This is a genomic window from Agrobacterium rosae (assembly GCF_002915175.1).
Classification (GTDB): Bacteria; Pseudomonadota; Alphaproteobacteria; order Rhizobiales; family Rhizobiaceae; genus Agrobacterium; species Agrobacterium rosae.
In genome coordinates this window covers 228,779-284,932 of the sequence record NZ_NXEJ01000004.1, presented here as the reverse complement: position 1 = coordinate 284,932, position 56,154 = coordinate 228,779, and the positions used below count along the sequence as shown (strand labels likewise).

At 57.1% G+C, this 56,154-nt stretch carries 56 protein-coding genes and 3 tRNA genes (1 of these 59 running past the window's edge); 25 read left to right on the top strand and 34 right to left on the bottom strand.

Annotation, left to right across the window (positions count from 1 at the left end):
* Positions 1–232: 232 nt before the first annotated feature.
* Positions 233–586 (top strand): hypothetical protein, encoded by a 354-nt coding sequence (locus CPJ18_RS08710; RefSeq protein ID WP_103657748.1) that lies wholly within the window; start codon positions 233–235, stop codon positions 584–586.
* A 10-nt stretch (positions 587–596) separates the two neighbouring features.
* Here the strand turns inward: CPJ18_RS08710 and CPJ18_RS08705 are convergent, their stop codons facing one another.
* From CPJ18_RS08705 to CPJ18_RS08695, 3 genes are all read right to left on the bottom strand, one after another.
* The gene (locus tag CPJ18_RS08705) at positions 597–1,349 is read right to left on the bottom strand and encodes a phosphodiester glycosidase family protein (protein WP_103657747.1); all 753 of its coding nucleotides are present in this window, start codon (positions 1,347–1,349) and stop codon (positions 597–599) included.
* 179 nt (positions 1,350–1,528) lie between these two features.
* Entirely contained in the window at positions 1,529–1,690 is a 162-nt protein-coding gene (locus CPJ18_RS08700) for an entericidin domain-containing protein (RefSeq protein WP_077101287.1), read from the bottom strand.
* Between the two features lie 114 nt (positions 1,691–1,804).
* Complete coding sequence (locus tag CPJ18_RS08695) at positions 1,805–2,701, bottom strand: LysR family transcriptional regulator (protein WP_077101289.1); 897 nt, start codon at positions 2,699–2,701, stop codon at positions 1,805–1,807.
* Positions 2,702–2,931: 230 nt separating this feature from the next.
* Here CPJ18_RS08695 and CPJ18_RS26985 point away from each other — a divergent pair, with 230 nt between their 5' ends.
* The gene (locus CPJ18_RS26985) at positions 2,932–3,147 is read left to right on the top strand and encodes a DUF1127 domain-containing protein (RefSeq protein ID WP_077117122.1); all 216 of its coding nucleotides are present in this window, start codon (positions 2,932–2,934) and stop codon (positions 3,145–3,147) included.
* A 125-nt stretch (positions 3,148–3,272) separates the two neighbouring features.
* Positions 3,273–5,360, top strand: a complete 2,088-nt coding sequence (gene glgX, locus CPJ18_RS08685) for a glycogen debranching protein GlgX (RefSeq protein ID WP_103657746.1) — start codon at positions 3,273–3,275, stop codon at positions 5,358–5,360.
* Between the two features lie 57 nt (positions 5,361–5,417).
* Here glgX and CPJ18_RS08680 read toward each other — a convergent pair whose 3' ends face one another.
* Entirely contained in the window at positions 5,418–5,849 is a 432-nt protein-coding gene (locus CPJ18_RS08680) for a response regulator (protein WP_103657745.1), read from the bottom strand.
* Positions 5,850–6,231: 382 nt separating this feature from the next.
* On the opposite strand from CPJ18_RS08680, the gene CPJ18_RS08675 reads away from it, so the two are divergent.
* Complete coding sequence (locus tag CPJ18_RS08675; RefSeq protein WP_421424788.1) at positions 6,232–7,230, top strand: GlxA family transcriptional regulator; 999 nt, start codon at positions 6,232–6,234, stop codon at positions 7,228–7,230.
* On the opposite strand, the gene CPJ18_RS08670 is transcribed toward CPJ18_RS08675, so the two are convergent.
* The gene (locus tag CPJ18_RS08670; RefSeq protein ID WP_103657913.1) at positions 7,227–8,702 is read right to left on the bottom strand and encodes an NAD(P)H-hydrate dehydratase; all 1,476 of its coding nucleotides are present in this window, start codon (positions 8,700–8,702) and stop codon (positions 7,227–7,229) included. The two genes, CPJ18_RS08675 and CPJ18_RS08670, sit on opposite strands and share 4 nt — an antisense overlap.
* A gap of 348 nt (positions 8,703–9,050) precedes the next feature.
* On the opposite strand from CPJ18_RS08670, the gene CPJ18_RS08660 reads away from it, so the two are divergent.
* The 3 genes from CPJ18_RS08660 to hspQ all read left to right on the top strand — a co-directional run bounded on the left by CPJ18_RS08660 (position 9,051) and on the right by hspQ (position 11,343).
* A complete protein-coding gene (locus tag CPJ18_RS08660) occupies positions 9,051–9,389 on the top strand; it encodes a P-II family nitrogen regulator (protein ID WP_038542987.1) in 339 nt (112 codons plus the stop codon).
* A 67-nt stretch (positions 9,390–9,456) separates the two neighbouring features.
* The gene (gene glnA, locus CPJ18_RS08655; protein WP_077101300.1) at positions 9,457–10,866 is read left to right on the top strand and encodes a type I glutamate--ammonia ligase; all 1,410 of its coding nucleotides are present in this window, start codon (positions 9,457–9,459) and stop codon (positions 10,864–10,866) included.
* A gap of 147 nt (positions 10,867–11,013) precedes the next feature.
* A complete protein-coding gene (gene hspQ, locus CPJ18_RS08650) occupies positions 11,014–11,343 on the top strand; it encodes a heat shock protein HspQ (RefSeq protein WP_077101302.1) in 330 nt (109 codons plus the stop codon).
* Between the two features lie 70 nt (positions 11,344–11,413).
* Here hspQ and CPJ18_RS08645 read toward each other — a convergent pair whose 3' ends face one another.
* On the bottom strand, positions 11,414–12,070 hold the full coding sequence (locus CPJ18_RS08645) for an invasion associated locus B family protein (protein WP_077101304.1): 657 nt from the start codon (positions 12,068–12,070) through the stop codon (positions 11,414–11,416).
* 321 nt (positions 12,071–12,391) lie between these two features.
* On the opposite strand from CPJ18_RS08645, the gene CPJ18_RS08640 reads away from it, so the two are divergent.
* The 3 genes from CPJ18_RS08640 to CPJ18_RS08630 all read left to right on the top strand — a co-directional run bounded on the left by CPJ18_RS08640 (position 12,392) and on the right by CPJ18_RS08630 (position 15,975).
* On the top strand, positions 12,392–14,218 hold the full coding sequence (locus tag CPJ18_RS08640) for an extracellular solute-binding protein (RefSeq protein ID WP_103657743.1): 1,827 nt from the start codon (positions 12,392–12,394) through the stop codon (positions 14,216–14,218).
* Positions 14,219–14,302: 84 nt separating this feature from the next.
* The gene (locus CPJ18_RS08635; RefSeq protein ID WP_103657742.1) at positions 14,303–14,974 is read left to right on the top strand and encodes a DsbA family oxidoreductase; all 672 of its coding nucleotides are present in this window, start codon (positions 14,303–14,305) and stop codon (positions 14,972–14,974) included.
* Positions 14,975–15,030: 56 nt separating this feature from the next.
* Positions 15,031–15,975: a DMT family transporter gene (locus CPJ18_RS08630; RefSeq protein WP_103657741.1), complete on the top strand. Its 945-nt coding sequence runs from the start codon at positions 15,031–15,033 to the stop codon at positions 15,973–15,975.
* 22 nt (positions 15,976–15,997) lie between these two features.
* On the opposite strand, the gene CPJ18_RS08625 is transcribed toward CPJ18_RS08630, so the two are convergent.
* The 3 genes from CPJ18_RS08625 to CPJ18_RS08615 form a co-directional block, all read right to left on the bottom strand.
* Positions 15,998–16,318, bottom strand: coding sequence for a hypothetical protein (locus CPJ18_RS08625; RefSeq protein WP_103657740.1), 321 nt, complete (start codon positions 16,316–16,318; stop codon positions 15,998–16,000).
* A gap of 124 nt (positions 16,319–16,442) precedes the next feature.
* On the bottom strand, positions 16,443–19,940 hold the full coding sequence (mfd, locus tag CPJ18_RS08620; protein ID WP_103657739.1) for a transcription-repair coupling factor: 3,498 nt from the start codon (positions 19,938–19,940) through the stop codon (positions 16,443–16,445).
* The gene (locus tag CPJ18_RS08615; RefSeq protein ID WP_077117141.1) at positions 19,937–20,254 is read right to left on the bottom strand and encodes an FAD assembly factor SdhE; all 318 of its coding nucleotides are present in this window, start codon (positions 20,252–20,254) and stop codon (positions 19,937–19,939) included. The genes mfd and CPJ18_RS08615 overlap by 4 nt, the downstream gene beginning before the upstream one ends.
* 170 nt (positions 20,255–20,424) lie before the next feature.
* On the opposite strand from CPJ18_RS08615, the gene recG reads away from it, so the two are divergent.
* Together recG and CPJ18_RS08605 are read left to right on the top strand one after the other, a co-directional pair.
* Positions 20,425–22,530 carry an ATP-dependent DNA helicase RecG gene (gene recG / locus CPJ18_RS08610; RefSeq protein WP_103657738.1) on the top strand — a complete coding sequence of 702 codons (2,106 nt, stop codon included), beginning with the start codon at positions 20,425–20,427 and terminating at the stop codon, positions 22,528–22,530.
* Between the two features lie 5 nt (positions 22,531–22,535).
* Positions 22,536–22,793 carry a hypothetical protein gene (locus tag CPJ18_RS08605; RefSeq protein ID WP_103657737.1) on the top strand — a complete coding sequence of 86 codons (258 nt, stop codon included), beginning with the start codon at positions 22,536–22,538 and terminating at the stop codon, positions 22,791–22,793.
* Between the two features lie 3 nt (positions 22,794–22,796).
* Here the strand turns inward: CPJ18_RS08605 and CPJ18_RS08600 are convergent, their stop codons facing one another.
* From CPJ18_RS08600 to pcsA, 8 genes are all read right to left on the bottom strand, one after another.
* Positions 22,797–23,465, bottom strand: a complete 669-nt coding sequence (locus CPJ18_RS08600; RefSeq protein ID WP_077117147.1) for a DUF502 domain-containing protein — start codon at positions 23,463–23,465, stop codon at positions 22,797–22,799.
* A 691-nt stretch (positions 23,466–24,156) separates the two neighbouring features.
* On the bottom strand, positions 24,157–25,983 hold the full coding sequence (glmS, locus tag CPJ18_RS08590) for a glutamine--fructose-6-phosphate transaminase (isomerizing) (RefSeq protein ID WP_103657735.1): 1,827 nt from the start codon (positions 25,981–25,983) through the stop codon (positions 24,157–24,159).
* 91 nt (positions 25,984–26,074) lie between these two features.
* Complete coding sequence (gene glmU / locus CPJ18_RS08585; RefSeq protein WP_103657734.1) at positions 26,075–27,442, bottom strand: bifunctional UDP-N-acetylglucosamine diphosphorylase/glucosamine-1-phosphate N-acetyltransferase GlmU; 1,368 nt, start codon at positions 27,440–27,442, stop codon at positions 26,075–26,077.
* Positions 27,443–27,771: 329 nt separating this feature from the next.
* Positions 27,772–28,845, bottom strand: coding sequence for a BMP family ABC transporter substrate-binding protein (locus CPJ18_RS08580; RefSeq protein ID WP_077117155.1), 1,074 nt, complete (start codon positions 28,843–28,845; stop codon positions 27,772–27,774).
* A 37-nt stretch (positions 28,846–28,882) separates the two neighbouring features.
* Positions 28,883–29,803 carry an ABC transporter permease gene (locus CPJ18_RS08575; RefSeq protein ID WP_167397862.1) on the bottom strand — a complete coding sequence of 307 codons (921 nt, stop codon included), beginning with the start codon at positions 29,801–29,803 and terminating at the stop codon, positions 28,883–28,885.
* Positions 29,803–30,891 carry an ABC transporter permease gene (locus tag CPJ18_RS08570; protein WP_103657912.1) on the bottom strand — a complete coding sequence of 363 codons (1,089 nt, stop codon included), beginning with the start codon at positions 30,889–30,891 and terminating at the stop codon, positions 29,803–29,805. Before CPJ18_RS08570 ends, CPJ18_RS08575 begins: the two co-directional genes overlap by 1 nt.
* Positions 30,881–32,440, bottom strand: a complete 1,560-nt coding sequence (locus CPJ18_RS08565) for an ABC transporter ATP-binding protein (protein ID WP_167397869.1) — start codon at positions 32,438–32,440, stop codon at positions 30,881–30,883. Before CPJ18_RS08565 ends, CPJ18_RS08570 begins: the two co-directional genes overlap by 11 nt.
* A 184-nt stretch (positions 32,441–32,624) precedes the next feature.
* Positions 32,625–33,356, bottom strand: coding sequence for a phosphatidylcholine synthase (gene pcsA / locus CPJ18_RS08560; RefSeq protein ID WP_103657731.1), 732 nt, complete (start codon positions 33,354–33,356; stop codon positions 32,625–32,627).
* A 224-nt stretch (positions 33,357–33,580) separates the two neighbouring features.
* Between pcsA and CPJ18_RS08555 the strand changes: the two genes are divergently transcribed.
* Positions 33,581–34,795 (top strand): UbiH/UbiF family hydroxylase, encoded by a 1,215-nt coding sequence (locus CPJ18_RS08555; RefSeq protein ID WP_103657730.1) that lies wholly within the window; start codon positions 33,581–33,583, stop codon positions 34,793–34,795.
* Here the strand turns inward: CPJ18_RS08555 and CPJ18_RS08550 are convergent.
* Positions 34,773–35,717 (bottom strand): AEC family transporter, encoded by a 945-nt coding sequence (locus tag CPJ18_RS08550; RefSeq protein ID WP_103657729.1) that lies wholly within the window; start codon positions 35,715–35,717, stop codon positions 34,773–34,775. The two genes, CPJ18_RS08555 and CPJ18_RS08550, sit on opposite strands and share 23 nt — an antisense overlap.
* Before the next feature lie 35 nt (positions 35,718–35,752).
* A complete protein-coding gene (locus tag CPJ18_RS08545; RefSeq protein ID WP_103657728.1) occupies positions 35,753–36,499 on the bottom strand; it encodes a cytochrome c biogenesis CcdA family protein in 747 nt (248 codons plus the stop codon).
* 271 nt (positions 36,500–36,770) lie between these two features.
* On the opposite strand from CPJ18_RS08545, the gene CPJ18_RS08540 reads away from it, so the two are divergent.
* Both CPJ18_RS08540 and CPJ18_RS08535 read left to right on the top strand, forming a co-directional pair.
* Positions 36,771–36,846: transfer RNA gene (locus CPJ18_RS08540), tRNA-Lys, on the top strand.
* Between the two features lie 213 nt (positions 36,847–37,059).
* Complete coding sequence (locus CPJ18_RS08535; RefSeq protein WP_103657727.1) at positions 37,060–37,284, top strand: dynamin; 225 nt, start codon at positions 37,060–37,062, stop codon at positions 37,282–37,284.
* A gap of 98 nt (positions 37,285–37,382) precedes the next feature.
* On the opposite strand, the gene CPJ18_RS08530 is transcribed toward CPJ18_RS08535, so the two are convergent.
* Both CPJ18_RS08530 and gloA read right to left on the bottom strand, forming a co-directional pair.
* Positions 37,383–38,618, bottom strand: a complete 1,236-nt coding sequence (locus CPJ18_RS08530) for a YcbK family protein (RefSeq protein WP_103657726.1) — start codon at positions 38,616–38,618, stop codon at positions 37,383–37,385.
* Positions 38,619–38,768: 150 nt separating this feature from the next.
* Positions 38,769–39,209 (bottom strand): lactoylglutathione lyase, encoded by a 441-nt coding sequence (gloA, locus tag CPJ18_RS08525; RefSeq protein ID WP_077117170.1) that lies wholly within the window; start codon positions 39,207–39,209, stop codon positions 38,769–38,771.
* A 187-nt stretch (positions 39,210–39,396) separates the two neighbouring features.
* Here gloA and CPJ18_RS08520 point away from each other — a divergent pair, with 187 nt between their 5' ends.
* Entirely contained in the window at positions 39,397–39,975 is a 579-nt protein-coding gene (locus tag CPJ18_RS08520) for a cold-shock protein (protein WP_077117173.1), read from the top strand.
* Positions 39,975–40,463: a DUF192 domain-containing protein gene (locus CPJ18_RS08515; protein WP_103657725.1), complete on the top strand. Its 489-nt coding sequence runs from the start codon at positions 39,975–39,977 to the stop codon at positions 40,461–40,463. Before CPJ18_RS08520 ends, CPJ18_RS08515 begins: the two co-directional genes overlap by 1 nt.
* 42 nt (positions 40,464–40,505) lie before the next feature.
* Here CPJ18_RS08515 and CPJ18_RS08510 read toward each other — a convergent pair whose 3' ends face one another.
* Positions 40,506–40,754 (bottom strand): BON domain-containing protein, encoded by a 249-nt coding sequence (locus CPJ18_RS08510; RefSeq protein ID WP_077101357.1) that lies wholly within the window; start codon positions 40,752–40,754, stop codon positions 40,506–40,508.
* Between the two features lie 191 nt (positions 40,755–40,945).
* Between CPJ18_RS08510 and CPJ18_RS08505 the strand changes: the two genes are divergently transcribed.
* On the top strand, positions 40,946–41,215 hold the full coding sequence (locus tag CPJ18_RS08505; protein ID WP_103657724.1) for a DUF982 domain-containing protein: 270 nt from the start codon (positions 40,946–40,948) through the stop codon (positions 41,213–41,215).
* 75 nt (positions 41,216–41,290) lie between these two features.
* Here the strand turns inward: CPJ18_RS08505 and CPJ18_RS08500 are convergent.
* Positions 41,291–41,367, bottom strand: a tRNA-Arg gene (locus tag CPJ18_RS08500).
* A 14-nt stretch (positions 41,368–41,381) separates the two neighbouring features.
* On the bottom strand, positions 41,382–41,687 hold the full coding sequence (locus CPJ18_RS08495; protein ID WP_077117177.1) for an ETC complex I subunit: 306 nt from the start codon (positions 41,685–41,687) through the stop codon (positions 41,382–41,384).
* Between the two features lie 242 nt (positions 41,688–41,929).
* On the opposite strand from CPJ18_RS08495, the gene CPJ18_RS26770 reads away from it, so the two are divergent.
* The gene (locus CPJ18_RS26770; RefSeq protein ID WP_167397861.1) at positions 41,930–42,076 is read left to right on the top strand and encodes a hypothetical protein; all 147 of its coding nucleotides are present in this window, start codon (positions 41,930–41,932) and stop codon (positions 42,074–42,076) included.
* Positions 42,077–42,179: 103 nt separating this feature from the next.
* Here the strand turns inward: CPJ18_RS26770 and CPJ18_RS08490 are convergent.
* Positions 42,180–42,256: transfer RNA gene (locus CPJ18_RS08490), tRNA-Pro, on the bottom strand.
* Between the two features lie 271 nt (positions 42,257–42,527).
* Between CPJ18_RS08490 and CPJ18_RS08485 the strand changes: the two genes are divergently transcribed.
* The 5 genes from CPJ18_RS08485 (at position 42,528) to CPJ18_RS08465 (ending at position 47,301) form a co-directional block, all read left to right on the top strand.
* Positions 42,528–43,823, top strand: a complete 1,296-nt coding sequence (locus CPJ18_RS08485) for an efflux RND transporter periplasmic adaptor subunit (RefSeq protein ID WP_103657723.1) — start codon at positions 42,528–42,530, stop codon at positions 43,821–43,823.
* 13 nt (positions 43,824–43,836) lie between these two features.
* Positions 43,837–44,556 (top strand): ABC transporter ATP-binding protein, encoded by a 720-nt coding sequence (locus CPJ18_RS08480; RefSeq protein WP_103657722.1) that lies wholly within the window; start codon positions 43,837–43,839, stop codon positions 44,554–44,556.
* Complete coding sequence (locus CPJ18_RS08475) at positions 44,546–45,754, top strand: ABC transporter permease (RefSeq protein ID WP_077101368.1); 1,209 nt, start codon at positions 44,546–44,548, stop codon at positions 45,752–45,754. Before CPJ18_RS08480 ends, CPJ18_RS08475 begins: the two co-directional genes overlap by 11 nt.
* A 65-nt stretch (positions 45,755–45,819) precedes the next feature.
* Positions 45,820–46,302 carry a transcription elongation factor GreA gene (gene greA / locus CPJ18_RS08470; RefSeq protein ID WP_103657721.1) on the top strand — a complete coding sequence of 161 codons (483 nt, stop codon included), beginning with the start codon at positions 45,820–45,822 and terminating at the stop codon, positions 46,300–46,302.
* A gap of 81 nt (positions 46,303–46,383) precedes the next feature.
* Positions 46,384–47,301 (top strand): MYG1 family protein, encoded by a 918-nt coding sequence (locus tag CPJ18_RS08465; RefSeq protein ID WP_103657720.1) that lies wholly within the window; start codon positions 46,384–46,386, stop codon positions 47,299–47,301.
* A gap of 162 nt (positions 47,302–47,463) precedes the next feature.
* On the opposite strand, the gene sufA is transcribed toward CPJ18_RS08465, so the two are convergent.
* The 8 genes from sufA to CPJ18_RS08425 form a co-directional block, all read right to left on the bottom strand.
* Positions 47,464–47,853: a Fe-S cluster assembly scaffold SufA gene (gene sufA / locus CPJ18_RS08460; protein WP_103657719.1), complete on the bottom strand. Its 390-nt coding sequence runs from the start codon at positions 47,851–47,853 to the stop codon at positions 47,464–47,466.
* 85 nt (positions 47,854–47,938) lie between these two features.
* A complete protein-coding gene (locus CPJ18_RS08455) occupies positions 47,939–48,322 on the bottom strand; it encodes an SUF system Fe-S cluster assembly protein (protein WP_103584236.1) in 384 nt (127 codons plus the stop codon).
* Between the two features lie 12 nt (positions 48,323–48,334).
* On the bottom strand, positions 48,335–49,585 hold the full coding sequence (locus CPJ18_RS08450) for a cysteine desulfurase (RefSeq protein ID WP_103657718.1): 1,251 nt from the start codon (positions 49,583–49,585) through the stop codon (positions 48,335–48,337).
* A complete protein-coding gene (gene sufD / locus CPJ18_RS08445; RefSeq protein ID WP_103657717.1) occupies positions 49,578–50,849 on the bottom strand; it encodes a Fe-S cluster assembly protein SufD in 1,272 nt (423 codons plus the stop codon). The genes CPJ18_RS08450 and sufD overlap by 8 nt, the downstream gene beginning before the upstream one ends.
* 21 nt (positions 50,850–50,870) lie before the next feature.
* On the bottom strand, positions 50,871–51,626 hold the full coding sequence (gene sufC, locus CPJ18_RS08440) for a Fe-S cluster assembly ATPase SufC (RefSeq protein WP_103657716.1): 756 nt from the start codon (positions 51,624–51,626) through the stop codon (positions 50,871–50,873).
* A 13-nt stretch (positions 51,627–51,639) separates the two neighbouring features.
* Positions 51,640–51,933, bottom strand: coding sequence for a cytoplasmic protein (locus CPJ18_RS08435; RefSeq protein WP_103657715.1), 294 nt, complete (start codon positions 51,931–51,933; stop codon positions 51,640–51,642).
* The gene (sufB, locus tag CPJ18_RS08430; RefSeq protein WP_103657714.1) at positions 51,933–53,402 is read right to left on the bottom strand and encodes a Fe-S cluster assembly protein SufB; all 1,470 of its coding nucleotides are present in this window, start codon (positions 53,400–53,402) and stop codon (positions 51,933–51,935) included. The genes CPJ18_RS08435 and sufB overlap by 1 nt, the downstream gene beginning before the upstream one ends.
* A gap of 180 nt (positions 53,403–53,582) precedes the next feature.
* A complete protein-coding gene (locus CPJ18_RS08425) occupies positions 53,583–54,752 on the bottom strand; it encodes a cysteine desulfurase family protein (protein ID WP_103657713.1) in 1,170 nt (389 codons plus the stop codon).
* Between the two features lie 213 nt (positions 54,753–54,965).
* Between CPJ18_RS08425 and CPJ18_RS08420 the strand changes: the two genes are divergently transcribed.
* The gene (locus tag CPJ18_RS08420; RefSeq protein ID WP_067645511.1) at positions 54,966–55,643 is read left to right on the top strand and encodes an alpha/beta hydrolase; all 678 of its coding nucleotides are present in this window, start codon (positions 54,966–54,968) and stop codon (positions 55,641–55,643) included.
* Positions 55,644–55,851: 208 nt separating this feature from the next.
* Here CPJ18_RS08420 and CPJ18_RS08415 read toward each other — a convergent pair whose 3' ends face one another.
* Positions 55,852–56,154: the end of an anhydro-N-acetylmuramic acid kinase gene (locus CPJ18_RS08415; protein ID WP_103657712.1), read on the bottom strand. It continues 825 nt past the right edge of the window; only the last 303 of its 1,128 coding nucleotides appear in the window; its start codon lies beyond the right edge, outside the window — the gene reads right to left on this strand; it ends in the stop codon at positions 55,852–55,854.

Genomic DNA, 56,154 nt, shown 5'->3' with positions numbered 1-56,154 from the left:
GGCTTAGATGTCCATTTCGAAACAAGGTTCGCTCCGCACCCGTCTCAATTTGGACCAAAGTGTAAACACAGTCTGAATTCGTTCATCATGAGGCGTCGAGATGTGTATAAACCCGCAGCTGAACGCGGTTTTGCATAGATTGCGCCCCGACCATATTGAACGCATTTTACATGTGGATTATCGGGCATCTTGCATATCGAGAGAACGTCAACTTCAGAAACGGTGACACATCATGCAGGCCACGGCTTCGACCTTTCCAGACCGCGACACCGTCGCATCGAAAATCACTACCATGACGGAAGACGATCAGGCCTGGTTGAGGCTGCTGTTGGAAAATGCGCTGCAGGACGCAAACCTTCTGGAAGGTCTGCATCTGTTTCTGGATCAGCAATCGCAGGCGCGGTTTCTGAACGCGTTGAAGCTTGAAAAATGTGGCGAGTGGTTCGGCAACAATGGCCCTGCCCGCATGCAGATACGTCTTCATGAAGTCTCAAAAAGCAGCCAGCATGCTGCCTTTGCCGCGTTTCGCGCCGGATTGACAAAGTCAGGCGGACTGGAAAAAGCCTACCCAAAATCACCGCTATAAGGGTGCGGCCCTAGTCCGGCACCCTATCCACCACGGCGATGATCGGCCCCATGGGGTGCCACCAGTCACGTCGCTTGGCCGCAGGTATGTCCACACTGGAAATGCTGCCATCGAGATAAAGGGCGTTCGGCGTGTGCAGCCGGTCGCGAAACAGCGTCGCGAAATCGTAGAAGCGGACGGCGTTTTCGGAGATTGCAAAGTGGACCTTACCGTCATCCGAGACGCCAACGCCATTGCGTGTGTTCAAACTATCGCTCTTCGGCAAAAATCTCGGATGGAGTTGGCCGTTGATGACGAGCATAGGCCCCGATTGCGTGGCGAAATCCGGCTTGATATTGCCGTTGAGGTAAGCGCTCGTCTCCAGCACACCGGCTTTCTGACCATCCATAAAGAACACGCCATTGGGCTGCATATGGAAATTGCCCCAACCTCCACCGGTGCTGATGGCGGACGTTTCGACGCCGTTTTCGATGTGAAGACCAACCGGTGACAGATCCCGGTGATACATGCCGCCATTCATGGCGAAGGTGACGAAACTATGCTGTCTCCACAGCGCAGAGGACAGCGCCTCGAACGAGCCGTAAGGTTTTCCAGCAACATGATCCCACTGGTACAGCCGAATATTGCTCTTCGCCGGATCGAAACTGCAAACCGTATAGCGACCACCCATATGATCGAGAGCCTGACAGAAATCTGGCAACTCGGCTGCACCCGCGCTCGTCGAGAATAAAAACGGCAGCAGGTATCGTATCAGCTTGCGCATCGTTCCCCATGTCTCATCTATCTGTTGTTGGGAACGTGTAAAGCGCTGGAGGGCGACGAGAATAAGGCCTCTAAAGGCCTAAGAATTCTTTTCAGGAAAACACATCTAAAAACATCGTGACCATAAAAAAGCCGACGAAAATATCGCCGGCTTTTTCGTGTAAATCTCAGTGGAAGCTTTTAGCGGCGCGCGGCGCGATCTACGCTTCGTCCAGCAGCCTGTGTGCCGTCCACAGTACCAGCTACATCCTTGCCGACGCCGCGGATCGTGTTACCGCAAGAGCTCAAGGAAACGAGGGCGATGAGAACAGCGGCAGTGGTTGCGAAGAAACGTGTGAACATATTGAAACTCCCCTTATGTCTGCGCGCGCAGCGCAAACGATGATCGAATTAGCGCGCAGAAAACGCAGCACATGCCAACCGGTTCCGCGCTAAGGTAAAAAATAATTCCGCTGACTACAGAACCTGCGCAACATCCCGGAAAGCATTGCGAATGCTGTCGGCAACCGCCTGAACGGGGCGTGTCGGCTTGTCCGCAAGAATGAGGCGAATATCGAAGCAGCCAAGCTCCGGCAAACCGTCCTTCTCACTCAGGATGACCATGTCATTTTGCACATAGGAGCGCGGCAGCGGAGCGATGGCAAGATCGGCCTCGATTGCGGCCTTCTGCGCCATAGTATGGCCGCTGAGATAAGCCACGCGGAAGCGGCGGTTTTGTTTTTCCAGCGAGTTGATGGCTTCGGAGCGCCAGATGCAGCCATCTTCCCAGATGGAGATCGGCAAAGGATCGCGCATATGCGCCGTGCCGCATTTCGCACCCGCCCAAACCAGCCTTTCGCGCATCAGGACTTCGCCCGTGTCTCGCAGCGGCAGAGACGCACAGTTGACGAGTGCCAGATCAAGCCGGCCCTCATCCATGCGCTTGTAGAGCTGCGAGCTGTTATCGATGGTCACATCGACCATGATGGCCGGAAAAACCTCTGCAAAACGCTTGAGGATACCGGGCAGCAAACCCCGCTCGCCGATATCTTCCGGTGCACCAAGCCGCACGACGCCAGAGAGTTCCGGCATGACGAACCGCGCGACAGCCTCGTTGGACAAGGCAATCATACGCCGCGCGTATGTCAGGAGCGTCTCGCCATGCGCCGTCAGCGTCACGGAGCGCGCATCACGCAGGAACAGCGTCGTCTTCAACTGCTCCTCCAGCTTTTTGATCTGCATCGAAACGGCCGATGGCGTTCGGAACACCACTTCGGCAGCCGTCGAAAAATTACCGGTCTCGGCAATTGCGACGAAGGTTCTGAGGATGTCGTTGTCCAACAGAGGCAATGGCTGGCGGAAAGAAACTGTCATGAGACATGCTTTCAATTTTTCTGATCAATAGATCGATATCATTTCGTTTGATTGATTGTCAACGATCTCGCATTGTTTCCCGACAGACAAAGAATGGCGTCTCGAAATCACGCTTTAAAACATCACCAATTGTGATGAGAGACATAAAATTCATTCGTTTGATTGATGCGCCGCAAGCGCGCATATCAATCTTGTCTGACACAGAACGTGGAGCATAAAGGAGTTTCAAAATGACCACGATAACCCAGCATAGCCGGAGCCCGTCATGGCTTAGGCTTCATTCCCGGCATTGGCTTTCCCTAGCTGTCGAACTTGGCGGTGGTGCACTCGCATCATGGCGTCGCAGACAATCGCTGCGCGCATTGGAAGCCCTACCGGCAGATACATTGAAGGATATTGGATGGCCATCGAGCGACAGCAAACGCATGCGTATTGCCGCCAAGTAAGAGCGGCGCAAACGATGAAATAGATGGCTCGCAAGATTGAATCTTGGCGAGCCATTTTTTTGCACTGCGGAACAAATACCCGGCCACCACATTTCCCACTGCCCCAATCAAGCACGAGGATATCTATGGCCCAGTTCGGTTCCAGCATTTTGCCCGGCGACTTCACCCGTCTCGGCGCGAATTTCGACGGTGATGGTGTCAATTTCGCAATTTTCAGCGCGCACGCGGAACGGATCGAACTGTGCCTGTTCGATGAGGACGGCAAAACCGAAATCGAACGCATAACCCTTCCGGAATTCACCAATGAAATCTGGCACGGCTACATTCCCGGACTGAAACCCGGCGCCCTCTATGGTTATCGCGTGCACGGCCCATACGACCCTGAAAAGGGTCATCGCTTCAATCCCAACAAGCTTCTGGTCGACCCCTATGCGCGCGAATTGGTTGGCGATATCCAGTGGGGTACGGAGCAGTTCGGCTACAAGCTGGACGCGGAAGACAAGGATCTCTCCTTCGATGAGAGCGACAGCGCCGCCAAGATGCCGAAGTGCCGGGTGATCGATCCCAAAGATTACGACTGGGGCAACGACAAAAAGCCTGATGTCTCATGGTCCAAGACGATTTTCTACGAAACCCACGTCAAGGGCTTCACCAAGCTGCACCCCGGCGTACCAGAGAATTTGCGTGGCACCTATGAAGGTCTCGGCGACAAGCAGATCGTCGATTATATCAAAAGCCTTGGCGTCACCTCCGTCGAGCTGTTGCCGATCCACTCCTTCCCGGATGATTCCCATCTGCTGGAAAAGGGCCTGAAAAACTTCTGGGGTTACAACTCGCTCGGCTTTTTCTCACCGGCATCACGCTACTATGGCCCCAAGGGCATGGCAGGCTTCCGCGATATGGTGCGGGCGTTCCATGATGGCGGTATCGAGGTCATTCTCGACGTGGTCTATAACCACACCGCAGAAGGCAACGAGTTGGGACCGACCCTGTCCTTCAAGGGTATCGACAATTTCTCCTACTACCGCACCATGCCGGACAAGCCGCGTTACTACATCAACGATACCGGCACGGGAAACACGGTCAATACGTCGCATCCGCGCGTGCTGCAGATGGTGACGGATTCGCTGCGGTACTGGGCCGAAGACATGCACATCGACGGCTTCCGTTTCGATCTCGGCACCATTCTTGGCCGCGAGCCGGAAGGTTTCGATCAGCGCAGTGGTTTCTTCGATGCCGTGGGTCAGGACCCTGTTCTCTCCAAACTGAAACTCGTCGGCGAGCCCTGGGACATCGGCCCCGGCGGTTATCAGGTCGGTGGTTTCCCCCCCGGCTGGGCGGAATGGAACGACAAGTACCGTGACACGGTGCGCGAATATTGGAAGGACGAGGACGGCACCGCTGGCGATTTTGCAGCCCGTGTTCTTGGCTCAGCCGATGTCTATGACCTGCGAGGCCGCAGGCCTTGGTCCAGCGTGAACTTCATCACCGCACATGATGGCTTTACCCTGAACGATCTCGTGTCCTACAACGAGAAGCACAATGACGCGAATGGCGAGGACAACAAGGACGGCCACGGCGATAACCGCAGCTTCAACTATGGCGTAGAGGGTCCGACCGATGATGAGAACATCACCGCCGTGCGTGATCGCCAGCGCCGGAACTTCCTGTCCACCCTGTTGCTGTCACATGGCACTCCCATGCTGCTGGCCGGCGATGAATTCGGCCGCAGCCAGATGGGCAACAATAACGGTTATTGCCAGGACAGCGAGTTGAGCTGGGTTCATTGGGAAAATCTGCCAGAAAGCGCCGAAACGCTTCGCGCCTTTACCTCGAAGCTGATCGATTTGCGCCAGTCCCACTCCTTGCTGAGACGTGACAGCTGGCGTGACGGCACCCATGCGACGTGGCTGAACCCCGGTGGTGGGGAGCAGACACAGGAGCAATGGGAGGATGCAGGCAGCACATCGCTTGGCCTACGCCTCACACAGGACCAGCAAGGCAATTCGCCAGCGGAAGCGGATGAATGGCAAGACGTGCTGATCCTGTTCAATCCACATGATGGCGCTGTCGAGTTCAAGTTGCCGGACGCAGACCATGGCTGGATGACGGAACTGACGACAGCCGACCCAGCTGCACCGAGCAACAATATTGCCAATGGCGAAATCTATACCGTTGAAGGCCGCAGCCTGGTACTTCTGCGCGCGGCATAACGCGCCTTCGTCAGACAAAACAAAAAAACGCCGGCAGAGATGCCGGCGTTTTGGTTTTTATGGATGGCCGAGTTGCCAACCGCCTGATCTGGAAAGGCGCTTTCTCGAAGCACTCTTCGCTTTGGCAGCGATCCCGGCACGCAGAGCAAAGAAGATGTCATCGAAATGATAGGGCTTGCTGAAGAACCGCGCATCTGCCGGTAGGTGCAGCGTATCCGGCGCATGTCCCCCGGAGGTGACAATGACCGAAATATGCTGCTGACATGTGTCCAGCATGTGGACCAGATCAATACCCGAGAGACCACCGGGCATATCGATGTCTGTCACGACGGCAGAAATGGTGTGCACCTTGCCGATGATGGCCACCGCCTCCAGCACGTTCGATGCTTCCAGAACGGTATAGCCCGCCTCTTCCAGAACATCCGTCAGGGTGAATCTAATGATCGGTTCGTCTTCGACGACCAGCACGGTCAGGCCAGCTTCATGCATACGCAATACTCCGCTTAAAGGCACCGGACAGGAACGCTCAGCCCTTTTCGAAGAGCACCGTTCCATCACGTCAACAGAACGCGCAATTCGGCAATATCGGTCAAAGGCTGCGCCTAAAAATTGAAAACAATATTAATAAAATGCAAAATATCAGTTTTATCTCATGGATGGCTCTGCCTCCGACTCGGCATGTTTGAGGAACGTCAAACCGGCCACTCGGATCATTTTTTTGACACCGCATCAGCGCCGTCGTATCTTGTGCCGAAAGCGTCGCAAATGAGATATACAGCGGACCATTTCCAAGCAAGGAATTGTGTTTCCGCAATGGAGCATGGTCGTCGTGAGCAAAACTCCTCCCAAAAAACGCACCGTCGTCTTTTTCATGGTCCCTCAATTCACCATGCTGCCGTTCACGGCTGCGGTGGAAACGCTCCGTATTGCCAACCGCATGCTGGGTTATGCAGCCTACGAGTGGCGCTTGGCATCTGCGGATGGCCAGAAGGTCGCCTCCTCCAGCGGCATAGCACTGGAAGCGAACACCTCATTGGCGGATGAACGCAAATCGGTCAGCGGTGAAAATCGCCCCAGCATGGTGCTGATCTGTTCCGGCATCGATATCGAGCAATACAGCAACAAATCCGTCAATGCGTGGCTGCGCGAAGCGAACAATCGCGGCATTGCTGTCGGCAGTCTCTGTACGGGCGCACATGTGCTGGCTCAGGCAGGATTGCTGAATGGCAAGCGCTGTGCGATCCACTGGGAAAATCTACCCGGCTTCTCAGAAGCCTTTCCGCAGGTCGAGGTCTATGCAGATCTTTACGAGGTGGACGGCAACATCTACACCTGTGCAGGTGGCACCGCCTCTCTGGACATGATGCTGAACCTCATCGGCCAGGACTTCGGCGAAAACCTCGTCAACCGTGTCTGCGAACAGCAGTTGACGGACCGGGTACGCAACCCGCATGACCGTCAGCGCCTTCCGCTACGCGCGCGCCTCGGCGTGCAGAACGACAAGGTTCTGTCGATCATCGAATTGATGGAAAGCAATCTTTCGGAACCGCTGTCATTGCTTGACATTGCAGACGACGCCGACCTGTCACGCCGACAGGTGGAGCGGCTGTTCCGGCAGGAGATGGGTAGGTCCCCTGCCCGCTACTATCTGGAAATCCGGCTGGATCGTGCACGACACCTACTGGTGCAATCTGCCATGCCGGTTGTGGAAGTGGCCGTTGCCTGCGGTTTCGTCTCCGCATCGCATTTTTCCAAGTGTTATCGCGAAATCTACAATCGCACGCCGCAGCAGGAGCGTGCGGAGCGCAAGCTGGTGATGAGCGCATCCCGCATGGCCGCTGTCGCCAGCCAAGGCAAGCCCGTCCATTAGGACTGAAACGGACGGACCGCAGCAGCCAGATCTTCGGCGGTCAGACCCGCACCCAGCCTATGGGCCGTTTCGCCATGAAGCCAGACGGCAGCAGCGGCGGCTTCGAAAGCCGGAACCTGCTGCGCCAGAAAACCGCCCGCTATTCCCGCCAGGACATCACCAGAACCGGCAGTGGCGAGATAGAATGGCGCATTGGTATTGACTGCCGCACGACCGTCCGGTGCCGCAATGACTGTATCTGCACCCTTGTAAACGATAACGGCATTGCTGAGAGCTGCTGCCGCCTGCGCTTTCTCGATCTTGCTGAGATTGTCGTCTGCGGCGACACCGGGAAACAGCCGACCGAACTCGCCTTCATGTGGCGTCAGAATGCGAGGCGCGTCATTGGCGAAAAGATCGAACAGCTGCTGCGGCTCCTGCCTGAACGCCGTGATGCCATCCGCATCCAACACCAGCGCCTTGTCTTTCACCAGTGAGACGAAGCGACGTGCTTTCTCCATATCGCCAAAGCCGGGGCCGAGAACATAGGTCGCATGCCGCTTGTCATCACGCCAAGCCTCGAGCTCCCCGTCGGTTTCGATTGCCGACACCATCACAGCCGTCAGCGTCACAGAAAGGACACCCAGTGCCTCGTGCGGAGCCGCGATCGTGACGATGCCAGCACCGGCGCGAAAACCCGCCATCGCCGTCATGCGGGCAGCGCCCGTGGCGTGGGACGTGCCGGAGAATACCGTCAGATGTCCCCGCTTGAACTTGTGTGTGTCCTCGTGCGGCTTGGGGAAAGCGTCCACCCAGAGCGCAGGATGATTCTCAACGATAGAGCCGCAATGCCCTTTTAGAATGCGCTTGGGTATGCCGATATCGAAGACATCGACCGAGCCACACAAGGTGCGCCCCGGCATCAGGACATGGCCGGGCTTGCGCGCCACAAAAGTCACGGTCTGCTCCGCCCGAAAAGCCCGCCCAAGCGCAATACCGCGCCGCCCGCAAAGGCCAGACGGCAAATCGATGGCGATAACTGGAATGGACGCAGCCTCTACCTTAACAATAATGGCATTCACGTCATCCGGAACATTACGAGAAAGCCCCGCGCCGAAAATCGCATCGATGACGACGTCACCAAACCGTGGCTCGTAGCGATCAAGTGCGTCGACTGGCAGATCCCAGGCTTCGAACGCCTGCCGGGCAGCGCCCTTCAGCTTTGCCGCATCCCCAAACAGATAAACGGCGAGATCGGCCCCACTTTGCCTCAAAGCACGCGCGGCCACGAACCCGTCGCCGCCATTGTTGCCGGTGCCGCACAGCACGACATAACGAATGGCTTGTGGGTAGTGCTTGAGCGCAGATGCGGCGACCGCCTGCCCCGCGCGCTCCATCAATGAGGCGATGGAAATGCCGCTGGCTTCCGCGCCAGCGTCGATGCGCGCCATGGCGGAGGGATCTGTCAAAGCATGTCTGGTGGAGAACATCATGGTGGCATATTCAGCGTAAAATTCCGCAAAATGCAATCGACGCAAAATTAGGCAAAATTGAATGCACAAAATAAAATCAAATGGCTAAAAAATAATCTCATCCACATTCGAGCTTGCGCTTTTCAACCATGATGGAAAATCGGCAAAATCATCAAAAAATCGCCATATCGCTGTTCCTGAACGGTATTTTCGTCCACGAAAACAGCGAAGGCGAACCAAATTTAGCTTCATATCTCCATTTTTCGAAGTTTTTTTATTCAAAGCGGCTTCCGATCTGGCACGATACGTGCATTCTTGTGGCAGAGCGGAAAGACCGCTTTAACGGAAGAAGCGGAGAGATATTTTCTCATGAAAAAGATCGAAGCGATCATTAAGCCTTTTAAGCTCGACGAAGTGAAGGAAGCCCTTCAGGAAGTCGGACTTCAGGGAATAACGGTTACGGAAGCTAAGGGCTTTGGTCGTCAAAAGGGCCATACGGAACTCTATCGCGGCGCAGAGTATGTCGTAGACTTTTTGCCGAAGGTAAAAGTCGAAGTCGTGCTTGCGGATGAAAATGCGGATGCCGTCATCGAGGCCATTCGCAACGCAGCGCAGACAGGCCGCATTGGCGACGGAAAGATTTTCGTCTCCAATATCGAAGAGGTCATTCGTATCCGCACGGGTGAGACAGGCGTAGACGCCATATAAAAAGACTGCACCCAGCAAGAAAAGCTGGGGCTTCACCTTGTTATCAAAACACTCAAGGAAAAGTTTTATGACGACCGCAAACGATATTCTCAAGCAGATCAAGGACAACGACGTCAAGTTCGTGGACCTGCGCTTTACCGACCCAAAGGGCAAGCTGCAGCACGTGACGATGGACATTGCCTGCGTGGACGAAGACATGTTCGCCGATGGCGTCATGTTCGACGGCTCCTCGATTGGCGGCTGGAAGGCCATCAACGAGTCCGACATGGTGCTGATGCCAGATACGGCAACGGTTCACATGGACCCGTTCTTCGCTCAGTCCACCATGGTCATTCTCTGTGACATTCTCGACCCGGTCTCCGGCGAAGCCTACAACCGCGACCCACGCGGCACGGCAAAGAAGGCCGAAGCCTATCTCAAGGCCTCCGGTATCGGCGATACGATTTTCGTTGGTCCTGAGCCTGAATTCTTCGTGTTCGACGACGTGAAGTACAAAGCCGACCCTTACAACACAGGTTTCAAGCTGGATTCGTCCGAGCTGCCGTCCAACGACGACACCGACTATGAAACCGGCAACCTCGGCCACCGTCCACGCGTCAAGGGCGGCTACTTCCCGGTTCCTCCAGTCGACAGCCTTCAGGACATGCGTTCTGAAATGCTGACCGTTCTCGGCGAAATGGGCGTTGTCGTTGAAAAGCATCACCATGAAGTCGCGGCCGCCCAGCACGAGCTGGGTGTGAAGTTCGACACGCTGGTGCGCAACGCCGACAAGATGCAGATCTACAAATATGTCGTGCATCAGGTCGCAAATGCTTACGGCAAGACGGCGACGTTTATGCCGAAGCCAATCTTTGGCGACAACGGTTCGGGCATGCACGTTCACCAGTCCATCTGGAAGGGCGGCAAGCCGACCTTCGCTGGTGACGAATATGCAGGCCTGTCCGAGAGCTGCCTGTACTACATCGGCGGCATCATCAAGCATGCCAAGGCCATCAACGCCTTCACCAACCCGACGACCAACTCCTACAAGCGTCTGGTGCCTGGCTACGAAGCACCGGTTCTGCTGGCCTACTCGGCCCGTAACCGTTCCGCTTCCTGCCGTATTCCTTTCGGCTCCAACCCGAAGGCAAAGCGCGTTGAAGTCCGCTTCCCTGATCCGGCCCAGAACCCGTATCTCGGCTTTGCCGCGATGCTGATGGCTGGTCTCGATGGCATCAAGAACAAGATCCATCCCGGCAAGCCAATGGACAAGGATCTCTACGATCTGCCACCGAAGGAACTGAAGAAGATTCCAACGGTCTGCGGTAGTTTGCGTGAAGCGCTCGACAGCCTTGACAAGGATCGCAAGTTCCTGACGGCTGGCGGCGTGTTCGATGACGACCAGATCGATGCCTTCATCGAGCTGAAGATGCAGGAAGTCATGCGTTTCGAAATGACCCCGCACCCAGTCGAATTCGACATGTACTACTCGGCTTGATCAAGAACTAGAAAAGGCGGCTTTCGGGCCGCCTTTTCTTTTGGGTATGAATCGACAAGGTCATTCAAGAAAATGTGGTCCAGACACCAAATATCTTGATATTTTTCATTCAGACCCCAAATTGTGTGGGGAAAGGATGTGCATGCCATGAAACAAAGAGACGCAAAATTTACGATTGGCGAGGTTGTTCGCCACAGGGTGTTTCCGTTCCGCGGTGTGGTATTCGACGTAGACCCGGAATATGCCAACACTGAAGAATGGTGGAACGCAATTCCTGCGGAAATTCGTCCGGATCGCGACCAGCCGTTTTATCACCTTCTGGCAGAAAACGACGACACCGAATATGTCGCCTACGTGTCCGAGCAGAACCTTGTCCACGACGAAAGCGATCAGCCGCTTCGCAACCCGAATATTTCCCGCATCTTCGACACCACTCCTAATGGTGAGCTGCGGGCCAAGTCAGCAATGACGCACTGATCGTCCGAACTGAAATCTGAGCAACAAAAAACCGGCCTGAAATTTCAGACCGGTTTTTTTGTCGAACTGATTAGTTCGCAGGCTTGGACTTGGCAGCGTCCTGAGCAGCTTCGAGCTTCTTGCGAGCCTCTTCAGCCTTCTTCTGCATGCCTTCCTGCAACGAACGCTGGCTTTCGGCAAGCTGCGACTGCGTGATTGGCTGGCCATCATAAGCACCGGTGAAGCCGGAGAGAGCAATCTTGATCGGGTTTGGTGCGCGGCGGAAGTTGATGGAGGTGAACACGATCTCCGTGCCCTTCTTCATGCTGGCAATCATCGCATCCGTCAAAGGCACTTCAGCTGTGCACTTGTCGGGCAGGCAGACTGCGTAATCCAGCTTCTGGCCCTTGCCACCATCGATCTGCATCATCACGCCAGGAGGCAGAAGACGCGCCGTTGGTACGGAAACCTGAAGCAGCTTACGGTTGACCTTGCCTTCAACGCTGATGAGGCCGACAGCCGTGATCATCTGGCCATTCTGGGCAAGAACGACGTTCTGCACGACGCAAACATCATTGTCTTCCTGCTTGCTGCATGTCTTGAACCAGCCGAGTGGTGGTGCGCCAGCACCTCCGGCAGCCGGAGCAGCCTGCTGGGCCTGCGACACGGCAGGTGCAGACACGGCACCCAGAGAAACAACAACAGCAGCCAGGGCTGCACGGGTGATTGTGTTTGCGGTTTGCATCATAACAGTTCCGTCTCCTAAATTTTTATGTGAAGCAGAACGGCACGAACTGCTTAACATCACCGGTATCCGTCTGCCCGTTCCACTGTCGTTTAAATGAGGCAAATGCGTGACCCGACTGTTTCGGCAACTCTGTTACATCCCGCTGGGTGCGATATCCAGCACTTCTTTAACTTTTTCTTGAAGGCCGACAAGTTTTCCGTCGTCCGATGCCTGCCATAGTCGTGTGTGATACATTCGCGCGGGAATCAATACAAGGCGAGCGGTTTTGCGTCAAAGCGACATACCGTGACAAGACAGCCAGAATGCGACAGGACAATTAACATGCGAAGCCTTTTGGCGTTCATCCCTGCTCTCCTCTTTTCAGGTCTGGCGCTGGCGGAACCTCTTCACGGGATTTCGATGCATGGGACACCTGCCCTGCCCGCAGATTACAAGAATTTCCCCTATGTGAACCCGGACGTGAAAAAAGGCGGGCGCGTTTCCTACGGCGTCGTCGGCACCTTCGATAGCCTTAATCCCTTTGTCTTGAAGGGCATGCGCACAACGGCGCGCGGCGTCTGGGATCCGGAATTCGGCAACCTTATGTATGAGCCTCTGATGCAGCGCTCTGGCGACGAGCCGTTCTCGCTGTATGGTCTGCTCGCTGAAACCGCCGAGTGGGACGACGACCGCACCTTCATCCAGTTCAACCTCAACCCCAAGGCAAAATGGCAGGACGGCCAGCCGGTCACGCCCGAAGATGTGATGTTCACCTTCAATCTTTTGAAGGACAAGGGCCGCCCGCCCTTCAACAGCCGCCTGAACGGCGTGGCGAAGATGGAGAAGATCGGCGAGCACGGCGTGCGCTTCACCTTTAACGAAAATGCCAACCGCGAAACGCCGCTGATTCTCGCCTCTTCGACGCCGATCCTGCCGAAACACGCTATTGACCCTGACACTTTCGAACAAAGCGGCCTTGGCAAAGTGGTCGGCTCCGGCCCCTACCGAATCAAATCTCTGCGACCGGGAGAACGGGTTATCTGGGAGCGGAACCCTGATTACTGGGGCAAGGATGTGCCATCCAAGGTCGGCTTCGATAATTACGACGAGATCAGCATTCTCTATTTCCTTCAGGTGACGACGATGTTCGAGGCCTTCAAGAAAGGCGATATCGACATTTATCCCGAAGGCGATGCCATCAACGGATCAGCCGACACGTCCCATTGGGGACAGGCCTATAATTTCCCGGCTGTGCATCGCGGCGACATTGCCCGCGATATTTTCGAACCGCGCCAGCCATCCGGCATGTTCGGCCTCGTGTTCAACACCCGCAAAGCCATCTTCGCGAATGAAAAGGTGCGCGAAGGTCTGTCTTACGCGCTCGATTTCGAATGGATGAACCGCAACATCATGGGTGGCTCATTCAAGCGCACGCAGAGCTACTACCAGAACTCGCCGCTGGGTGCCTTCGGCAATGCCGCCGATGCAAGAGAACTTGCCCTGCTTGGAGATGCGGCCAAGAAGCTGCCGCCGGAGCTGTTGGCTGGCACCTACGCCATGCCCGTTACCGATGGTTCCGGTGCTGACCGCACCGTGCTGAAGCTGGCTGTCGATACGCTCAAGCAAGGTGGCTATACGATCAAGAACGGCAAGATGTCTGATGCCAAAGGCCGCCAGCTTGCTTTTGAAATCATGACCCAGAACCCGGCGCAGGAGCGGATCGCACTTGCCTATCAACGCTCCCTACGGCTGATCGGCGTCGACATGGCCATTCGCTCGGTGGATGACGGGCAATATCAGGCGCGCTCGAACAGCTTCGAATATGACATGATCATCCGCTCGCTACCATCATCGCTCTCTCCGGGTGCCGAGCAGCTGAACCGCTGGGGCTCTGCGTCGCGTGATGCCAATGGCAGTTTCAACTATGCGGGCGTTGCCGACCCTGATGTGGACCGCATGCTGGACGCCCTTTTGCAGGCGCGTTCCACCGAAGATTTTCAAGCGGCGGTGCGAGGCTATGACCGTCTGCTGACGGCAGGCCACTATATCATTCCGCTGTATCACATCGGTGCGCAGTGGGTGGCGCGCTGGAAATATATCGCAAGACCGGAGATGACACCGATGGTCGGAAACCAGAAACAGACATGGTGGGATGCCCGCGCTCAGTAAGCTGGTTCTCTTTTGGTAACGCCTTGCGCATGGCCAACAACGCCCCTAGATGGGGCAGATATTCAAATTCTGAAAGGAAGCACCATGCAGCGCATTGTTATCGACGTCGTCTCGGACATGGTTTGCCCTTGGTGCTATCTTCGCAAGGCGCGGCTCGATCTGGCTTTGGCTGAAATTCAGGATGAGGTCAGCGTTGATGTGAATTGGCGTCCCTACCGCCTGAACCCGGACTATCCGCCTGAAGGCGTGGATCAGAAGGCTGAGCTTGAAAAGAAGCTGGGCGGCAAGGAAAAGGTTGAGCAGGCCCACGAGATGCTGACGCAGCTTGGCAAGGAAGTCGGCATAAATTTCGATTTCGACGCCATCAAGATCGGCCCCAATACGCTGGATGCCCACCGCCTGTCGCTCTGGGCACATGCCGAGGGACGCGAGTTTCAGGACAAGGTAACGACGGCGCTTTTCAAGGCAAATTTCGAAGAGGGTCGCAACATTGGTGACCACAATGTTCTGGCTGATATTGCAGAACAGGCCGGTATGAACCGAGAGGTCGTAACCAGACTGCTAGCTTCCGACGCCGACAAGGACACGATCGTGGCGGAAATAGACGCCGCACAGCAGATGGGCGTCGCAGGCGTTCCCTTCTTTATCCTCGACCAGAAATATGCCGTCAGCGGCGCGCAAAGCAAGGAAGTGCTTATTAATGCACTGCGGGATATTGCCAGATTGAAGCTGGAAGAGCATACGGCAATGAACTGATCGTCAGCGCCTCCCCGCTGTCGATTTCCGGCCCCTAAATATTTTCAGGTGTTTCCGTGTCCGATAGCACGTTGAAGGGCATTCTGCTCGCATTCGCAGCCTTTGCGGCCTACGCCTGGAGCGATGCGAGCGTGAAGCTCATCGAAGGGCAATTGTCGCCCATCCAGTCCGCATTTTTCGGCGCGCTCTTCGGGCTCTGCGCCCTGCCATTCATTCGCAAACGCAATGACGATTGGCGCGATATCGTCCGCACAACCAACCGCCCGCTCTGGCTGCTGCGATTCGCGACCTCCGGTCTCGGCGCTATCACCTCCGTCACGGCCTTCACCCATCTCTCAATGGCCGAAGCCTTCGCCCTCATCTTCCTGCTGCCCGCTTTCGTGACCATCATGTCGGTTCTGTTCCTGAAGGAACAGGTCGGCATCAAACGCTGGTCTGCCGTCATCATCGGCTTTGCCGGTGTGCTGGTAATCTTGAGACCCGGTTTCCGCGAACTTTCGACCGGCCATTTCGCTGCCATCGTCGCGGGTCTCTGCGGCGCGATTTCCATCGTCATCTTCCGCGCCATGGGGCCATCGGAAAAGAATATCTCGCTTTACGGGGCGGGCTTGCTGGGAACGCTGGTGATTTGCGGCGTGGCGATGACATCGTCGTTCACTCCGCCCAATGCTGAACAATGGATGTTTCTGGCCGGCTACGGCCTTCTCGGAGCTGTCGCCAACGTGCTGGTCATGTATGCGGCGAAATACGCACCCGCTGCCGTCATTGGGCCAACGCAATATAGCCAGATGCTGTGGGCCATTCTCTTCGGTTATCTGGTTTTCGGAGATGCCGTTGATGGCTGGATGCTGGTGGGTATTGCGCTCATTATCGGCTCAGGCCTCATTACACTCATTCGCGAACGCCAGAGACATGTCGCTCTTCCAACGTCGATTGCGGCGGCAGACCAGAATGTTGCCGTCGCAATGACACCTGAGAGTGATGAGGCGAAGACGGACTAATCAACCCGTCTTCAGCATACCGTCAATTGCAGACACGCACGCGATACATATCGCCGTAGCCATCCTGCCGCCATGCCAGATGGCAGCGGTGATAGACTGGCTGATAGACAACGGGTGGGCCGTAGACCGGTCCGTAGCCGTAGCCATAATAACCCGGCGATCCGTAGTAATTGTGAGATGCTCCGGCAATCAGCGCACCTCCGACAACTGCTCCGGCGATACCTGCGCCTAATCCGCGTCCGAAATTATTGCGTGCTTCTGCCTGGCTGGTGGTGGCAATTGTGGTACCCGCAATTGTCAAGGCAACCAGACCAGCGGTGACAAATCTATTCATCGTCCACATAGTCCTGCTCCTTAAGTTTGTGATGGCAGCAAAACAATGCCGCCGACACGGTGAGACTATGCTTTTAACGGCTACCGCCACATGTCCGTTTCATTAAATCTCGGTAAGGTGGACGCCCCGGAGATTACGACTTTGCAAGCTCCGCCAACTGCGTCATCACCATCGCAGCACCCGCCAGACGCTTCTCCGGCGTTGGCAGATCACGCGTCAGGAACACGCTATGATCTGGCCTGATCTTGGCCATGGAGCCCTGCTTGGCGATATAGCCGACCAGCGCTGCAGGGTTCGGGAACTCCTTGTTGCGGAACTGCACGACAACGCCCTTCGGACCGGCATCCAGCTTCTCGACATTGGCGGTGCGGCAGAGCGACTTGACGTAGACGATCTTGAGCAGGTGCTGCACTTCCTTCGGCAACGGCCCGAAACGGTCGATCATCTCGGCCCCGAAGCCGTCGATTTCGTTCAGATCGGTCAACTCACCCAAGCGGCGGTAAAGGCCCATGCGCAGGTGCAAATCTGGAACGTAATTTTCCGGGATCATCACCGATGTACCGACAGAAATCTGCGGCGACCAGCCGGTGTCGATGACATCATCTTCACCCTTCACTTCGGCTACGGCCTCTTCCAGCATCTGCTGGTAAAGCTCGAAACCGACTTCCTTGATGTGGCCGGACTGCTCTTCGCCCAGCAGATTGCCCGCACCGCGAATATCAAGATCGTGGCTAGCAAGCTGGAAGCCAGCGCCGAGTGTATCCAACGATTGCAGAACCTTCAGGCGGCGTTCCGCCATGGTCGTCAGCACCTTGTTGACCGGCAACGTGAACAGCGCAAAAGCACGAACCTTGGATCGTCCGACACGACCACGAAGCTGGTAGAGCTGTGCGAGGCCGAACATATCGGCACGGTGGACGATCAGCGTATTGGCTGTGGGAACATCAAGGCCAGATTCGACGATGGTGGTGGAGAGCAGCACATCATATTTGCCGTCATAGAAGGCGTTCATGATGTCTTCCAGCTCACCCGCCGCCATCTGGCCGTGAGCCACCGCCACCTTCAGTTCCGGCACATCCGATTGCAGGAAGGCATGGATATCAGCGAGATCAGCCAGACGCGGGCAGACATAGAAGCTCTGTCCGCCGCGATAATGCTCCCGCATCAGCGTTTCGCGGATGACCAGCGCATCGAACGGCGAAATGAAGGTGCGCACCGCCATACGGTCCACCGGCGCGGTGGTGATGAGGGACAGTTCCCGAACGCCCGTCATGGCGAGCTGCAAGGTGCGCGGAATAGGCGTGGCCGACAACGTCAGCACATGCACATCGCTCTTCAACTCTTTCAGACGCTCTTTATGCTTCACGCCAAAATGCTGCTCCTCATCGATGATGAGAAGACCGAGATTGGCGAAATTGATGCCAGCACCCAGCAGCGCGTGCGTGCCGACGACGATATCCGTTTTGCCTTCGGCGACTTCCTTCTTGGTCAGCGCCAGTTCTTTGGCACCCACAAGACGCGATGCCTGCTGAACACGAATGGGCAAGCCACGGAAACGTTCGGAGAAAGTGCGGAAATGCTGGCGCGCCAGCAGTGTCGTCGGCACGACGACGGCCACCTGAACACCGTTCATAGCCGCCAGGAACGCAGCGCGAAGCGCCACTTCCGTCTTACCGAAACCGACGTCACCGCAGATCAATCGGTCCATCGGGCGACCGGCACCCAGATCGTCGCGAACGGAATCGATAGCATTCTGCTGGTCTTCCGTTTCATCATAAGGGAAACGGGCTGCGAACTCATCATAGAGCCCATCGGGCGCAATCAGCGTCGGCGCATGGCGCACCATCCGAGCTGCTGCGATGCGGATGAGATCACCCGCCATATCCAGCAGGCGCTTCTTGAGCTTGGCCTTGCGCATCTGCCATGCGCCGCCACCCAGCTTGTCGAGATTGGCTTCCGCCGCATCCGAGCCGTAACGTGACAGAAGATCGATGTTTTCGACCGGCAGAAACAGCTTGGCCTCATCGGCATAATGAAGCTCGAGGCAATCACGCGGTGCCCCCGCCGCCTCGATGGTGCGAAGACCGACGAAGCGCCCGATACCATGTTCGGCATGGACGACAAGCGAGCCCTCGTCCAGACCGGCGACTTCCGAGATGAAATCCGCTCCGCGTTTGCGGCGCTTGGAGCGGCGCACCATGCGGTCGCCGAGAATGTCCTGCTCACCGATGACGGCAAGATTGCCGGTTTCGAAACCCGCTTCGAGGCTCAGAACCGCAGCCGCAGCTTCGCCCTTACCAAGCTTTTCAACCTCTTTGAACGACTGGATGGTCTTGATGTTCTCAAGCCCATGCTCGTTCAGCACCTGCAACATGCGGTCGAGCGAACCCTCCGACCAGCCGGTGATCAGAACCTTCCAGCCCTTGGAGCGCCGCTCCGCAATGTGCTTGACCGCAAGCGTGAAGACGTTGATGCGTTCTTCGCTCTCGTTTTCCGTCTGCGACTTCGCCCAGCGCGGACCGACATGGGCGTCCAGCGTCGCGACCGGCTTGTCCTTGGAATCCTGCTCGTTGAACGGTGTCAGCCGCACCGCGTTGACGGCATTCAGCGCCTCATCGAAGCTCTTGCCGCCAAGATAAATCTGGCTTGGCGGTACAGGCTTGTAGGGAGCGCCCTGCGTTGCGCCTTTCATCTGGCCGGAGGTTTGGCGCGCGTCGAAATAATCATGCACCAGCTTGGAGCGCTCGACAGCAGCCTCACGCGCTGTATGGTCGGTGACGATGCGGAAGCCCTTGAGATAATCGAAGGCCGTTTCCAGATGCTCGTAAAACAGCGGTAGCCAGTGCTCCATGCCGGCATAACGGCGGCCCTCGGAAACCGCTTGATACAGCGCATCGTCGCGCGTGGCAGCGCCGAACATCGACAGGTAGTTCTTGCGGAAGCGGCTGATCGTATCCGGCGTCAGCGTCACCTCGCTCATGGGGCTGAGGTCGAGCGACCGCGCCTGGCCGATGGTGCGTTGGCTGGCGGGATCGAAAGTACGGATGCTTTCCAGCGTATCGCCGAAGAAATCCAGTCGCACCGGCTCTTCCGTGCCGGGAACGAACACATCGAGAATGCCGCCGCGCAGGGCAAATTCACCCACTTCGCGCACCGTCGCCACGCGGTCGAAGCCGTTGCGCTCCAGCCGGGCGGCAATGTCTTCCATACGGATCTGGTTGCCGGGCTTGGCCGAAAAAGCGAGACTTTCGATGACATCGCGCGGTGCCATCTTCTGCAACATGGCATTGGCGGTGACGAGCACGATGGCCGGGTGCGGCTTCTTCTGGTGATGGATGAGGCCGGACAGGGTGGCAAGACGGCGGGCGGACACATGCGCGCTGGGCGACACGCGGTCGTAAGGCAGGCAATCCCATGCGGGCAAGCTCAAGACCGGAATATCAGGCGCAACGAAGCCGAGCATCTGCTCCAGATCGGCCACGCGCTGGCCATCGGACAGCACATAGGCAACAGGCGTGCCCTGTCGCGCCAGATCAGCCAGAAGAAACGCTTCCATGCCGGTCGGCACATTTCCAATGGTCAACGGCGTATCGGCCGATGCCACCAGCCTGACATCGAATCCGGCTATCATTTTGGGCTGTGTCCGTTCTGCGCAGTGACCAGATCGAAATCCGGGCGGTAGGAAATGATCGTGTGGAACAACGGCGTCTGGAATTTTTCAGGGATGGCCTGCGCGCCCGTCACCATCTGCACAAGGTCCTGATCTTCCTCATCCATGATGATTTCCAGCTCGTCCAGTTGCTCGTCGGAAAGATCCGCGATGTTCTCTTCCGCGAACTGGCCGAGAACGAGGTCCATTTCCCGGATACCGCGATGCCAGCACCGATAAAGAATCCGCCTGCGCCTCGGATCGAGGTCGGCACTCGTGCGCACCAGTCCTGTCATCGCATTCACCTGTTTGTTGACTTGGCCTTTCCTATAGAACAGGACAGGAACGGTTGGGAACCGATTTTTACGCAAATATCATCACAGACCGGAAAATCTGCCGGTGATAAACCGAGTTTATCGCTGTAACGCTCTTGCATTGCGCACGACCTTCCACGATTTTGCTCGCCATGCGCCCCGCCCTCCTCGATCCGCTGTTTGCTACCGTCGCCACGCTGACCGGCGTAGGGCCGAAGCTTGCCGATTTGCTGGCGAAACTTCTGGGCCGGGATAGCGTCGAGGAAAGCCGCGTTGTCGACCTTCTGTTTCACGCGCCCTACAACATCATCGACCGGCGCAACCGCCCCGGCATCGCGCATGCACCGCAGGGTGCCATCGTCACCATTCAGGGACGTGTGGACCGCCACCAGCCCGCACCGCCGGGCAATCGCTCCGCTCCGTATCGCGTCTTTCTACATGACGAGACCGGCGAACTGGCGCTGACCTTTTTCCGTGCCAGGGGCGACTGGTTGTCGAAAGCGCTGCCGGTGGACGAAGAGGTCATGGTCAGCGGCAAGATAGACTGGTTCAACGGTCGCGCCTCCATGGTCCACCCGGACTTCATGGTGAAGGTCTCGGAGGCCGAAAACCTGCCGCTGGTCGAGCCTGTCTACCCGTTGACGGCAGGGCTTTCGCCAAAGGTCCTAAGACGTGCCATTGATGGCGCGCTCACCAAGATGCCGGTCTTTCCCGAATGGATCGATGAAGCACTGGCTGCGCGTGAGAGCTTTCCGCATGTGGCTGATGCCTTTCGCGATCTGCACGATCCCCATGACGAAACCGATATCGACCCACAAGCCCCTGCCCGCCGTCGCCTCGCCTATGACGAGTTTCTCGCGGGTCAGCTTTCGCTGGCGCTGGTGCGGCAAAGGCTGCGCAAGGTCACCGGCCAACCCATCCGTGCCAAAGGCGATTTTGCCGCGAAGATTCTCGCCAACCTGCCGTTTTCGATGACGGCGAGCCAAAGCGCTGCGGTGAAAGATATTCTGACCGACATGGCGGGCGAAGACCGCATGTTGCGCTTGCTGCAAGGCGATGTCGGCGCGGGCAAGACGCTGGTGGCATTGATGGCGATGGCCACCGCCGTGGAGGCTGGCGGCCAGGCCGTGCTGATGGCACCGACCGAAATTCTCGCCCGCCAGCATTTCGCGACCATCTCGAAATTCGCTGCTACCGCCGGCATTTCCTGCGAGGTTCTGACGGGCCGCACCAAGGGCAAGGAGCGCCGGGAAATCGAGGAGCGCATTGCCTCGGGTGAAGCGCAGATCGTGATCGGCACCCACGCGCTGTTTCAGGATAGCGTCAATTACAAGAACCTCGTGCTGGCGGTGGTGGATGAGCAACATCGTTTCGGCGTGCACCAGCGACTGCGGCTGACCGCCAAGGGCATCTCGCCGCATATGCTGGTCATGACGGCAACGCCCATTCCCCGCACGCTGGTTTTGGCCGCCTTCGGGGATATGGATGTTTCCAAGCTCACCGAAAAGCCAGCTGGCCGTAAACCGATCACGACCGTGACCATTCCAACCGAGCGCATCGGCGATATCGTTGCACGGCTAAAAAGTGCGCTTTCCGAAGGCAAGAAAGCCTACTGGATTTGCCCGCTGGTGGAAGAATCGGAAGAATCCGACCTCATGTCGGCAGAGGAACGTCATGCCGTTCTGTCAAAGTCACTGGGCGCAGACATCGGCCTTATCCACGGTCGCATGAGCGGACCGGAAAAGGACGCGGCAATGCTGGCCTTCAAAACCGGCGAAACCCGCCTGCTGGTGGCAACGACCGTGGTCGAAGTGGGCGTGGACGTGCCGGATGCGACAATCATGGTTATCGAACATGCAGAGAATTTCGGCCTTGCCCAGTTGCACCAGTTGCGCGGTCGTGTGGGTCGTGGCGATGAGGCCTCCACCTGCATTCTGCTCTATAAGGGGCCGCTCAGCGAAAACGGCAAAGCACGCCTTTCCATTCTGCGTGATAGCGAAGACGGCTTTTTAATTGCCGAAGAGGATTTGAAGCTGCGCGGCGAAGGCGAACTTCTGGGCACTCGCCAATCCGGCACGCCCGGTTTCCGCATCGCCAGCCTCGAAGCCCACGCCGACCTCCTGGAAATCGCCCGCAAGGACGCCGCCTATACGATCGAGCGCGACCCAGAACTCTCAAGCGAGCGAGGCCGCAATCTGCGCACCCTGCTCTACCTCCATCGCCGTGACGAGGCGATCCGTTTCCTCCATGCAGGCTAACGATCATGAATGACATGCCCCTACCGCCCGCAGCCTTCTGCAAGGGCTACGCCCTCTGCTCACCAGACAACCTGCTGCTGCCGGAGACCTTTGCCAAAAGCGAAAAGAAGGCCATCGGCAAGAATTTTAAGAAACCGGGGCGCAAAAAAGCGTGGGCAGAAGCGCAGGAAAAAGGCTGGAGCGTGCGCTTCGTCTATATGCGCGTCTTCGTCCCAGTGTTCCACTCGACCTCGACTTCTGATGAGGTGTTTGACGACGACTGATCGTCAAACTGGCGCGATTGCCTTAGGCAACTCGAAATCCGGAGCAACGAGGCCGCCGGAGATCAATAGCTTTGCACCATCTTCCGGCGACATTTCGAGCATGATGATCTTGTCTTTCGGCACGAACAGCAGAAATCCTGCTGTCGGCACCGGCGTCGGCGGCAGAAACACCGCGACCATTTCCTGGCCGATTTCATTGAAGCGATAGGCAACTTCGCCCTTGGCGTCCGACGATACGAAAACCATGGCCCATGTTCCGGGCGATGGGAACTCGATCAATCCGACCTTTTTGAAAGAACTGGAATGCTCTTTCAGGACCGACTCAAAAAGCTGCTTTATGCTTTTGTAGATCGGGCGGACAAACGGCATGTGGTTCAGAATGGACTCGCCAAAACCCACGATCCATTTGCCGATGAGGTTGTTGCCGAGAAAACCGATCAGCGTAATGCCGATGACGGCCACCAGCAGGCCGAAACCGGGAATGGCGACATCGAAATATTGCTCTGGATCGTAACGCGCCGGAATATACGGCTTAACCCAGCTGTCCACCCACTGCAGAAATGTCCAGACCACCCACATGGTGATGGTGACAGGCGCAAGGATCAGAACCCCGGTGAGGAAGCTATTGCGCAAGCGCGTTGCGAAAGAAATTTTGACGGGAATTTCGGTCATGAATCCGCATAAATTCGAGAAACTTCAAGAGATGAAGACCTTCTTGAACGGACAGTGGCGAAACGCGTTCCGCCTTTCAAGCGAATAATCGATCCGGTGTGCACTGCGATAGATAATCCTGTTCGCAAGTGCGTTATCGTAACGTGTTCTCGGCTAGCCTATGGCGCGACAGGGCGGAGTTGTTTTCTAACTCGAAACAGCGCGCTACTGGCCAAGAGTGCAAAAAGATTGAAGCCAATTACGAAATAATCAACGGTTTGATCCCAAAAAACAAAACTTAACCGTTCGTCCAGTAGGCCGCGATAGGCGAAAGGTATTTCGAAACCACTGTTCCAGCCGAGCCCGAATCTGCCTAGAGACAGAAACGGTATTTGCGAAATGAACAAATACATCGCCCACCGGTATGCCTTGGCGCTTCCGAGCAGAAATCGGTAGCCAGTATATACAGGCAGAACCCAAGCAGTAAAAATACAGGCAGAAGGATGAAAATGCTACCGGGCTTCCCATCACTTATCGCCGCCATTGCTTGCGTCAATAAGTGATATATAGGCCCCAGAGGCCCTAACAGCAAACAGAGTGCCAGACCTCTGGTGATCCAGTTGTGATGAAACATATGGACCTCATCCCAATCAATCGGCCGGTTTTCGTGACCGTTCAGGAAAAACAGCCTAAGAGTGAATAGGCGTCGTCGTTATTCCACAGTCACTGACTTCGCCAAGTTGCGCGGCTGGTCCACATCCGTGCCCATGAAGACGGCGGTGTGATAGGCCAGCAACTGAATCGGCAACGAGAAGACCATCGGGGCGATGATTTCATCTACGTTGGGCAGAACGATGGTTGCCATGGTTTCCAGCTTCGAAGCGGCAGCCCCCTTCTCATCGGTGATGAAGATGATCTTGCCGCCGCGCGCTGCGACTTCCTGCATGTTGGACACGGTTTTTTCGAAGAAGCGGTCGTGGGGGGCGATAACGATAACAGGCATGTTCTCGTCGATCAGCGCGATAGGCCCGTGTTTCAACTCGCCTGCGGCGTAACCTTCTGCGTGGATATAGGAAATTTCCTTGAGCTTCAGCGCGCCTTCCAGCGCCAACGGATAGCTGGTGCCGCGACCGAGGTAGAGAACATCCTTGAAGCGGGAAAGATCGCGCGACAGGGTTTCGATCTGCGGCTGGATGGCGTTCAGGACTTCACTCATCACGCGTGGCATTTCGATCAGGTGGCGAACGAGGTCCGTTTCCTGCTCAACCGTCAGTGTGCCACGTGCCTTGCCTGCGGCGATGGCGAGCGACGCCAGAACGGCCAACTGGCAGGTAAAGGCCTTGGTCGAGGCCACGCCGATTTCAGGACCGGCGAGAATCGGGAACACAGCATCCGATTCGCGCGCCATGGTCGATTCGCGAACATTGACGACCGTGCCGATCTTGAGGCCGTTTTCCTGGCAATAGCGCAGCGATGCCAGCGTATCTGCCGTCTCGCCGGATTGCGAAATGAAGAGTGCTGCCTGCGTCGGCAAAAGCGGCATTTCACGGTAGCGGAATTCTGAGGCGACATCGATCTCGACGGGCAGGCGCGCATAACGCTCGAACCAGTATTTACCGATGAGGCCGGACAGATAGGCCGTGCCGCAGGCGGAAATGGCAAGGCCGGTCAGCTTGGAAAAATCGATGGCCGGATCGGCATCCTTCACGCGCTTTTCAGCGAAATCCACATAGTGGCTCAGCGCATGGGAAATGACTTCCGGCTGCTCGTAGATTTCTTTTTCCATGAAGTGGCGGTGGTTGCCCTTGTCCACCACATAGGCCGTCGCCTGCGAAATCTGGCGCAGACGCTGTACGGGATTGCCGAGGAAATCGATGATTTCAGCACCCTTGGCGGTGAGAATGGCGCAATCGCCATCCACCAGATAGGTGATTTCATTGGTGAAAGGCGACAGGGCAATCGCGTCCGAACCCAGGAACATTTCACCGCGTCCATAACCGATCGCGAGCGGTGGGCCGGAACGGGCGGAGAGAAGCGTGGCAGGGTCATCCTGGAACATCACACCCAGCGCATAGGCACCGGTGACGCGGTTCAGCATGGCCAGCATCGCAGCGCGGTGGTCCAGTCCTTCGCGGGTGAACTTGGCCAGAAGCTGGGCCACGACTTCCGTATCCGTCTGCGTGGTGAAGACAGCACCTTCCGCTATCAGTTCGTCGCGCAGTTCGGAGAAGTTCTCGATGATACCGTTGTGAACGACGGCGACGCCTTCCATGAAATGCGGATGCGCGTTGGTTTCATTCGGCACGCCATGGGTTGCCCAGCGGGTGTGGGCAATGCCGGTAAGGCCGGGAAGCGGCTCTTCGGACAGCTTTTTTTCGAGATTGAAAAGCTTGCCTTCCGCACGGCGGCGAGCAAGCGCGCCATCATGAATTGTCGCAACGCCAGCGGAGTCGTACCCCCGATATTCCAGACGCTTCAGCGCTTCCACAAGGCGCTCCGCAACCGGCTGCGTTCCAACAATGCCAACAATGCCGCACATACACTTCTCCAAACCATTTTAACTAGCGGAAGTCCTAGCGATTTCCGCGAAATCTGCAATTGCGGTTGCAGTCACTTTCAATGTCTATCCGTTACGATATCGAGGTCTTTTTCTTGGCGTCCTTGATGGCCTGCGCACGGGCGCGCAAAGCATTGGCGCGACCTTCCTTGATCTCCTGGCGTGCTCGACCGAAGGCCAGTGCATCCGCAGGCACATTTTCGGTAATCACACTGCCGGAAGCGACATAGGCGTCGTCACCGATATTGACCGGCGCGACCAGCGAGGAATTAGAGCCGATGAAAGCATTTTTACCGATGCGGGTTTCGTGTTTGTTGATGCCGTCATAATTGCAGGTAATCGTCCCTGCCCCGATATTGCTGCCAGCGCCAACGAAGGCATCGCCGATATAGGTCAGGTGATTGACCTTGGCACCCTCACCAATCTCGGCCTTCTTGACCTCGCAGAAATTACCAACCTTGGAATTGGCGGCAAGATTGGCACCGGGGCGCAACCGCGCATAGGGACCAACCGTCGCGCCGCCGCTGACATGCGCGCCTTCCAGATGCGAGAAGGCATGGATGACGGCACCCGATTCTATTGTTACGCCCGGCCCGATCACCACGTTGGGTTCGATCAAGGCATCCTGCCCGATCTGTGTATCCCAGGACAGAAACACGGTCTCCGGCGCAATCATCGAGACACCATCGATCATGAACTGATGGCGCGCGCGTTCCTGCCACAGCTTTTCGATGTAAGCGAGTTCGGCGCGGTTGTTGCAGCCGGTCAGTTCTGTCTCAGGCGCATCGATGGCGATGGCCTTGCCACCCAGCGAGCGGGCAATTTCCACCACGTCGGTTAGATAATATTCGCCCTTGGCATTATTGTTGCCGATGCGGGTCAGCAGATCGAGCGCGCGGCGACCATTGATCGCCATCAGGCCGCTGTTGCACCAAGTGACTTTACGCTCGTCTTCGGTCGCATCTTTTTCTTCTCTGATAGCAACGAGTTCGCCGTTTTCCACCAGCAGGCGACCATAGCCGGTCGGCTTGTCGGTGTGGAAACCGATGACGACGACATCTACATTCTCGCTCAGCGCCTGACGCGCCTGATCCAGCGTTTCGGATGTGAGCAGCGGCACGTCGCCATAGGCAATCAGAACATCGTCATAACCGCTTTCGATGGCCGCACGCGCTGCCAGAACGGCATTGCCAGTGCCCAGACGTTCCTTCTGGAGATAGGGTTCGACGCTGACGCCAGCACCGCGCGCCGCATCCGCCACCTTGTCCGCATCACGCCCCACCACGAGTGCAGCGGCGCTGACGCCAGCGCCTGCCACAGCCTGCATCACATGCGCAATCATCGCCCGGCCAGCGACCGGGTGCAGCACCTTCGACATGGATGACTTCATGCGTGTGCTTTCACCAGCGGCGAGAATGACGGCAAGGCAACTGCGTTCCATTAGTATCTCCGACTTGATCGTTCCTCTGCCGCCAATTGATGGGGCGGACTCATTTTCCCGCTATAAACGCTCAGGAATAAAGAAACCATGGAAATTGCGTGAACGTTGGAAACCTGCCGTGAGCGGGGCAGAGAAAAGCCGCGCCTGTTTCCGGGCGCGGCTTGGTAGATGAGACCCCACAGTCGTCATGCTCGGGCCTGTCCAGGGCATCTGCCACGTCGCATCCGCAGAAGCGTGATTAGATCCTCGGGACAAGCCCGAGGATGGCGATAGAGAGCACTGGTCTCCGTCCCCGGGCTCAAGGCCGGGATGACGGAAGTAAAACCAAGTTACTGCGGCAGCTTGTCATCTACGCCTGCGACGTAGAAGTTCAGGCCGAGAAGAACCTTGTCTTCAGCCTTTTCGCCAGCCTTCAGCCACTCGGAACCGTCCTGCTTCTTGATCGGGCCGGTGAAGGGGTGCAGTTCGCCGGACTTGATTTTGGCTTCGGTTTCCTCCGCCATCTTCTTCACGTCATCTGGCATATTGGTGTAAGGTGCCATGGTGAGAATGCCGTCTTTCAGGCCGTCCCAGATCGATTCGGACTTCCACGTGCCATCCAGAAGCGCCTGTGTGCGCTTGATGTAGTAGGCACCCCAGGTGTCGACGATCGCCGTCATCTGCGTGGTTGGGCCAGCCTTGATCATGTCGGATGCCTGACCGAAGGCTTTGATGCCACGCTCGGCAGCAACCTGCATCGGGGCTGTGGTGTCGGTGTGCTGGGTCAGAATGTCGACGCCCTGGTCGATCAACGCCTTGGCGGCATCGGCTTCCTTGCCCGGGTCAAACCAGGTGTTGGCCCAGACGACCTTGACCTTGAATTCAGGGTTCACGGACTGTGCGCCGAGAACGAAGGCGTCGATGCCCATAACGACTTCAGGGATCGGGAAGGACGCGATGTAACCGGCAACGCCCTTTTTCGACATCTTGGCCGCGATCTGGCCCTGAATGTAGCGGCCTTCATAGAAGCGCGAATTGTAGGTGGCGAGGTTTTCGGCGTTTTTGAAGCCGGTCGCGTGTTCGAACTTCACCTTCGGGAACTTCTGGGCAACCTTGACGGTGGCATCCATGAAGCCGAACGACGTCGTGTAGATCAGTTCGCAGCCGGAACGGGCCATACGCTCGATGGCGCGCTCGGCATCTGGTCCCTCGGGAACGCTTTCGAGGAACGGCGTTTCGATCTTGTCGCCGAAATGCTTCTGCAGTTCCTGACGGCCAATGTCATGCGCCTGCGTCCAGCCGCCATCGGTCTTGGTGCCGACATAGACGAAGCAGACCTTCTTGGCGTCTGCGGCTTGGGCGGCGGGAACCGCGCCGATGATTGCGGCGGCCGATGCGGCCAGTGCGATGATGAGTTTCTTCATTTTTACCCCTGCTTGGTTAGGCGTGAACCTGGTTTTTTTAACGGTCCGGCACGAACGGTTTGCCGAGCGATGCCGGTGTATTGATCAGCGTTGTGCGACGATTATGGGAGATGATGATGAGGACCACAATAGTCGCTATGTAAGGCATTGCTGAAAGAAGTTGGGACGGCACACCGATGCCGAGAGCCTGCGCATGCAGCTGGCCGATGGTGACGGCCCCGAAGAGATATCCACCCGCCAGAACCCGCCATGGCCGCCAGGATGCAAACACCACCAGCGCCAGCGCAATCCAGCCGCGCCCGGCAGACATGTTTTCCACCCATTGCGGCGTATAGACCAGCGAAAGCTGCGCCCCGGCCAAGCCCGCACAGGCACCACCGAACATCACGGCAAGATAGCGCGTGCGGATGACATTGATGCCCAGCGCATGGGCAGAGCCGTGATTATCGCCAATGGCGCGGATTTTCAGGCCCGTGCGGCTTTTGAACAGGAACCAGCCAATGCCGATGACGAGCGCAATCGACATGTAGAAAATCAGATCTTGCCGGAAAAGCGCAGGTCCGATGACCGGAATGTCTGACAGAACCGGAAAGACGATGGGCGGCAGCTTGACGCCGGGCAGGCCCACGAAGCTCTCCCCCAGCATGCCAGATACACCAAGGCCGAGAATGGTCAGCGCAAGCCCGGTCGCCACCTGATTGGTGACGAGCGTGAGCGTCAGAAAACCGAAGAGCAACGAGAAAACGGCTCCAGCCGCAATGCCAGCGACGATACCGATATAGGGCGAACCGGTGATATGGGCGGCAGCAAAGGCGCAGACCGCACCCATGATCATCATACCCTCGACACCGAGGTTCAGCACGCCCGCACGTTCTGTCACCAGCTCGCCCAGAGCGGCGATGACCAGCGGTGTTGCAGCCGTAATGACAGTCAGAAGGATCGCCTGAAACATATCCATCATGCGGCTCCTTCGCTGCTGTTGCCACGCCCGAAACGGATGCGGATTTTGTAGATGATCAGCGTATCGCAGGAGAGTACGAAGAACAGCATCAGCCCCTGGAAGACGCGCGTGACCTTATCGGACACACCGATGGAAAGCTGCGCCGCCTCGCCGCCCAGATAGGTCAGCGCCAGCACGAATCCGGATGCGATGATGCCGAGTGGATTCAAGCGGCCCAGAAAGGCAACGATGATAGCGGTGAAGCCATAACCGGGAGAAATGGATGGCTGCAAATGGCCGATGGAGCCGGAGACTTCCGAAATACCAGCAAGACCGGCCAGCGCGCCGGATAGCACCAGCGAAAACCACACCATGCCCCGTGAGGAAAACCCGGCAAAGCGCCCTGCCCGTGGCGACTGGCCTAACACCGTCACTTCAAACCCCTTGAGCATGAAACGCATCATGAACCATAGCGCAATGGCCGCGATGATGGCGAAGACGATGCCCCAATGGGCGCGACCGGATTCGAGAATTTCCGGCAGCACAGCGCTTTCGTTGAAGGCTGTCGTCTGCGGGAAGTTATAGCCCGCAGGATCACGCCAGATGCCCCGCGTCAGCCAGTCTAGGAAAAGCTGCGCGACATAGACCAGCATCAGACTGGTCAGAATTTCGTTGGTGTTGAAGCGCGTTTTGAGCAGCGCAGGAATACCCCCATACAGCGCGCCACCGGCAGCACCCATGATGAGCATCAGCGGCAGGATCATTGGTGATTGCCACTGCGGATAGAGCACCGGCAGAATGGAGCCGGTGATCGCGCCGATGGTGAACTGCCCTTCGGCACCGATATTCCAGTTGTTGGAGCGATAGCAGATCGACAGGCCGACCGCGATCAGGATCAGCGGTGCTGCCTTGATTGCCAGCTCATGCAGCGACCAGACTTCCAGCAGCGGATCGATGAAGAAGCTATAGAGCGCGCTGAACGGGTTTTTGCCCAGCAGCGCAAACATGATGGCACCGAAGACCAGCGTCAGGAACAGCGCCAGCAGAGGCGACAGAATGGCGAAGAGGTTGGAAACGCCGGTGCGTTTTTCGAGCTCAATGCGCATGGGCTGCAGCCTCCGCATGACCTGCGTGAACACCGCCCATCAAAAGTCCGATCCTTTCACGATTCATTTCACCAGCCGGATAGGACTGCGACAGACGGCCATCGGAGATGACAGCAATGCTGGAGGCAACTTCAAAGATTTCATCCAGATCCTGACTTATGACGATAACAGCCGAACCGGCTTTGGCGAGATCGACCAGCGCCTGGCGAATGCGGCTGGCGGCGCCAGCATCCACGCCCCATGTCGGCTGATTGACGACCAGCACGGAGGGCTGACGGTCCAGCTCCCGCCCGACGATGAATTTTTGCAGGTTTCCGCCAGAGAGTGAGCCCGCCAGCGGATCATCCCCGCTTTTGCGCACATCCATGGAGGCCGAAATGCGCTTGGCCGCATTTTTGATAGTGGAACTGCGGATGACCTTCAGGAAACCTCCGCTGAGGAAGGCTTTTCTGTCAGACCGACAGCGGGCCAGAAGCAGATTATCAGACAATGTCATGGTCGGCACGGCGGCGTGGCCGTGGCGCTCTTCCGGCACGAAACCAGCACCCAGCAGGCGGCGGCCATTAATGCCCATGCGACCGACAGGCTTGCCACGCAGGAAAATCGCTTCGTGATGAGCAACGGGATATTCGCCGGAGAGAGCATCGAACAGTTCCCCCTGCCCGTTACCGGCAACACCGGCAATGGCCAGAACCTCGCCAGCGCGGACCTTCATGGAGATGTCTTTGAGAGAAACGGCGAACGGTGTGCGGGCCGCAACGGACAGACCGGCAATCTCAACGCTCACATCACCAATGGTGCGATCATCATCGCGTTGAATGCCAGCGACATCCGAACCCACCATCATGCGAGCCAGCGATGACGGCGTTTCCTTGCGCGGATCGCAGGCGCCCGTTACTTCGCCATGGCGCAAAACCGTGGCGCGATCGCAGATACGCTGCACCTCTTCCAGCCGGTGGCTGATGTAAAGAACGGAACGTCCCTCGGCCTTGAGCTTGGCCAGCGTTTCGAACAGGCGATCCGCTTCCTGCGGCGTCAGCACGGAGGTCGGCTCGTCCAGAATGATAAGCTGCGGATTTTGCAGCAGCGCGCGCACGATCTCGATACGCTGGCGTTCACCCACCGAAAGGTCGGCCACATGGGCGTAAGGATCAAGCGGCAGGCCATAGGCCTTGGACAGCGCTTCGGCCTCGCGGGCGATCTCTTTCAGCGAAATGTTCGGGTCCAGTGAAAGCGCGATGTTTTCAGCAACCGTCAGCGCTTCGAACAGCGAGAAATGCTGGAAGACCATGCCGATGCCGAGCTTTCGCGCCTCGCCCGGAGAACCGATGCGAACAGGCTCGCCCTTCCAGAGAATCTCTCCAGCCGATGGTGCCAGTACGCCGAACAGCATCTTGACCAGAGTGGATTTTCCCGCGCCGTTCTCACCCAGCAGTGCATGAATTTCACCGGGCGCAATATCGAGATCGATCGCATTGCACGCGCCAAATGCTCCAAACAGCTTGGTCAGCTGGCGAACGGACAATAGAGGCAAGGCCTCAGACGTCACCAATCCCGTCACCTGTTCCCCTTTTCCAACCCGGAGCCGCACTTTCTACGAAGCGTTGAGCCAACGGACCGATAACCATGCACTAAAATTGGGCAGTGCCCGTAATTGATACTAGATACCCGTTTTACTGCTGCGCACAACTGTAAAACAGACCCGGCATGCAAGTTTTGAACGACTGTTTTTGCTATTCCGTGCGGGTGCCGAGTTTCGGCAACAATTGCATCAGCCCGCCAACGCAATAGAGATAGAGCCCGGTTATCGCGACACCCACCGCCACCCATGTCGGCGTGTCGAAATGCAGCAGCAGCGAATAGCCGCCCAGGAGGCACCATACGAGGAATATCGTCATATTGAGCGGACGCAGGCGCTTGACGCGCACCGGATGGAGAAAATTGATATTCAGGAAGGTGAGGAAGACCGAAATCGTCACGACCGTCATCGCCGTCGTCGCGCTGGCATCGATGACGAACAGAGTGAACACCACCATGTTCCAGACCACGGGAAAACCCGAAAAGAAGTGTTCATCGGTCTTCATGCCCATATCGGCGTAATAAATGGCGCTGGACACGACGATCATGCCTGCGGCCACGAACGACCATGGCTCGCCGATCATACCGCTTTGGTACAGCGCAAAAGCCGGTAGGAGAACGTAGGTCACATAATCAATGATGTTGTCGAGCGTATCGCCGGACCAGTTCGGCAAAACCTCTTTCACCCGCACCTTGCGGGCGATCGGTCCATCGATACCATCGACAGCAAGCGCTAGACCCAGCCACCAGAACATGTCGACGAAGCGATGCTCCGCCGCGGCCACGACGCCTAGAAATGCGAGGAATGAACCGGATGCGGTCAGGATGTGGACCGAAAAGGCCCGCATCTCTGCATAGGGCACGCGCTTGTATTTGAATATCTTCATAGTCAGCGCAGGCGCCTCGTTTTTTATCCGCTACGTCCAGTCCGGTATGCGGCCATTTATCGCTGTTTGCAACCATGCGCGAAAGCTTATCCTAATGCTAATATGGATTTTACTGCGTCCTCATGACGATTGCGGCACAGATGGGTTCTGGATTCGGCGCGCCGGAACTTCTATGTTTGGGACGCGTATAGGCGTTTAAGGTAAAAGCTGGATTGGACAGGACGATGAGAAACTTCGAGATTGCCATCGTGGGTGCAGGACTTGCCGGCCAGATTGCGGCTATCGCTCTTGCCCGCTCCGGCCGCAACGTTGCGCTGATAGCGCCTAAATCCGAGAGGTTGGATCATCGCACCACCGCCTTGATGGACCAGTCCATCCGTTTTCTGGATCGCCTCGGCCTCTGGTCGCAAATCGAGCCATCCGCGGCCAAGCTGTCCACCATGCAGATCATCGATGGTACGGATCGGTTGCTGCGCGCGCCAACGGTAGCCTTTCGGTCATCGGAAATCGGCCTCCCCGCCTTCGGGTGGAACATGGCCAACGACACGTTGCTGACGGTATTGGGCGAGGCCGTCGCGCAGGAAAATAACATCACCCTTATCGACGGCGTCGCTGACGCGATCGAGATCACAGAGCGCGAAGCGACCCTCACCCTTGAAGATGGCGAGCAGATTGCCGCAAGTTTTCTGGTCGGTGCTGATGGGAAAAAGTCCAAGGTGCGCGAAGCCGCCAACATCGGCGTGCGGTCGTGGTCCTATCCGCAGACCGCCGTGGTGCTGAACTTCGAGCATAGCCGCCCGCATGGCAATGTTTCCACGGAATTTCACACGCCGACCGGCCCGTTCACGCAGGTACCTCTTCCCGGCAACCGTTCCAGTCTGGTCTGGGTGGTAACACCGCAGCAGGCTGCCGAACTCACCACCCTTCTGTTGGAAGACCTCAGCCGCCGCGTCGAAGACCGCATGCAATCCATGCTCGGCACCGTCACCGTATCCGACGACGTGCAGACGTGGCCGCTTTCCAGCATGACCGCGCATCGTTACGGCAAGGGCCGCGTGGCGCTGGTGGGTGAATCCGGCCATGGCTTTCCGCCGATCGGCGCACAGGGCCTGAACCTCAGCCTGCGGGATATTATCGTGCTGACCGAACTTCTCGGTACCCTGACTGGCAAGACTATTCCCAGTGATGCGGGCTCGACGTTCGACCGCCGCCGCCGTGCCGATGTTGTCAGCCGGACACTCAGCGTCGATCTTTTGAACCGCTCGCTGCTATCAAGCCTCCTGCCCGTGCAGATGGCGCGGGCCGCGGGCCTGCATGTTCTCTCCAGCGTCGGGCCTTGGCGGGGTCTGGTCATGCGCGAAGGCATCGAGCCAGGTCGCGGCATCAAAGCCCTGCCCTCGATGATTTTCGGCAGCCTTAGACGCTCATGGAACGGATGAAGTAAAGCACCAATGAAACGGTGAAAACCGACAAGCCTGTAGTCACAAGAATCGTTGCCGACGCTCGTTCCTGCCAAACCCCATATTGCTGACCGATAACGAAGACATTCGTGGCCGTCGGCAGCGCGGCCAGCAGCACCGCGGTCGAAACCCATATCGGATCGAAAGAGCCGAAAGACGACAGGATGAAATAGGCCAAAAGCGGATGCAGGATCAGCTTGGCAGGAACGATATAGCTGATTTCAACCGGCACTCGTTTCAACGGACGCAAAGCCAGCGTCACCCCCATAGCAAACAGAGCGCAAGGCGCTGCCGATTGCGCCAGATAATCCACCAGTTGCTGCACAGGTTGCGGCGGCGGCCAGCCGATGATGGCAGCGAGAAAACCCGCGATGACGGATAAGATGAACGGGTGCGTGAGAACCTTCCGCGCCACATCTCCGGCGAGCTTCAGCGGCGGACGCTTGTCTCCACCGGCGACCGCCATCAACGCCGGGGCCGTCACGAAATGCATGGCGTTCTCAAGACATACGATCAGCGCCACCGGCACCGCAGCGCGCTCTCCAAAAGCCAGCAGTGCCAGCCCCGGCCCCATATAGCCGATATTGCCGTAACTCCCGGCAAAGCTCTGAATCGTTGTGTCTGCCAAACTGTTGCGGCGGATGACATAACCGATGACGAAGAGCAGCGTAAAAATGGAGTAGGTCGCCAGAAGGCTGAGGCCAACGAAATCCATGCGCGCCAGCTGATCGACGGGCGTCTTGGCAACCAGCTTGAAAAACAACGCCGGTAGGGCCGCATAAATGATGAAGGTGTTCAGCCAACCAAGTGCCTCGGCAGGCTGCTTGGTAATGCGCCCGGCGAGATAGCCGATCAAGATCAATCCGAAAAACGGAAACAGCAATCCGGCGATCTCAGCCATGGCTCCCCCTCGCCCAATATGATGCCGTCAGTACTTTAACCGATCTGCATAAGTATTGGAAAGCTTTCCTGAAACCAGATTGCAACATTGGTGATGAAGCCGGACATGAAAGCAACACCTGTCAGAATGAGAAGCACGCCCATCGCCTTTTCCACCATGCCGAGATGGCGGCGGAAACGGACGAGAAACCGCATGAAACTTCCCGAAAACGCCGCCGCGATCCAGAATGGAATGGCAAGCCCGGCGGAATAGACGGCAAGCAACATCGCCCCGTCCCCCACCGTATCTTTCGACGCCGCCACCCCCAGAATGGCACCGAGGACAGGACCTATGCACGGCGTCCAGCCAAAGGCAAAGGCAAGACCCATGATATAGGCACCTGACAGCGTAGCCGGTTTGCCGCCGCTCTGAAACCGTGCCTCCCGGGAAAATAGTCCGATGCGGAAGACGCCGAGGAAATTCAACCCCATCAGAATAATGATGAAGCCGCCGATCTTGGCGAGGATATCCAGGTTCTGGCGCAGCACCATGCCGATGCTGGACGCGCCCGCCCCCAGCGCCACGAAAACAGTCGCGAATCCCAGCGTAAAGAACAGCGCCGCAAACATCACCGCCCGTCGAACCTGGGGCTTTGCCTCATAGCGCTCATCCCGAAACTGCTCCACGGAAATACCTGCCATATAGCAGAGATAAGGCGGCACCAACGGCAGCACGCAGGGCGACAAAAACGAGAGCGCACCGGCCAGAAGCGCTGTAAAAAGGGATATATCTGCGATGGACAAGGGCGGACTCCGCTACATTTCAAACCGCATTTAACGCGGCCAACCCCTTACGACCAATCACCTTTTTGCGCTCGCGACAAAAAAACGCGGGAACGGGAAATATTCGCGTTTTTATGGGTTGACCGCAGACGTGCCTCTACCTATGTTCCGCGCACTTCCGAAGGGCGCTTCGCCGCCAACGAGGAACACGCAGCCCGGCTTTTAAAGCAACTGAACTTTAACGCAGCTTTTGTGTTTATGTGTCAGAGGGATACGCGGAACGATATGGTGAGAGAGGCTAGCTCAGCTGGTAGAGCAGCGCACTTTTAATGCGCGGGTCGTGGGTTCGAGTCCCACGCCTCTCACCACTTCCACCTTGCAGCATTCTCCACGCAAAACTGACGATGAAGACAGAGATGCCGAAGCCCGATTGCGACGATTCGCCTGCCTTAAGTTGAGTGTACGGCCTATTCACCCAGCAAATAACGCCTCCAGTTGAAACCAAACATGCTGATACCACATTGTTATGTGGTGATGAGCTCAGCCGATTAACGGCATTGGGCAATTTGGAGGAGGCACTTATGAACAACCGTACGATTACTATCGTGATTGCGGCCATCGTCGTGGTTATGGCGATTGCCTACTTTATGACGGGTACCCGCACCACGAGCACGACCGGAACGCCCGCGAGCCCGCCGCCAGCAACGACGACGCAGCCTGCTGCGCCAGCGCCAGCTACGCCAGCACCGGCCACACCTGCGCCAGCGACCCCGGCACCAGCTACTCCGGCTCCAGCAACGCCATAAGCGAAAGCCGCTGTCCAACGTTGACTACGGCTTAGGTATAAAACATCAACGCCCCACCATATCCATGGCGGGGCGTTGAGCGTTTTAGGACGTCAATTTCAGAGGCTTTTAGATGTTCTGCGGCAGCGCCAGTTCCAGTCGCGCGGCTCGCCCAGATCCATATGAACCGATTCGGTGTGGCAGTAGGTGCCAACGCCACCACGATCTGGAATAGAGCGCAGGTAATTGGCGAGCTCCCACTTGGAAACACCGCTCACCTGAATGTCGGCCGCATCGCAGGTATAGTGCTTGGAGCCTTGCGTTGTTGCCTTGGGCGGGCGGTATCCGGATGTCACAGTCGCAGGTCGCCCATAATGCGTTTCCACTTCCTTGATCCGCTTGATCAGTTCCGGCTTGAAGCAGCCGACATTGACCTGTTCCGTCTGCAGCAGCAACCCGTTGGGAGCAATGCGGCTGAGGCCGGAGAGCGAAGCGAGTTTCATCAGCCCTGCCGGTTTGTCGTCCTCATCGACATGGGTGTCGTCGAATTCATCCGTCATCGATTGTCGACCGTTAAGGGCGATACCCGCCGCCTGTGCGGAGGCCGAAACCGGCAAGGCTGCCATCTGGGTCAACCCCGGCGCACTGCCAGAGCCCCGTTTCTTCGCGGCACTGGCAAAGAATGCGGCGATCGGAACGCCAGTCGGGTCAGCCGGGATGGTACTCTTCGTGGGGAGAGCCTGCGTCGCCATCGCCTGCCTCGGTTCCGCTACCGCCGGAGAAACGCCTCTTGCGGAGTGCTGCTCATTGGCCTGCGCGGAAACGGGATTGGCCGCTGGTTGTGGCGCGGTGGCGGGTGCCGAATAAACGCTGTTCAGCGCCGGAACGATTTTTTGCGTTGGTGCGTAGGCCGGTATGCTGCCTGTGGAGGCACTGTCCGAAGGTGCGACGGCGACAGGCGCTGCAACAGGGGCGGAATTCGCATAGATGCTCAAGGAGCTGGCGGAAATGCCGGTTGGCTGGGTGGACAGACCGGAAATCTGCGGAGCTTGACCGTAAACCTGCTGCGTTCCCTGCGCTTGCGCTGCCGTGGCAGTGTGTTGAGATGCGGCGTTGGGCGTTCCGGAGACCATTGCGGGGTCAACGTAACCGCCACGTGGCGTCTGGGCATTAGGGCCAGCCTGTGCCGTTGCAACAGCGGCTGTCGCCGGCGTGGCAGTTGCCGCCGGCGCAAGCGTCGCTTTAGCATTCTTGTCTTCCGAAACCGCAGAAACACAGCCGGAGAGGGTCAGAAGGAAGACGGCAACCAGACAGCCTTTGGTCGGATATGCCGAATTGCCGTTGACGATTTTCAAGGCAAAGCCTCCGCAAAACGTTGCAACTTCACCAACCCTCTAGCACAGCACTGCCGAAACTGAACAGGCATTTCGTCCATCGACGAAACATGCCCAAGCAGAAACGCCAGCGCTGCGATGTCTGATGAGCCCTAAAATAGGGGAATCAACTTACCAGGAGCCGGTATTCTCCATGGATATCCATGGCTCGGCTGGTGCAAGGCTTGCGCCTTTCTGCAATATCTCGATGGAGATACCGTCCGGAGAACGCACAAATGCCATATGACCATCGCGCGGCGGGCGATTGATGGTCACGCCGCTCGCCTGAAGTTTGGCGCAGGTCTCATAGATATCGTCCACCTCATAGGCCAGATGTCCGAAGTTGCGACCGCCTGCGTAATCTTCGGAATCCCAATTATAGGTAAGCTCGAGGCATGGAGCCTTGTTTTCCCGCGCTGCAGTCACATCGTCAGGCGCGGCCAGAAAAACGAGCGTAAAACGCCCCTTGTCGTTCTCAATACGACGGACTTCCTCCAGACCAAATACTGTCCCATAAAAATTCAGGGATTTTTCGAGGTCTTTTACTCGAACCATCGTGTGAAGATATCGCATGTACTTCTCCTTAACGTTTTAAACTTGCCGTTACGGCAGGTAAGTCAGCCTTGAGCAAGCCCAGAGACATAAAAGCAGGTGGATAAATCGAAAACTAGGGCTTGCGCGAAACGGTTACCAAGATGTTAATCTATCTCTAGGGAATCAGTTGACCGTAGTGGTGCGTGCTTAGAGGGGCTGGGCGGAAATGACGGACAGAATGTCGTCGAAAAATGTGGCCGATTTCGAAGACCTTTCGGGCGATGCGGTCGACCTGATCGAGATCACCGGGGTTGTGAAGTGGTTCGACGTTGCCAAGGGCTTCGGCTTCATCGTGCCTGACAACGGCATGCAGGATGTCCTTCTACATGTTTCCTGCCTCCGACGCGACGGATATCAGACAATTCTCGAAGGCACGCGCATCGTTGCGCTGATCCAGCGACGAGATCGCGGTTACCAGACCTTCCGCGTGCTCTCCATGGACCAATCGACAGCAATTCACCCATCGCAGCTGCCGCCCGTACGAACCCATGTTCAGGTCACGCCGTCGAGCGGACTGGAACGCGCTATCGTAAAATGGTTCAACCGCACGAAAGGCTTTGGCTTTTTGACACGCGGTGAAGGGACGGAGGACATTTTCGTTCACATGGAGACGTTGCGCCGCTTCGGTCTGGCCGAGTTACGTCCAGGCCAAGTCGTTCTTGTGCGCTTCGGTGATGGTGACAAGGGTCTGATGGCTGCGGAAATCCACCCCGACAACCCCGCCCCGATCGGAATGGCCCACTGATGTTCGAAAATCTCCTATCGACCTGCAAAGTGAGCGCAATAGCTGCGCTCGCTTTTTTCGTTGCGACGGTTGCGCCGCTGTCTGCTGAGGAAACATTTACGTCGGAACAGCTGACGATCCAGACCTCAGACGGCAAAACACACAACTTCACTGTCGAGCTCGCAACAACGGACGCGCAGCGTCAACAGGGTTTGATGTATCGCAAGTCGATGGGAACGAACAACGGCATGTTGTTCGATTTCAAGACAGACCGTGAAGTGACGATGTGGATGAGAAATACGCTCATTCCGCTCGACATGCTGTTCATTTCCAAGGCTGGAAAGATCGAACATATCCACGCTGGTGCAGTTCCACACTCCGAATCAATTATCAGTTCGCGTGGAGCGGTGCGTTACGTTCTCGAGCTGAACGGCGGAGCAGCGAAAAATTTTGGAATAAAAACCGGTGATACAGTCAAGAGCGCTCAGCTTGGAAAAACCAGCCAGTAGCACTGCTCAGCCGGGCGTTTAACGCCCGGCAATAAGGTCACGTCAGTAGCAAGGCTCTACGTGGCTCAAAATACGACAATTCGAAATCGACGAAGCGAGATTGATAGCGATATCAATGGCTTCCACCGAGTCAGCCGTACCTTCAAGATAGATAACGTCGTTTTCTACAGAGGCCGAGATGCTCGACTTTTCAAGACCCGACTCGAATGCCAGAGCTGACGTGATCGCCTGGCATACACCGGCCATACGATCGCCAAAAAAGCTTTCTTGAATTCCAGACAGATTGAACATTTTCGCATCTCCTCGGTTGTTAGTGATACAACGCCTAAGTCGTATTTTCGTTCATCTCCGGTTCATTTATTTGTTCATCTTCCATTCATATTGAAAAAAGGGAACCCCTAGGCCGTTCACTTTTTTCGTGAACGGGAACTAATATGTGAATTTCGGGTTCGTGGAGAGGACTATGGGAAGGAGGAACCCCCATGCTAATTCACAGAACTGAGCCCTGCCACCATGCCGAATGGATCAAGCCAGTCGCGATCCATTTGCCACTTTGTGCGGCACTGGAAATCTACAGCCCGTTGATCGCTCTCGACCTGCTGATGTACCGCTGGCCAAACGATCACGGTCAAGAGTACGAAGAAGCGCGGCAAAACTGCCTGAATGCACTCTTGGGCAAATGTGACCTGGAAACCGCTCGCGAATCATTCATGACGGCTAGCAATCACGCCCACGTGCTGAACGTGCACTGAAGCCCAAAAATAACCCGGCTGTATCCAAAATAAGAAACGCCCTCGAAACATCTTTCGAGGGCGTTTTCGTATGGGTGGCGACCCCTGTTGGACTCGAACCAACGACAACCTGCTTAGAAGGCAGGTGCTCTATCCAGCTGAGCTAAGGGGCCATTGTCTGGATAAATCAGTGAGTCCAGGGCTGTGTGCGGCTGAACTTGAAATTGTCGGTGTAGGAAACAACCTTGCGGGTGGCCTCCTGTGGCTGGATCACGCGGTAGTCGATGCCTTTGCGCTTTGCATAGGCTTCAGCCTGCTCCTGCGTTTCGAACAACAGCTTGACCTGCTGCTTCATATCAGACGACGACGTGTAGCCCATGATCGGATCGATCTTGCGGGGGATTTCGGCGTCGAACTCCAGCACCCATTGGTTGGTCTTGGCCTTGCCGGACTGCATGGCCGTTTTTGCTGGGCGATAAATTTTTGCAGACATCTCAAACTGCTCCGGTCTTGCGATCAAGCGGCCTTCCGCTTTTTCTAGCCATCACACATCATAGATTTATAACAACGCGATAGCAAAACTCAATTGGACCGAACGCCTTATGAAGTCAAGCCGGTCAGGCCCTGCATATTACGGAAACCATAAAAGCCATAGGTACCGAAAAGCTTGGGCCCTGACTTGCGTGTCGCCCGCGAAGCATATTTTATCGGCTCGCAATTCAAAGGACGCCAGACATGAACGAAAACGTCATCAAATTCCGCAAGCCGGAGCCACCAAAGCAGCCGCGCAAACCAAACCCGCAACTGCGCAAGCTCGCAATCGTGGCCGGCATCATCGCGTTCTTCATCGCCGCTTGGGCCTATTTTCAATATCTGGCGTGAAGCCAGACTGAAAAAGGCAAAAGCCGGTAAGACCGGCTCAGACGTAGCAGTTTTTACTTTAGGGGAATTGTGGAAGTCACTGTAAACACAGAACTTCCGAAAGTGGTCGGAGTGGAGAGATTCGAACTCCCGACCCTCTGGTCCCAAACCAGATGCGCTACCAGACTGCGCTACACTCCGTCTTTCGATGGTGGGGAGATACACGGTTCACCCACGGCCTGCAACAGGTAAAATCATCTTTCTTTTGTTTTTTTTGCGAAGCGCCCGGTTGGGGCCCAAACTGCTCAAATCATTGCCTCAAGACAAGATTACGAAGTTTTCACTTCACCCCGCGCCAAAGCTATGCGAAGCCGGACGGGACAGACGGACACAATGCCGAAAACCTTAATGGCTTGCAAAAATTATGTTTTTGCCAAACTCCGCCACGGCATTGTCTTGATAGGTAAAGAGAATGAACTCCGCCGACGACAGCAACACGACATCCAAGCCAGCAGACAAGCCGGATCTGCGCGATATTCTGGTTTCCGCAAAAACCGGCAAAAAGAAATCGCGCCGTTTTCTTTATACGTCGGTGGTGGTGTTGGCGCTGGGTGGCGCGGGTGCATATTATTATATCGCTGGCGGCTCGCATGTTGCCTATACCTACACGACGCAGGACGCCAAGAAGGGTGACCTCTCCGTCATCGTTACGTCGACGGGCTCCGTTCAACCGACGGATCAGGTGGATATCTCGAGCGAGCTTTCCGGCACCGTCCGCAAGGTCAATGTGACCTATAACAGCCCGGTCAAGTCGGGGGATATTCTAGCGGAACTGGATACCAACAAGCTGGAAGCCGATGTGCAGAGCGCGCGCGCCAAACTCGCTTCCGCCAAAGCCAGCGTCCTGAAGGCGCAAGCCGACCTGGGTTCTGCCAAGTCGTCGCTGGACCGGCTGAAATCCCTCGTTCAAAGCCGCGTCTCCAGTCAGCAGGATCTGGAAGTGGCGCAGTTCACCTATGATGCCTCCGCCGCTACGCTTGAGGTGAATGGCGCGTCGGTTCTGTCGGCCGAAGCCGATCTTCGATTGGCGGAACTGAACCTGGGTAAGGCCAGGATCATATCGCCCATCGATGGCGTGGTTCTCACGCGCGATGTGGACCCAGGCGCGACCGTCGCGTCTTCGCTGAATGCACCCGTGCTGTTCACCATCGCGGGTGACCTGCGCCACATGGAGCTTCAGGTGGCCATTGATGAGGCCGATGTCGGTAAAGTCGAGACGGGGCAGACCGCAACCTTCAACGTGGATGCCTACCCGGAACGAAGCTTTCCGGCCGCAATAGAAACCGTGCGCTTTGCCTCTGAGACCGTTTCCAACGTCGTCACCTACAAGGGCATACTAACGGTGGATAATGCCGAGCTGCTGCTGCGCCCCGGCATGACGGCCACTGCAAACATCGTCGTGCAGCAGGTGAAAGACGCGATCCTCGTTCCCAATGCCGCCCTTCGTTACACCCCACCGCGCGAATCAGCATCACGTGGCGGCGGCTTGATGGGATTGTTCCGCCCTCCCCGCATGGGTCGTCAGCGCGGCGGCGGCGGATCTGGCGAAGACACCACGAAGCGAAGCGTCTGGGTGTTGCGAAACAACCAGCCTGTTTCCGTGCAGGTCGAAACCGGTGCGACCGATGGCCAGTTTACCGCCATCAAATCGGGGGATATTTCGCCCGACGATCAAATCATTACCGACGCCACCCAACGCAGCAGTTGAGGCGGAAAAGCACATGACAGGTCAACCACTCATCGAATTTCGAAACGTCGTCAAACAATATGGCGTCGGAGAAGCGACGATCCGGGCGCTGGATGGCGTCAGCCTGTCGATTCAAGAACGCGAATTCGTTGCGATCATGGGGCCATCCGGCTCCGGCAAATCAACGTCGATGAATATCATCGGTTGCCTGGATACGCCGACATCAGGTGAATATCTGTTCCAGGGCGTGCCGACGAGCGGCTTCGAGAGCGAGCAACTGACGCTTCTGCGCCGGCACATGCTGGGCTTCGTGTTTCAGGGCTTCAACCTGTTGCCGCGTACATCGGCTGTCGAGAATGTGGAATTGCCCTTGATCTATCGTGGCATGAAGGCGGCAGAGCGCCGTCCCCGCGCCATGGAGGCGCTGGCACAGGTTGGGCTGATGGGGAGGGAACATCACACCACACAGGAGCTGTCCGGCGGCCAGCAGCAGCGTGTGGCCATTGCGCGCGCCATCGTAACCCGCCCTGCCCTGCTTCTGGCAGATGAGCCAACGGGCAATCTCGACACCAAGACCAGTACCGAAATCATGGACCTCATCACCTCGCTCAATCGCGACAAGGGCATTACCGTCGTCATGGTCACCCATGAAGAGGATATCGCAGCCCATGCCAACCGGTTGCTGCGGTTCGTGGATGGCCATCTCGCATCCGACAGCGCAACGGAACGGCAGGAGGCGGCAGATGTTTCTTGAAACCGCCCGCCTCGCACTACGCGCCATCAGCCGCAACCTGTTGCGTTCATTCCTCACCGTGCTCGGCGTCGTCATCGGCGTTGCGGCTGTCATTGCCATGGTCACGATCGGCAACGGTACGACGGCGCAGGTGAAATCCGAACTCTCACGCCTTGGCACCAACATGCTGTTCGTGCGCCCCGGCCAGTTCGGGCCTGGCCGCGCCAGCACGGAGGCCAAGCGGTTCAACGACCATGATATACAGGCCATGCGCGACCAGCTTGGCGGCATCCGCGCCGTTGCCCCCGTCAACAGAAGCTCGGCGGCGACTGTCATCTATGGCGGCAAGAACCATTCCACCAGTGTGGTGGGCACCACCAACGACTACCTGGTCACGCAGGACTGGACGCTGTCACAGGGCCGCACATTTCTGCCCGCGGAAGATCGCGGCGGCCAGATCGGCTGCATCATCGGCGAAACCGTGCGTCAGGAGCTGTTCGGCGCGGCAAATCCCGTCGGCCAGACGATCCGCGTCAGCAATATTTCCTGCCCCGTTATCGCGGTTCTCGCCCGCAAGGGTCAGTCCGGTCTGGGGGATGATCAGGACGATACGATCATCATGCCGCTGAAAATCCACCAGCGGCGCATTGGCGGCACCACCACCATTTCCAGCATCATGGTGTCGGCGCAGGACGGTGTTTCGACGGCCAAGGTGCAGTCCGATATCGAAAACCTGCTGCGCGAACGTCGTCGCATAGCGCTGGGTCGCGATGATGATTTCACCGTCAACGATATGGCGCAGATCGCATCCGCCATGACCGGCACAACGACGCTGCTGACAGGCCTTCTGGGTGCCGTTGCAGCCGTCAGCCTGCTGGTGGGTGGTATCGGCATCATGAACATCATGCTGGTTTCGGTCACGGAGCGCACGCGCGAAATCGGCATTCGCCTTGCCATTGGAGCGCTGGAAAAGCAGGTGCTCACGCAGTTTCTGGTGGAGGCCGTGATGTTATCGGCCTTTGGCGGCGTGGCCGGTATTCTGACCGGTCTTGGTCTCGCCTACAGCGTCGTCACGTTCCTCGGCGTTCCCTTCGTCACCAGCCCTGCGATCATCGCGCTCGCCTTCGCGTTTTCGGCAGCGATCGGCGTCATCTTCGGATACTTCCCGGCACGAAGAGCTGCGAGTCTGAGCCCTATCGAGGCGTTAAGGCACGAATGACGCTGCCCGTTGTCATTGCGCCATCCCCTCTCCATATAAGGAAGGTATGAAAGAGGAGTTTTGAAGTGAGCGTCGCCTTTGTCAAAGAAGAGAGTGCCGAAACCGCAGCAGAAACACAGCTGCCGGATCGCCCCGTCTCGCAACATCCCAACCTCGTCACTGAAGCCGGGCTGAAGGCGCTGGCGGCGCAGGTTGATGAAGCCCGCAAGGCCTTCGATGAGGCAAATGCTATCGAAGATATCAACGAGCGCAGACGCCTGGCCGCACCGCACATGCGCGACCTTCGCTATTTCTCTGAACGCCTGCATACGGCCCAGCCAATGCCAGCACCTGAAAGCAATGATGTCGTCGCCTTTGGCAGCACTGTTACGTTCGACCGGGATGACGGGCGCGTGCAGACATTTCGTATCGTCGGAGAAGACGAGGCAGACCCGAAGGCGGGCTCGATGTCACACGTATCCCCCGTCGCGCGCGCCCTTTTGGGCAAGGCCGTTGGAGACCTCGTGCAAGTTGGCGATCAGGAGCTGGAAATCACCGCAATCGCCTGATTGCCGGGTTGCGGGGCTGGTCGACACGCTATATCTGATCGGTAAAACAAGCTTTTTCCGAACAATAAGGCCGGTCCTACCATGTCAGTGGATTTTCTCGTCACCCATTCCGGTGGCTTCCATGCCGATGAACTGCTGTCCAGCGTCATCCTCACCCGGCTTTTCCCGCAGGCGAAGATCGTCCGCAGCCGCGCCCCGGACTGGATCACGCCTAGCGCCGATCGCATCATTTACGATGTCGGCGGTGCCTATGATGCTGAAACGCACATCTTCGACCATCACCAGCGCGGCGCACCGCTTCGCGAAGATGGTCAGCCTTACAGCTCGTTCGGACTGATCTGGAAGCACTATGGCCATCAGTACCTTGCGGCCTCCGGCGTGCCGGAAGCGCATATCGAAGCGATCCATACGTCGTTCGACTCTGGCTTCGTGCTGCCCATCGACCTCATGGACAATGGCGCACTGAGCCCGGCGACGGCAGGTTTGCTTGCAGGGCTGACATTGCCCGCGCTTCTCGAAACATTGAAGCCCGTCTTCGATAATAACGATCCAGAGGCGGATGATCTGGCGTTTCATGCTGCGCTTGCCATTGCCCGCAGCTTCGTGGAAGCCAGCATCGATAAGAAGGCCGCAAAATTGCGCGCCGAATCACTGGTATTGGACGCCATCGAAAAAACCGGCGAAGGCCGCGTTCTGGAACTGCCACTCGGCATGCCCTTCCGCCCGGCAGTGGTCAAAGCAGGAGCGGACCACCTCCTCTTCGTCGTTCACCCGCGTGACAAGGACTGGTGCCTCACCGGCATCCGCCGCGCCGATGATGGCTTCGAGCTGCGCGCTGATTTGCCCGCCGCATGGGCCGGTTTGACGAACGGTGATTTGGAGACGGCGTCGGGCGTAGAAGGTGCAACCTTCTGTCATAACGGGCGATTTATTGCTGCGGCGAAGACGCGGGAAGCGGCGTTGGCCATGGCGGAGATTGCTGTGCGGGAAGCGGTTTAAATACGGCAGAAAGCCATTGAGTCGCTCAGCGCTCACTCCGTTCGTCATCCTCGGGCGTGTCCCGAGGATCCAACCACGTTGGATGTTGGGGCTCGTTAGATCCTCGGGTCAAGCCCGAGGATGACGAAGGGAAAGGTATTAGCCTTCCCTACGCTGCGTGCCTTAAGCCCCAACCGCCTCTTGGCGCTGCTTCGCAAGCACCGCCAAATCCGCAGGCTTCAATTCAACCGACTCACCACATCCGCAAGCAGATGTCTGGTTCGGGTTGGTAAACGTAAAGCCGGAACGCATTTTCGTGATTTCGAAATCCATCTGCGTGCCGAGCAAATAAAGCACGGCGGATGGCTCGATCCACACCTTGGCGTCCTGAAATTCGATCAGGTCATCCTTCGCGGACGGTTCGGTCACCATGTCGATGGTGTATTCCATACCCGCACAGCCACCTTTTTTGATGCCCACGCGAAGGCCCTTGGCCTCAGGCCCGGAATTCTCGACGATTGCTTTGACACGGGAGGCGGCAGCCTCGGTCATCGTCATTACTGCAAAGCCCATGGGCCCATTCTCCTTCAACAAACGGGTTTAAGGCCCGATGCTTTCATGGATTGAATCTAGTCTCATCACCAGCCGGTATCAAGGCTCAATACCAGCCGACAGCAACCTGCGCTTCTTCCGACATGCGATCCGGCGTCCATGGTGGATCGAACGTCATTTCGACGGTCACACCGGAAACGCCTTCGACGGCACCAACGGCGTTTTCCACCCAGCCCGGCATTTCACCGGCAACAGGGCAACCGGGGGCGGTCAGCGTCATCATAATCTTGACCATGCGGTCGTCTTCGACATCGATCTTGTAGATCAAACCGAGCTCGAAAATATCCGCCGGAATTTCCGGGTCGTAAACGGTCTTCAATGCCGCGATGACGTCATCGCTGATACGCGCCAGTTCGTCCGGCGCTATGGTCGAAGACGTCGCGACGACGGCGCTGACTTCGTTATTCGGTTCAGTTGTTTCAACAGTCATGGTCCTGATCCTTCAGGCAAAAAACTTGCGGGCATAATCCAGCGCTTCGGCCAGAGCGTCCACTTCCGCGCGCGTGTTGTAGAGGCCGAACGATGCACGGCATGTGGAGGTGACGCCGAAGCGTTTCAAGAGCGGCATGGCGCAATGAGTGCCAGCGCGCACCGCCACGCCACGCCTGTCGATGACCATCGAGACATCATGCGCGTGAATGCCCTCAAGCTCGAACGAGAAAATTCCGCCCTTGCCCGGCGCATTGCCGATGATGCGTAGCGAATTGATCTCGCGCAGACGCTCCGCCGCATAGGTCGCCAGATCCGCCTCATGCGCTGCAATCGCTGCACGGCCGATGCCGTCCATATAATCCAGCGCATAACCGAGACCGATGGCCTGCACGATGGGCGGTGTGCCAGCCTCGAAACGATGTGGCGGCTCGTTATAGGTTATTTCGTCCTCGGACACGTCGAGAATCATCTCGCCGCCGCCCTGAAACGGACGCATCTCTTTCAAGCGGTCGGCCTTGCCATAGAGCACGCCGATGCCTGACGGGCCGTAAAGCTTGTGGCCGGTCATAACATACCAGTCGCAATCGATATCGCGCACATCAACAGGCATATGAACCGCAGCTTGGCTGCCATCCACTAGCACCGGAATGCCGCGCTCATGCGCGATGCGGCAGATTTCCTTGACCGGAACGACGGTGCCGAGCGCATTCGACATATGCGTGATGGCAACCAGCTTGGTCTTTTCCGTCAGGCTCTTTTCGAAATCCTCGATGTGAAAAGCGCCCTCATCATCCACCGGCACCCAGACGAGCTTGGCACCCTGCCGTTCGCGAATAAAGTGCCATGGCACGATGTTGGAATGGTGTTCCATGATCGAAAGAACGATCTCATCGCCCTCACCGATTTTCGGCATGCCATAACCATAAGCCACCGTGTTGATGGCCTCTGTCGAGGATTTGGTGAAGACGATCTCGTCCACCGAACCGGCATTCAGGAAGCGACGCACCTTTTCGCGCGACGCCTCATAGGCATCGGTTGCGGCATTGGAGAGAAAATGCAGGCCACGATGCACATTGGCATATTCATTCGAATAGGCATTTGAGATTGCATCAATGACGACCTGCGGCTTTTGCGCGGACGCGCCGTTGTCCAGATAGACCAGCGGCTTGCCATAGACCTCGCGCGAAAGGATCGGAAAATCCTTCCGCACGGCTTCGACGTCATAAGGGGCGGCCACTCCGGCGCGTTCGTTATCAGGCATGGTGTTCCAGCCAGCTGGCGATGATATCTTCCAGCGCTTCTACCAGTTGTTCGTCTTCCAGCTCTTCGATGATCTCATCCACGAAAGCATTGACCAGCATGGCCCGCGCCTTCGCCCGTGGCACGCCACGCGCCATCAGGTAATAGAGATGGTTGTCGCTGATATCCGCAACGGTCGCACCATGGCCGCACTGAACGTCATCCGCGAAGATTTCAAGCTCGGGCTTGGCCGAAAACTCGCCATCGTCAGACATCAGAAGCGTGTTGCAGGCCATCTTGGCATCGGTCTTCTGAGCATCGGGCGCAACCCGGATCATGCCCTGGAAAATGCCCTTGGCGCGGTCGAACACCACGTTGCGGAACACTTCCGTCGAGGTCGTGTTCGGTACGTTATGGCCGAGAACCATGGTCACGTCGGTATGCGTTTCGCCACCCAGCAGGTTGACGCCACGGATGGAGAGATCGGAACCCTCACCGTTCACATCGACGCGCAATTCCTGACGCACCAGCTTGCCACCGGCATTGATGACGAACAGCCGCAGCTTGGCATCGGCACCCATGATGATGCGCAGCTGGCCAAGATGCGTATCGGCTGCACCCTGCTGCTGCAGAATAACGTAAGTCGCTTCCGCACCGTCCTGAACCTCGATCTCGCTGACCGAAGATACGAAGGCAGTCTCATCGGTCACCGACAGGTGACGTTCGATGATGGTTGACTTGGACCCCTTGCCGAAAGTAACAGGGAAACGGCTATGCACCTGCCCTGCCCCGTGGATGGCCTGAAGCTCAAGCGGATTGACGAAGACAGAATCATCGGGAACGACGACGGACAGACCATCACGCACGAAACTGCCGTTGATCCGGCCAATCGCGTCATCCTTGCTGGCAGCAACGAGGGCGGCGGCAGCGGTGCCATCGGTGAGGCTCTCCGCATAGCTTTCGATCTTGAAGCCTTCGATCTCGGAATCGACGGCCTTGCCGTGCATGACGTAAGCAATCGGCGCACCAGAAACGAGTGCCGAACGCTTCTCGATCACAGGTGCCGGCGCGTCTTCTGGCAAGCCGCGCAGCAATGTCTTCAGATCGGTATAGTGCCAGGCCTCGACGCGACGCGTTGGCAGGCCACCGGTCTTCAGATCATCGAACAGCACATCGCGTGCAGCAACGACGTTACCGTCGCCCGGCAACGCGCTGAACTTGGCGGTGAAAGCTTCAGCCAGCGCGAGTTCCGCTGGCGTCTGCCGGTTAGTTGTTTGCATATTCATAACATCACCTTTCCCAGCCGATCATGCTGCTTCACCGATGATGTCGGCGTAACCGTTGGATTCCAGATCGAGCGCCAGATTCTTGTCGCCGGAACGGATGATCTTGCCCTTGTAGAGAACGTGGACGCTATCTGGCACGATGTAATCCAGCAGGCGCTGGTAGTGGGTGATGACGATGGTGGCGCGGTCCGGGGACTTCAGCGCGTTGACGCCGTCGGCCACGATCTTCAGCGCGTCGATGTCGAGGCCAGAGTCGGTCTCGTCAAGCACGCAGAGCTTCGGCTCCAGCAGCGCCATCTGTAGAATTTCAGCACGCTTCTTTTCACCACCGGAAAAACCGACATTGAGCGGACGCTTCAGCATATCCATGTCGATCTTCAGATCGCCAGCGGCTTCCTTCACCTTTTTGATAAAGTCTGGCGTTGTCAGCTCAGCCTCGCCGCGCGCCTTGCGCTGCTCGTTCATCGCAACCTTCAGGAACTGCATGGTGGCAACGCCTGGAATTTCGACCGGGTATTGGAAGGCCAGGAAGATGCCCTTGGCCGCACGCTCGGCAGCGTCCAGTTCCAGAATGCTTTCGCCGTTATAGAGAATGTCACCGGAGGTAACTTCGTAGTCTTCACGGCCCGACAGAATGTAGGACAGCGTGGACTTGCCAGAGCCATTCGGCCCCATGATAGCCGCCACTTCACCAGCCGCAACCTTCAGGTTCAAGCCCTTGATGATCTCGGTTTCGGTATCGGCGATCTTTGCGTGCAGGTCGATAATTTCAAGCATTTTCAACGTCCCTTCAATCAACAATTGGCGATTTATTATCAAACCAAATGTGTTTCATTCTTTCCAAAAACTGCGGGTTAGCTATCGAGTAACCTGAAGCATCTCCAACCACCGCATCGATTCCGCACATTGGACACATTGCACTGAAGCACTTTTCGTCATGCGTCTCGTGAATCCACTCCAGAATCTTGGCAGAGGGATAAATTTCGAGACAATGAAAGCACCCAGCTAACGCGCTCCGTTGCAACTCTTCACGATTGCAAATGCTATGGCGTTGCGCAGCGACGATGTCCTGCGCATCACTCATCAACCCACAGAACCTTCCAGCGAAATCCCGATCAGCTTCTGCGCTTCAACAGCAAATTCCATCGGCAGCTGCTGGATCACGTCCTTCACAAAGCCATTGACAATCAGCGCGATGGCTGACTCCTCGGGAATGCCGCGTTGCAGGCAGTAAAACAGCTGGTCCTCGGAAATCTTCGACGTCGTTGCTTCGTGCTCGAACTGGCAGGACGAGTTCTTCGCTTCGATGTAGGGCACGGTATGTGCACCGCACTTGTCGCCAATCAGAAGGCTGTCGCACTGCGTAAAGTTACGTGTGTTGGTCGCCTTGCGGTGGGCCGAGACCTGGCCGCGATAGACGTTTTCCGAGAAACCGGCAGCGATGCCCTTGGCGATGATGCGGCTGGACGTGTTCTTGCCGAGGTGGATCATCTTGGTGCCAGAGTCGATCTGCTGATGACCGTTGGACACGGCAATCGAGTAGAACTCACCACGGCTGTCATCACCGCGCAGAATGCAGGATGGGTACTTCCACGTAATCGCAGAGCCGGTTTCAACCTGCGTCCACGAAATCTTCGAACGGTGGCCACGGCAATCGCCGCGCTTGGTCACGAAGTTGTAGATGCCGCCCTTTCCGTCTTTATCACCAGGATACCAGTTCTGGACGGTGGAATATTTGATCTCGGCATCGTCAAGAGCCACAAGCTCGACAACGGCGGCGTGAAGCTGGTTCTCGTCCCGCTGCGGCGCCGTGCAGCCTTCGAGATAGGACACGTAAGCGCCCTCTTCCGCGATGATCAGCGTGCGCTCGAACTGGCCGGTGTTCTTCTCGTTGATACGGAAATAGGTGGACAATTCCATTGGGCAACGAACACCCTTCGGCACGAACACGAAGGAACCATCGGTGAAAACCGCGGAGTTCAGCGTCGCATAATAATTGTCCGTCGTTGGAACGACAGAGCCGATGTATTTCTTGATGAGATCAGGGTATTCGCGAATGGCTTCCGAAATCGACATGAAAATCACGCCGGCCTTCATCAGCTCTTTCTTGAACGTGGTCACGACAGAGACCGAGTCGAACACGGCATCCACGGCCACGCGACGGTTTTCGACGCCAGCCAGGATTTCCTGTTCCAGAAGGGGAATGCCGAGCTTCTCGTAAACCTTCAGCAGCTCGGGATCGACATCCTCAAGCGATTTCGGGCCAGGCGTGCTCTTTGGTGCCGCGTAATAATAGAGATCGTTGAAATCGATCTTGGGATAATTGACGCGCGCCCAAGTGGGCTCTTCCATCGTAAGCCAACGCTGGTAAGCCTCAAGACGCCATTGCAGCATCCATTCCGGCTCTTCCTTCTTGGCGGAAATGAAACGGATGACCTCTTCGGACAGGCCCTTCGGTGCCTTGTCCACTTCGATCTCGGTTTCAAAACCGTATTTGTACTGGTCCACATCGATCTGGCGGACCTGATCGATCGTTTCCTGAACCGCTGCCATAGTCGTTCTCCAATCTCGCCGGATCCAAGGTCCGGTGGCTTGTCAACGTATCAAGACGGAAGACCCGCCTTCATTCGTGTCCAGCATAACTTTTATTGTTATGCCTTATTTAGTGTTCGGATGGCGCTTTTCACACTCTCCGGCAAGCGGAAATTTGACTTTCCGCAATTGTTTTTGGCCTCACGCCGCCTGCGCAGCCAGCTTTCGCCGCCCGGCAATTTTGGCAAACACCGCGATGGCCTTGTCGATATCGGCCTCAGTCGTTGCCGCGCCCAGCGAAATGCGCAAGGCACCCAGCTTGGGATCATGCCCCATGGCCGTCAGCACATGGCTCTCACCCACCTTGCCGGAAGAGCAGGCCGCACCCGCCGAAAGCGCGATGCCCTCAATATCGAATGCGATCTGCCCCGTTTCGGATTTCAGGCCCGGCAGGGTGAAAAATGTGGTGTTGCAAACACGCGCCGCATCGGCACCGTGGATGATAACATCAGGTGCCATAGCGCGCATCGCGTTTTCTAGCGTTGCGCGTAGGTCGCTCAGACGATGCGCTTCCACATCGAGATTTTTCAACGCTTCAACAGCAGCGGTTCCAAATCCGATGATGGCAGACGTATTCTCCGTGCCGGAACGGTGCCCCTTCTCCTGGCCACCACCATGGATCAAAGGCTTCGGCATCATCACCTCACCACGCGAGATCAATGCGCCCATGCCCTTGGGGCCGCCGATCTTGTGGGATGACACGATGAGGAAATCCGCACCGAGCGCTTCGATATCAACAGCAATACGACCAACCGCCTGAACGGCATCGACAACCAGCAGACCGCCAGCGGCATGAACCAGACGTGCAGCTTCTTTCACGGGCTGGATAATACCGGTCTCGTTATTGACCAGCATCAGCGCGACCATCGGAAGACCTGTAGTGGCATCATGCGATGCCAGCGCAGCCTCAAGCGCTGCGAGATCGAGCACACCGTCAGCCGTCACCGCGATTTCGCTCACATCGGCCTTGTCGAACCGCCCGCCTTCGCGAATAGCGGGATGTTCGATGGCAGAAACATAGAGATGACAGACAGAAAGTGCTGAGCGCCCCATCTTGAACGAGGGCGACAGAACCAGATTGGCCGCTTCCGTGGCACCACTGGTAAAGATGACATGTGACGCCTGCGCTCCGACCAGAGCGGCCACGTCACGGCGCGCCGCCTCCACAGCAGCACGAATGGCGCGACCTTCCTTGTGGACAGAAGACGGGTTGCCGGAGAGGTCCAAAGCCGAAACAAACGCATCCCGGACGGCGGGCAGCAAAGGTGCCGTCGCGTTCCAGTCCAGATATGTGCGCGTTGTCGTCGCCATGGGAAACTGTTCTGTCTAACCTTAGATTGATGCGCCAAAGCGCATTTTCCTTGAAATTTCCGTCGTGCTTGCCTTATGACACGTCCAACAGTGCAGACAGCACACGAAGTTTCGAATAATTCTAAACTGGGTTTTAGAAAAGCTGACCATCCGCGTCAAGTCTTCTTGCGCATGGAAAAGGTTTAGAAACACAAAAACACGACCGGAGTACATATGCCCGAAGTCATTTTCAACGGCCCTGCGGGTCGCCTCGAAGGCCGCTACCAGCCATCCAAGGAAAAAAGCGCGCCGATCGCGATCATCCTTCACCCGCATCCGCAGTTCGGCGGCACGATGAACAACCAGATCGTCTACCAGCTGTTCTATCTGTTCCAGAAGCGCGGCTTCACCACATTGCGCTTCAACTTCCGCTCTATCGGTCGTAGCCAGGGCGAGTTCGACCACGGCGCTGGCGAATTGTCGGATGCCGCCTCGGCACTCGACTGGGTCCAGAGCCTGCACCCGGATTCGAAGAGCTGTTGGGTCGCCGGTTACTCCTTCGGTTCGTGGATCGGCATGCAGCTTCTGATGCGCCGCCCGGAAATCGAAGGCTTCATGTCGATTGCGCCGCAGCCCAACACCTACGACTTCTCGTTCCTAGCACCATGCCCGTCTTCCGGCCTCATCATCAATGGTGATGCGGATAAGGTCGCACCGGAGAAGGATGTGAATGTTCTGGTCGAAAAGCTGAAGACTCAGAAGGGTATTTTGATCACCCACCGCACCTTGCCGGGCGCAAACCACTTCTTCAGTGGTCAGGTGGATACGCTGATGAGCGAATGCGAGGATTATCTGGATCGCCGTTTGAATGGTGAGTTGGTGCCGGAGCCAGCGGCGAAGCGGATTCGGTAACACAGCGTCTATCGGCGGCGGGTGGGGCTCACCCCCCTCTGCCCTGCCGGGCATCTCCCCCACAGGTGGGGAGATCGACTCGTTGATATCTACCGGCCACCTCGTAGGTTGAGGTTGGAACAATGTTGGCGCGCCCAGCCAATCTCCCTCCTTGTGGGGGAGATGCCCGGCAGGGCAGAGGGGGGTGAGCCACACCCGCCGTCCTATATTATGACAAAGCCCTCGCCAAAACCCCACCCGTCACCGGCTCCCCAACCCCCGTCGTGCCAGGATACGTCAGCGCCAACCCTCTCAACGACCGCACGGCGAGATACGCCCAGGCCTCCGCCTCCATCGCTCCACCATCGAAACCAGCCTCCTCCGCCGCGATCACCGCTGCACCCAGCTTCGCCGCCTGCTCAGAAAACTCGCGCATGATAACCGGGTTCAGCCGTCCCCCACCACAAACGACATAAGTCTTCGCCCCCTCCGGCAGATAGCTAGCCGACTTGAGAATGGCCGCACCCGTCAA

Coding starts and splice junctions, on each gene's coding strand:
- CPJ18_RS08710 (WP_103657748.1), top strand. CDS start 233: ATGCAGGCCACGGCTTCGACCTTTCCAGACCGCGACACCGTCGCATCG.
- CPJ18_RS08705 (WP_103657747.1), bottom strand. CDS start 1,349: ATGCGCAAGCTGATACGATACCTGCTGCCGTTTTTATTCTCGACGAGC.
- CPJ18_RS08700 (WP_077101287.1), bottom strand. CDS start 1,690: ATGTTCACACGTTTCTTCGCAACCACTGCCGCTGTTCTCATCGCCCTC.
- CPJ18_RS08695 (WP_077101289.1), bottom strand. CDS start 2,701: ATGACAGTTTCTTTCCGCCAGCCATTGCCTCTGTTGGACAACGACATC.
- CPJ18_RS26985 (WP_077117122.1), top strand. CDS start 2,932: ATGACCACGATAACCCAGCATAGCCGGAGCCCGTCATGGCTTAGGCTT.
- glgX (WP_103657746.1), top strand. CDS start 3,273: ATGGCCCAGTTCGGTTCCAGCATTTTGCCCGGCGACTTCACCCGTCTC.
- CPJ18_RS08680 (WP_103657745.1), bottom strand. CDS start 5,849: ATGCATGAAGCTGGCCTGACCGTGCTGGTCGTCGAAGACGAACCGATC.
- CPJ18_RS08675 (WP_421424788.1), top strand. CDS start 6,232: ATGGTCCCTCAATTCACCATGCTGCCGTTCACGGCTGCGGTGGAAACG.
- CPJ18_RS08670 (WP_103657913.1), bottom strand. CDS start 8,702: ATGATGTTCTCCACCAGACATGCTTTGACAGATCCCTCCGCCATGGCG.
- CPJ18_RS08660 (WP_038542987.1), top strand. CDS start 9,051: ATGAAAAAGATCGAAGCGATCATTAAGCCTTTTAAGCTCGACGAAGTG.
- glnA (WP_077101300.1), top strand. CDS start 9,457: ATGACGACCGCAAACGATATTCTCAAGCAGATCAAGGACAACGACGTC.
- hspQ (WP_077101302.1), top strand. CDS start 11,014: ATGAAACAAAGAGACGCAAAATTTACGATTGGCGAGGTTGTTCGCCAC.
- CPJ18_RS08645 (WP_077101304.1), bottom strand. CDS start 12,070: ATGATGCAAACCGCAAACACAATCACCCGTGCAGCCCTGGCTGCTGTT.
- CPJ18_RS08640 (WP_103657743.1), top strand. CDS start 12,392: ATGCGAAGCCTTTTGGCGTTCATCCCTGCTCTCCTCTTTTCAGGTCTG.
- CPJ18_RS08635 (WP_103657742.1), top strand. CDS start 14,303: ATGCAGCGCATTGTTATCGACGTCGTCTCGGACATGGTTTGCCCTTGG.
- CPJ18_RS08625 (WP_103657740.1), bottom strand. CDS start 16,318: ATGTGGACGATGAATAGATTTGTCACCGCTGGTCTGGTTGCCTTGACA.
- mfd (WP_103657739.1), bottom strand. CDS start 19,940: ATGATAGCCGGATTCGATGTCAGGCTGGTGGCATCGGCCGATACGCCG.
- CPJ18_RS08615 (WP_077117141.1), bottom strand. CDS start 20,254: ATGACAGGACTGGTGCGCACGAGTGCCGACCTCGATCCGAGGCGCAGG.
- recG (WP_103657738.1), top strand. CDS start 20,425: ATGCGCCCCGCCCTCCTCGATCCGCTGTTTGCTACCGTCGCCACGCTG.
- CPJ18_RS08605 (WP_103657737.1), top strand. CDS start 22,536: ATGAATGACATGCCCCTACCGCCCGCAGCCTTCTGCAAGGGCTACGCC.
- CPJ18_RS08600 (WP_077117147.1), bottom strand. CDS start 23,465: ATGACCGAAATTCCCGTCAAAATTTCTTTCGCAACGCGCTTGCGCAAT.
- glmS (WP_103657735.1), bottom strand. CDS start 25,983: ATGTGCGGCATTGTTGGCATTGTTGGAACGCAGCCGGTTGCGGAGCGC.
- glmU (WP_103657734.1), bottom strand. CDS start 27,442: ATGGAACGCAGTTGCCTTGCCGTCATTCTCGCCGCTGGTGAAAGCACA.
- CPJ18_RS08580 (WP_077117155.1), bottom strand. CDS start 28,845: ATGAAGAAACTCATCATCGCACTGGCCGCATCGGCCGCCGCAATCATC.
- CPJ18_RS08575 (WP_167397862.1), bottom strand. CDS start 29,803: ATGGATATGTTTCAGGCGATCCTTCTGACTGTCATTACGGCTGCAACA.
- CPJ18_RS08570 (WP_103657912.1), bottom strand. CDS start 30,891: ATGCGCATTGAGCTCGAAAAACGCACCGGCGTTTCCAACCTCTTCGCC.
- pcsA (WP_103657731.1), bottom strand. CDS start 33,356: ATGAAGATATTCAAATACAAGCGCGTGCCCTATGCAGAGATGCGGGCC.
- CPJ18_RS08555 (WP_103657730.1), top strand. CDS start 33,581: ATGAGAAACTTCGAGATTGCCATCGTGGGTGCAGGACTTGCCGGCCAG.
- CPJ18_RS08550 (WP_103657729.1), bottom strand. CDS start 35,717: ATGGCTGAGATCGCCGGATTGCTGTTTCCGTTTTTCGGATTGATCTTG.
- CPJ18_RS08535 (WP_103657727.1), top strand. CDS start 37,060: ATGAACAACCGTACGATTACTATCGTGATTGCGGCCATCGTCGTGGTT.
- gloA (WP_077117170.1), bottom strand. CDS start 39,209: ATGCGATATCTTCACACGATGGTTCGAGTAAAAGACCTCGAAAAATCC.
- CPJ18_RS08520 (WP_077117173.1), top strand. CDS start 39,397: ATGACGGACAGAATGTCGTCGAAAAATGTGGCCGATTTCGAAGACCTT.
- CPJ18_RS08515 (WP_103657725.1), top strand. CDS start 39,975: ATGTTCGAAAATCTCCTATCGACCTGCAAAGTGAGCGCAATAGCTGCG.
- CPJ18_RS08510 (WP_077101357.1), bottom strand. CDS start 40,754: ATGTTCAATCTGTCTGGAATTCAAGAAAGCTTTTTTGGCGATCGTATG.
- CPJ18_RS08505 (WP_103657724.1), top strand. CDS start 40,946: ATGCTAATTCACAGAACTGAGCCCTGCCACCATGCCGAATGGATCAAG.
- CPJ18_RS08495 (WP_077117177.1), bottom strand. CDS start 41,687: ATGTCTGCAAAAATTTATCGCCCAGCAAAAACGGCCATGCAGTCCGGC.
- CPJ18_RS26770 (WP_167397861.1), top strand. CDS start 41,930: ATGAACGAAAACGTCATCAAATTCCGCAAGCCGGAGCCACCAAAGCAG.
- CPJ18_RS08485 (WP_103657723.1), top strand. CDS start 42,528: ATGAACTCCGCCGACGACAGCAACACGACATCCAAGCCAGCAGACAAG.
- CPJ18_RS08480 (WP_103657722.1), top strand. CDS start 43,837: ATGACAGGTCAACCACTCATCGAATTTCGAAACGTCGTCAAACAATAT.
- CPJ18_RS08475 (WP_077101368.1), top strand. CDS start 44,546: ATGTTTCTTGAAACCGCCCGCCTCGCACTACGCGCCATCAGCCGCAAC.
- CPJ18_RS08465 (WP_103657720.1), top strand. CDS start 46,384: ATGTCAGTGGATTTTCTCGTCACCCATTCCGGTGGCTTCCATGCCGAT.
- sufA (WP_103657719.1), bottom strand. CDS start 47,853: ATGGGCTTTGCAGTAATGACGATGACCGAGGCTGCCGCCTCCCGTGTC.
- CPJ18_RS08455 (WP_103584236.1), bottom strand. CDS start 48,322: ATGACTGTTGAAACAACTGAACCGAATAACGAAGTCAGCGCCGTCGTC.
- CPJ18_RS08450 (WP_103657718.1), bottom strand. CDS start 49,585: ATGCCTGATAACGAACGCGCCGGAGTGGCCGCCCCTTATGACGTCGAA.
- sufD (WP_103657717.1), bottom strand. CDS start 50,849: ATGAATATGCAAACAACTAACCGGCAGACGCCAGCGGAACTCGCGCTG.
- sufC (WP_103657716.1), bottom strand. CDS start 51,626: ATGCTTGAAATTATCGACCTGCACGCAAAGATCGCCGATACCGAAACC.
- CPJ18_RS08435 (WP_103657715.1), bottom strand. CDS start 51,933: ATGAGTGATGCGCAGGACATCGTCGCTGCGCAACGCCATAGCATTTGC.
- sufB (WP_103657714.1), bottom strand. CDS start 53,402: ATGGCAGCGGTTCAGGAAACGATCGATCAGGTCCGCCAGATCGATGTG.
- CPJ18_RS08425 (WP_103657713.1), bottom strand. CDS start 54,752: ATGGCGACGACAACGCGCACATATCTGGACTGGAACGCGACGGCACCT.
- CPJ18_RS08420 (WP_067645511.1), top strand. CDS start 54,966: ATGCCCGAAGTCATTTTCAACGGCCCTGCGGGTCGCCTCGAAGGCCGC.